The sequence below is a fragment of the Tolypothrix sp. VBCCA 56010 genome (assembly GCF_050875635.1).
In the GTDB taxonomy this organism is placed as follows: Bacteria; Cyanobacteriota; Cyanobacteriia; order Cyanobacteriales; family Nostocaceae; genus Hassallia.
The window spans coordinates 57,340-112,544 of sequence record NZ_JBPAOH010000003.1; the positions used below are offsets into that span (position 1 = coordinate 57,340).

Consider the following 55,205-nt stretch of genomic DNA (forward strand, 5'->3'; position numbering starts at 1 on the left):
CAAGATGAACGTAACCGATGTGACAGTGACACGTTTGGTTAGTGCAAAGGCGATCGCACAAATTATCTGACCAATTCAAATCATATATATTACCAATTGGTTCTTTAATAAAGTGGCAACGTCGCATTGTCCCATCACCATCAACTGAAATCGCTGATTTCCCAGCGCGGCAACTATGACCGAAGCTGGTATAATGCTGAGTATTCAAATGAAACAGCGGATCGATTGACTCGAAAAAATTCCGGTCTTCATCAGACAAATTTGGTAGTTCTCGCTTAACTGCATTAATCCACAAATAAATGTGTTTAGGTAACTCGCGACGTAAGGCAGCAATTTCATCTTTGAATTGAGGAAAACCGACAACACCCGCACTAAAACGAACATTTCGCTTGTCGAGTTCTAAACACTTATTTAGAAAGCTTTGACGTGATACCCATTCTGGATGAAAAGTTGCCCAAAGTGCCAAATTTTCTTTATTACACTCTTCCACCCAATCTAAATTACAGGATAGATTAGTTTGAATTGCTGCCTTATTAACGTGAGGCATTTGAGTGAATTTTACCAATGCTTGCTGATACCACTTATGAATAAGTGCTTCACCCCAAGGAGTGAATAAAATTGAGAATTTATGTTGTGAATTTTGAGCAATCCAATTTACAAACCGTTCTAATGATTGTTTGTCAATAGCTAATTCGGCGGCTGTTTGTTGACGTTTAGCGAAAGGACAATATTCGCAGCCGTAGTTGCAACTTATCAAAGAACCGCGATAGAGAATTGTGAGATGCATAGGTGAATTGGGAATTATAAAAGTATCGCTTTTGCAGTCGCCGACACCCTAGAAGGGTGCGGCTACGCGAACAAAGCCCGCGAAGGCGGGCTTCGTTCGTTTAGCCCCAGGCTTCTAGCCTGTGGGCGATTTAACAAACCGACGTTTCTATTCTCATGATGGCAACTATTTCAACTCATAATTTTGCATTAATTGGTTTACTTTCTCGGAAAACAACCAAGCACCAATTACATCAGATTTCTCAATACCAAGTTCTGTTAAACGCAAGATTTGCTTTACTTGTGTCGCCAAATTTAAAGATAGCAATTGCGAAAGTTCTGGAAAGTCTATAACTATATTTGTTCCAAACTGATGTTGATAATCAGCAAGATTCAATCCTTCATCGGAAAACAAAGATAATAAAATGTAGCGACGACGGCGTTCTTCAGCATCAAGTTGAAAGCCATAATTAGCATACTCGAAAACTTCATCTGGTGTTTTAATATAAGCTTGTAAAATGTCGCGAATTTCCCTAGAATTCACAGCATAGTCGTTAGAGTAGTGTAAAGTATCCGTGTAAGAACGTGCCCCACAACCCAAACCGACCATTCCATCTGCTTGACAGCAGTAGATGGGAGTGGGGGAGGGGGAGAGGGGGGGATGGGGGGATGGAGGGGATGAGGGAGATGGGGGAGATGAGGGAGAAATTCCCCCTTGTCTTCCTTGTCCTCCTTGTCCTCCTTGTCCCAACTGTCGGAACATTCGCATGGAAACTTGAGTATATCCTTCCGACAAAAGGAGCGATCGCCCAAGGCGATAACATGCTAAACGTATATCATCCCATTCTTTATCCGAGCGTCCCAAACTTGTCAGCGGTCGCACGTACAAAGGATATAAATAAATTTCTTCGGGTTGAAAGCGCAAAGCCGCACGTATCGAATACAACCAGCTATCTAGAGTTTGTCCGGGAAGTCCGTAAATTAAATCTATGTTAATTGTGGGAAATCCAGCCTCGTACATCCGATTTAGTGCGGTTTCTACCTGCGCGGTGGTTTGACGGCGACCGGTTGCGAGTACTTCTGACTCAATGAAACTTTGGACACCAATACTTGCTCTATCTACACCACGCGATCGCAACAATTCTAGTTTATCTTTGTCTGCCGTTTCTGGTGACATCTCCACAGAAACGGGAATATTCTGCAAATCTGCACCCATCGTTTCTGACGCTACATTAAGAATTGTTTCTAATTGCTTAATTGGTAACTGAGTTGGTGTACCGCCACCAAGAGCAAATCTAGCAAAAGTCACTTCACCTAACAATGATTTTACTTGTCGCGCTTGTCGCTCAACCGTGCGAACATATTGACTAACAAAATCTTCGTTATGGGTGACGGTGGTAAACAAATTGCAAAATCCGCAGCGCATTTCGCAAAACGGAATGTGAATGTAGAGAAACAGCGCTTGTTTATCTTGCTTTGACCATAAATCTGCGAGTTTGACAGGCGGGGTAAGGGGACGATAAGCTGTCTTATGCGGGTATGAGTAAACGTAAGCTTGATAAGGCGATTTCTCAAGAAAGGATTTTAAATTTTGGATTTTGGTTGCAATCATCTTGTCGATTTTAGTTTTGGATTTTTGTTAGAAATTGAGTTTCCTACTCCCTACTTTCTGCCACGACTATAGTCTATACATTTGAAAATGGCAGTAAGATTAGATAGCGATATGTTAATAAGGCAAAACAGCAATATTTAGAGGGAATTTCCGCACTTGTTACCAGGATTTGAGTAGGCTAATAGCAATGCTACTTGTTTTTTCTGTCTAAATATCCTTTCAATCCAAAACCGCTACCTAGTCCGCCGGCAAATGCAATAGCTAGCTTAAGTAACTCTCGATAACTTTCTACGTCTTTATAAACTAAGAAAACTGTGATAAATCCAAAAAATATTAAAACAACAATAGTATTAATTAAAGTATATTTGCGAGATGCTTGGGCATCAGCGAATGTCCTTTCATCATCTTTCTCAACAATCTCAAGTATTTTTGAGATATGTGATTCATTAATCTTTTCTTGAAGTGGCGATAAATAAGGTGTTGCAGAAATACGCTGCATTGAGAGAGTTGCTTCCACAACTCTCTTTAATTGTGGAGGTAAATCCTCTAATTCATCAGGCAGATTTTCTAAGTCTCCAGTATTATCTAATTCTTCCTTTTTATTTTTATTATCCAAGCTTTCATTCGGTTCAGGCTGGTTGCTAGACATCTGATAATCTACTCCTTATCAGCCGGGATATATCCAAGCCGTAAATCACTTTTTCTATATCATAAGCTTCATCTGTAGATGAAAATTTAGAGCGTACAAACTGCATAAGTTTACGCTCCAAAGTTTCTTGAACTATTTCCTCTACTTCATTCTCAATAAAAATAGAGCAGGCATAGTGAACTAAACTTTCAAATGCTTTGTCGCTAATTTCTCCATTAGCACGTAAATAAGAAAAGTAAGACAAAACCCCCTTAAGCTTTTCTACATTTAAGCTCGTAAACTTTGCTCTGTTTAATGATGCGCTTTTTTTTAACGCCAAGTTTGATATTCCTGTAATCTCTTTATTTTGTAAAAACATAGTAATATTCTTGAACTCAGAAAAGAGTTTAGTTTATTACGAACTTGAAACAAATATCTAACTATTGTATAAATAGCAACAATTAAATAAAATTAATTTGCCATACCATATGTGAATACATTTTACTGAATATAAATTTTAACATTATACAATGATTATAAAATATCGCTGGCAAATCCTCTTCACTGACAAAACCGGAATTGTCAAACTTGCAAATTTTAGATGTTCACCAAAACAAGTGTAGCTGGGGCAAATTACCTTTAATGTCTCCTCATCACCCCAAAACAAACTCCGCATAGGGAACCGTCCACACTGCCGGATGGCTGAGACGATGACCTGTGTATCCATCATCACCATAAGTTGTGCCGTGGTCAGAGCAAAGAATACAAAAGGTAGAAGCCCGTTTTCTTAAAGCATCCCAGAGTTTGCCTAACTGACTATCGATATATTCCAAGGCAGCAGCGTGAGATTCAATAGTATCTTTTTTAGCACCAGCAAGATAGAAATAATTCGGTTGATGCAAAGCTGAGATATTGATGAATAAAAATAAGCGTTGATTTTTCGGGGTTTGTGTGAGGATTTTTTGGGCGATCGCCACCTGATTTTCTGTAGAGTTAAAATTGGTGACACCTAACTCCGGACTCCAGTAACTCTCAGCAAACATTGAAGGAAGCACATTACCTAAAGGATTTCGTTTGTTAAAAAAGCCGACACCACCAATACAGACAGTATGATAGCCCTTAGCCGCAAATCCACTGATAATATTAGCACCATCCAACACACAAGTAAATTCAGTAGTAGTCGTACTACCCTCAAAACCCAAAGCAAATAATCTTGGATGTACTCCAGGTTTTACAGGAGTAGGTAGAAAACCGGCAAAAAAAGCATGATGAGCAGCATAAGTGAAGCTTCCCGGAGAATGACGTTCTTCCCAACCACTTTCGGGTAAAACTGCTGCTAAATTAGGAGTGCGTCCCTTTACAAATAAATCTTTTGCAACATCATAACGCAAAGTGTCTAGCGTAATAAAAAGAATATCGTGTGTACCGACAACTTGATTCATATTCAGCATAAAAGTATTTCGTAGTGAGCGCTTTAACGCTCTCATATTCTCATTTTCTATCTAAAACAGAAAACTAGAAAAAATCGCTTTGATTTCACTAGTATAAGTATCCATTCCATTCCAAGTAATCCCAGGTAGCAAATCGCCAAAAGCATTAACTTCCAAAATCACATGATTTTTCCAATCAGGTAAAATCAACAAATCAACACCGCAATATAAACTATTAGGAAACAACCCAGCCACAGCTTCGCAACTTTGCTTCATCACCTGCCAATTTTCAACTTTAACTTTCGCAAAAAATTCCTCACTATCTCCTCTTTCATTACCAAGATGTAAATTCGTCATCGGACTTTTTCCCAACCTAACAACGATATGCTGTGCTTCACCGTTGATAACTACCACACGCAAATCAAAACTGCATCCTTGCAAGCGTGCTTTGGGAAGCCATTCTTCAACTTGAACGCCTTCAGCTGTTAAAATGTTAATAATATCGGCAATCTCTTCTATTTTTGTATAGTTACGAATTTTACGCGAATTGTAAAGCAGTGTTTGCCCATTTTTCTGCACTCGTTCCACCGTAGTTATAGCAGACTCAAAGCGCGAATTAGCTTGATAGGCAACGACTCCAGAGGCAGCGGAAGCGTGGGAAAGTTTGATAAATACTCGCTCTAACTTTTGCTGCTGCATCTGTTCGCGTAAATGCTCGTAGTTTGAAATCATACCCAAAGAACGCGGAACTGGGATACCGTGGTGACTAAATATTTCATGACACAACGGCTTATCAAACATCGTCGCGATGTCTTGCGGATGATTCATAATTGAGCATTTGAGTTGTTTTTTCCATTGTTGAAGTAAATATTGCCAGCCTAAATACCATTGTCGAGGGTAGAGAATGCGTCCTTTATCAAAGACTAATTTCGCAGCTTCGAGAGAATTAATTTGTTGATGTTTACCTGTTGCAATTTCAGCACCAACAGCAATGATGGCTTTCTCAACTTCAAAGTTTTTTTCCGGGGAATCAAACCTGATGATAGTATCGGGTGTATTGAAATGTTCGATAGTTTTACCTGCAATTAAATCTGCATAAGCTACGACAATTGCAGGTGGGAAGTTTAGATTTCTAAGCGCTTGCTGAAATAAATTAACCCGCCGATTTTCCGGGTTAGCGATGATGACATTTAGCATTTATATTACTCGGCAACAGAGCAATAACGATAAACTTCATCATCATAATCTTCTTCCGCTTTTTTCTGTCCATCAGTGATGATGCGAACCTCCATATCATCCTGTTTTACTTGCACAGATGCTCTCATTTTTTCTGATAAGAAGTTTTCGGAAAGATTGAGAATATTAAGTTTACGAACAGCGGAACAATTAAGCAATACTTCAGCGTCGGCATCACTCAGCGTCCCTAATGATAAATCGAGAATTTTAATTGAGTTTATTAAAGGTGAATTTATAACAACTTTGGCAATATCATCAGAATATTGGCTATTTCGCAATCCCAAATAAATCAAGTTAGGAAATACTGGATTAACTAATATAGGATTTAAATTTTCAATCGTGGAATCTCCACCGTAACTATCTGAACCCAGCCATAATTCTAAATGCTGTAATTGAGGCAAATCCAAAGCGCAAATTTGGGCAATAGTTGCACTACTCAAGCCGCCAGTTTCAATAATTAATGCTTTTAAATTGTCATGTCTAACAAAAGGACTAAATTCTAAACTATCACCACCGCGAATTTGCAATAATTCTAGTTTGGGATATGCTTCTAAAATAGGGCTTATGTCACTTTGTATTATCCAAGAAATTTCACTTTCATCGTAAGAAATATCTCCGATAAATAGCGCTTTCAAATTAATTAGTTTATCTTTGGCAGCAATTAGCGCATCAACTACAAGTTTAGAACTGTGAGCATACATTTCTCCATGCCACATTCCAAAAATTAAAGCTTCTATTTTACTAGCTTGGGAATCTTGCAGCAGTTCTACAAGTTTGACTGTAGCATCTTCTTGCTCATCATATTCGCATCGAATGGCGTATGCGGTGTTAACAAAATCGCTGATAGCAACTTCTGGATTGTATTCGACAACTTGCCGATTCGCAAATGTGGAGACGTGCATACCTCTGTATCCTGGATACTTCTCCAATCGTTCGTGAAGATTCCAAGATGGATTTTGATTTGTCATGATATTTTAACCTCTAAAATAATAGGATTTCCATAAATGTATGTGAATATGCGATTTCGTTCAAACCGATATTTTACACTAGTTTCAACAACCGCTATAGGTGAAAGTTTATAATTAATAACAAAAGTATTTTTTATAAAATTGATAAGAGATTCTATTACATTTCAATAGAATACACATTAAAAGCGTGTTATTAATCATGGTGCAAAATATCAGCTCGATTTATAATAAGCGATCGCTCTTTTTACCAACTCATTTATATTTTAGTACAAGTGTTCTATGTTGTCAAAGTTGCCAATACATCTGAGAAAACTCGGCACCTTTTTCTTGAGAAATTCGTCTCCACCCAAAAATCTCATATTTATTAACTTGTGATAGTCTACGAAATCGAAAATTTATGCAAAACTTATCAAGGGCAAACCCAACCCGCGAATAAAAACATCTCGCTACAAATTTATCAAGGTGAAATCTTTGGTATTTTGGGTGACAACGGTGCGGGTAAAAGTACTCTGGTGCGCCAAATGGCAAACTTGCTGAAAAGTGATTTTGGTAACATTACTTTTTTTCAACAAAATATCACTGAAGCGCGTGATTTAGTACAAATGAATGTGGGCTACATGCCCCAAGAAAGCGGCGCACTCAATAATCTTACTGTCAGCGAGGCACTTTATTTTACCGCTCATTTGCGGGGAATGAGTCGCCAAGATGCCCGCAAAGAGTGTGAAGCATTACTGGATACATGGCAAATTGGATACCTGCGTCATCAACCGAGTTCTCGGCTTTCTGGTGGACAACGGCGACTTTTGCGACTAGCTGTTGCGATCGCAGGTTCTCCACCCGTGCTAATTTTAGATGAACCGACGAATGATTTAGACCCTCAACGCCGCAAGTTAGTATGGGATATTTTACGCCGCCTTAACACTGAAAAAGGAACGACAATTATTTTAATTACCCATGATGCGATTGAGGCAGAAAAAGCAATCCAAAGAGTTGGTATTATGGTTTCTGGGGAACTAGTTGCAGTTGGTCGTCCGAGTGAACTTAAAGCTAAAATTGACCGAATTTTGCGCTTAGAACTGTTTTTCTCACCAGAAAATCCTCCGACTTTGCCATCTGATTTAAATTACCACTTTCTTGAACCCGGACATTGGCAAGTATTATTGCAATGGCAGCAAGTTACATCAACGCTTAATCATCTAAATTTAGAACAAATAGATGATTTTCGCTTGTATTCGGCAACTTTAGAAGATTTATATTTGCATTATGCAACCAAACCGTAAACCGCCGACTTTTTTTGTACAGTTGCTAGATTTATTCTTAATGGAACTGACAAATTGGCGTTGGTCTTGGCGGTCTACTATTCTCACGAGTATGATAGCACCAATTTTAAGTATCGTTGCCCTAGGTAGCTTGGCACAAGGTTCTGCACAAAATTCTTTAGCGTACATCCTCACAGGAAATTTGATAATGTCGCTAATGTTTAGTAACCATAATAATTTAGCCAGCCGCTTCGCTTATATGCGCTTTGCCGGAACTTTAGATTATTATGCTACTTTACCGATTAACCGCCAAGCTTTAATTGTTGCTACTGTATTATCATTTTTTCTGCTATCACTACCTTCATTGATAGCAACTGTAATTTTTGGAACTTTATTTCTGAAAATTACTTTAGCAATAAATCCTTTGATTCTATTAGTAATTCCTTTGTGCGTGCTGCCTTTAGCAGGGATGGGTGCTGCTATCGGTGTGTATGCACGGACACCTGCTGAAAGCGATTCTTTCAGCTTGCTGTTGTCAATGGTAATGCTGTTTATTGGTCCTGTGATTATACCAGGCGATCGCTTGCCGGAATTTTTGTTAACTTTAGGATATTTCAGTCCTGCTACTTATGCGGCGTCAGCGTTACGACAAACTTTAGTCGCACCGATAACGGGAAAATTGATTGTAGATATTGTGGCTTTGTTGGGGTTTGCGTTGCTTACTTTTTGGTTGGTGGGACGCAAGTTAGATTGGCGATTGAGGTAGTAAGCACTAAAGTGCTTAAAATATAAGCACTGAAGTGCTTACTACGAGTTAACATTCATCTTGGTTGCAGGTGAAGTGATTTTCTAACAGAGAGGCGATCGCTTCCGGACGCACTTTGTTGTATTGCTTCTTGCCAATCTGTAAAATACAGTTGGGTGCGCTGCTACAAGTTTTTTGGCAGCTGGTACGTTCGATTGTAACTCGATCTAATAGACCGCGATCGCATAAAGTCTGTTCTAATTCTGACAACAAACCTTTACCACCACGCTTCAAACAACCGGATTTTTGACATATCATAATCCGTGCTTTTTGGTCAGGTGCATTTTGCTTTGGGCAAACACCACTTCGAGATACACCATCAGCCTTAAGTTTAAGTTCGCCTGTCAGCTTGTTTAACTTACTAACACCAACAACGCGAATTTTATCACCTGGTACTAAAGATACACTAATAGAGGTACGCAATTCTTTAGGAATTTTAATTTCTACCTCTTCAGAAGAAGCTACTAAACGCAAATATTTCGGCTTTCTTGGTTTCTCACCAATAAAACTGAGTAATTCTCCTTCCAAATTAAATTCTGATATCGTCAAGTATTTGTCGCTCATTTTTGATTATTGCTTGTTGGTTGTTAGTTGTTATTTGTTGGTTGATAGTTGATAATTGATAGTTTTTGGTTGATAGTTTTTAGTTGGAAAAACTGTAGCCACGCTCCCACTATCTACTAACCACTATCCACTATCCACCAACAACCAACTCTTTTCACGCTAGCCGTTTTGCTTCAAAAGTTTGTGGTAATTTTAGCGGTTCTGGCAAGTTGGAAAATTCTAATTCCCAACCGTTAGCTAAAGTAAAAATCATTCCGTCGTTGCCGGCTGTTTGCTTAACAACTTCTTCTTCTAAGTCTTTTTTAGCAACGTAGGCAATTAAATTTCCGGCATCATTTCTCCGCAGCATTACTTTCATTTAGTTTCCTCAACAGCTTCTAATTCTTTTTTGCGACAACCGACGATGAATCCTGTTTCCAAAAAATGCACCGCATAAATATACGAACTTTGTAAAAAAGTACCAATACTGGCAATGTAGCCAATATCTCCCTTTTTCGCTAAAACTGCCCCGATTTCTTGACCGGGAAATGTGCCATCATTTTTAATTAACTTGCGAAGTCGGACTTTTTGACCGATTTCAAAAACTGGTGGCAAATCCAGTTCTAATTCATCCCGCTGCATGAGAATACCTCTGTTGTTCGACCAAATTTAAAAGTTCTTGTGTAGTCAAGCTGCGTTTTTTCTGAACTGACTGCTGTCGCACTGCATCCAAGACAGATTTTGTTTCTTCTGAGTTCAGGCTAATACCGTGCTGCTGAAGTAAATTAGATACCAAATGACGACCAGAATGTTTACCTAAAACCAAACGTCGCTCCCAACCTACTTCTTCGGGGGCAAATGGTTCGTAGGTGATGGGATTTTGTAGGACACCGTGAGCGTGAATACCAGATTCGTGAGCAAAAGTGTTGTCACCAACGATCGCTTTCCAAGGAGGTACGCTGCAACCTGATGCTGATGCCACAAGTCGGGAAAGTTCCAACAACCGAGGTGTATCAATGCCCAAATCAACATTATGGATGCGTTTCATCCCCATGACAACTTCTTCTAAAGCTGCATTTCCGGCTCTTTCACCCAACCCGTTGACTGTGGTATTTACTGATAACGCACCAGCTTTTATACCAGATAAAGCGTTAGCAGTCGCTAAACCAAAATCATTATGAGTGTGGATTTCCACGGGAATCATCAAAGCATTCACCAATCGCTTTACTTTGGTGAAAGTTCCGAATGGTTCGAGAATCCCAACGGTATCGCAGAAGCGAAAGCGAGATGCACCCCACTCTTGAGCATAAAGTGCGACATCTAAAAGAAAGTTATCATCGGCTCTAGATGAATCTTCGCCTCCAACTGCAACCCAAAGACCTTTATCAACCGCGAAGCTGATAGAATCTCTCAATTGTTGCAAAGTTACCCGCCATTGACCGTGAAATTTTGCGGCAATTTGAATTCCAGAGACGGGAATCGAAATATGCACTCGTTGCAAACCACAAGCCATAGAAGCTTGAATATCTGAAATTACAGCGCGGTTCCAGCCTAATAGTTTGGCTTGCAAACCCATATTATTAATTATAGATATAGCGCGTATTTCTTCCTCGCCCATCGCCGGAATTCCGACTTCTAATTCCTGAACACCCATTGCGTCCAAAAATTTGGCGATCGCTACTTTCTCTTCTAAATTGAAAGCAACACCTGCCGCTTGCTCACCGTCACGCAGCGTCGTGTCATTAATGATGACTTGATTCATATCTAATATCCTCTTAGGAATCTTTCCTAATACCCTTTGTTGATTGCGGTGCTACTTTTCAAAGAATTCCTGGTAATGGCTGTTTCTGCTCGACGGTAAATGCTGAAAAATATCACATTTCATATTTTTCCATTATTAACCGATTACCAACAGCACATCTGTATGAGATAGAACGAAAAAAGGGTATAAATTACAAATTATTCTTTTCCGTAGGATACTTTATTGGTTCTAGCAGCAGGTAGCTAATACAGCTACTAGCAATTGCCGGACAAAGTAACATGCTAATTCCAGCTAAGAAAGTGAAAATCATCGCACAATCCTCATGTAGTCACAAAATTTCGGCATTTAGGGTAGACAATTCCGATGGCTATAAGTTAAAAAGCGAAAGTTCCCTAAATTTGGTTTTCCAGCCAATCAAAAATTCTTTCTAATTGCTCTAGGTCTACTAAACCATACTGCCAAAGAAGCATTGGTAAAGGACCTCTTTCTAATTCCCGGTGTCGCAGTGCTACAGCGATATCGGCAGTCGTAAGCGAAAGTTCTTGATGCAAAAAATTGATAAATTTTGTATCGCTGCGAGCTACCATCATCGAAAATTCAACTCCTTCACCGAATAAAGAATTAAAAATTTGAAATTAAAAGTCAACTTTGATAATTTCACCTTTTTAATCACTGGAATATGTGGAAAAATGTTCATTTTTAACAGATTGAATAACAGCGAAATGTATGCTATTTTTTCTGCTAAAATTGTCCGGATACTCAGTAATTATCGCTGTAATTCCAGCAACGCTCTAACCAATGAACTAACTCGTGACGTGAAGCAACAAATTGCATCACGATACTACGGACAAGAATCGCGGTTATACAACTATTTACTTGTACCCGCAAAGAACCATCAGCCGGACAAGAACAAGGAATCATTAACTCTTGTAAACGGTGATGAATTCGCCAGCGATCGCATAAAGGAATTTGCAAAATCTGATCGCCTAAAGCATCGGAATTACTACAAGGTGGCATAGTTAGGGATTGGGGAGAGGGGGGGAGGGGGACAAGGAGACAAGGGGACAAGGGGGATAAGGGAGATAAAAGGAGAATATTGACAGACGCGAAATTTCGCGTCTCTACAATTCCTGTACAGACGCGAAATTTGGCGTCTCTACTGTTGACTGGCTGTGATGATTCTTGAGAATTTGCAATTCTTTTTCAAGTTGCTCGATGCGAGAAAGCAAAGTGTGCATTACCGACGCTTCGACATCGGGTAACTTTCCATGTTCCAACGGGGAGAGGCTTTCTTTGCGGCAAATAGTGCGTCCGGGAATTCCCACGACGGTACAATCTGAAGAGACATCGCGTAAAACAACCGAACCGGCGCCGACACGCACGCGATCGCCAATTTGAATATTACCTAAAATTTTCGCACCCGCACCCACGACAACGTTTTTGCCCAAAGTGGGATGGCGTTTACCTTCTTCTTTTCCAGTTCCGCCAAGAGTCACATCTTGATAAATCAGCGTATAATCTCCCACAATGGCAGTTTCACCAATCACAACGCCCATACCGTGGTCGATAAATACACCTTTGCCAATCTTTGCACCTGGGTGAATTTCAATTCCGGTGAAAAACCGCCCAAAATGCGAAATTAAACGCGGAATGAAACTTACTCCCCGACAGTGCAACCAGTGAGCGAGACGATGCAAACAAAGTGCATGTAATCCTGGGTAGCAAAACAGCACTTCCAGCCAATTACGTGCCGCCGGATCGCGCTCAAAGATAATGCGAAAATCACTCAATATCGGCTCAAAAAAAGCTCCAAATAGCAGGTTTTTCCGGATAAAAGTATCGGCATCCGGCGTTTTTCTTGAGTTTCTAATTCTATCTAAAGATTCTTGCATCAGTACTGTTTCAGTGAAAGAGCCGTGTGCTGTTTTTATGCTTATAGCAGGCGACTCTAAATAGGGCAGTGCATCCGATGCGTATTGGATTTATTGAATTGATTAAGCTTGTACTCATAACCCCAAACCCCGACTTAAGGGAAATTTAAAATTTCCTTTGGGGTAGGGGTGCTAGTATTTTAGGATAGGGGTACTAGTATTTATGGGTAGGGGAGTAAGTATTTCTGCACTCAATCTGATGCTTCTTTAATGTAAGGCTGAGTAAGCATTTCTGCAAAATATTTTCTGAAAACTTAACTTGTACTCATCTTCACTGAAAGATGAAGTATTCGGCTTAAAAATAAAACTTCTGTATATCGAGTTACTAAATATATCCTATTATTCAAGTCAGGAAAAAACGACTTTCTTTATTTTCTTTTAGGCTTCTGTTGTCTGTATGTACAAATACCATTTCAAATCTCATCGCCGCATCTGCTGAAGGGAAGAGGAGTGGAGGGGGAGAGGGGGGAAGGAGACAAGGAGACAAGGAGACAAGGTGACAAGGGGACAAGGTGACAATTCTTTCTCCCCATCTCCTTGTCTCCCCATCTCCCCATCTCCTTGTCTCCCCTTGTCCCCCCATCTCCCCCTCCCCTCCTCCTCTAGCCGATCGCGATCGCAATTTTCCCCACAGTTCGACCGCTTTCGCTGTATGTATGCGCTGCTGCTAATTCATTTAAAGGAAATGTGCGATCGATTACTGTTCGCATTTTCCCAGCCTCAATTAAATCTTTGAGATAAGTCAAATCCTCAGTATTGCAATTGAAAAGAATAAATTTGGCTTTTTTACCAGGAATCAACGCAGTCAAAGCACCTTGTACAAAAGTATCAGCGCTTGGTAATGTAGTTATGTAAATACCGTTGGGTTTAAGAACTTCTTTGCAGCTAGAAAACGATTCTTTCGCCACCGCATCAAAGATAATATCGTATCTGGCAGCATCTTGAGTGAAATTTTGTTGCTTGTAATCAATCAAGCGATCGGCTCCCAAAGACTTCACCAAATCAAAGTTTTTGCTACTGCAAACAGCCGTCACCTCGGCTCCAAAAATCTTCGCAAGTTGCACCGCAAAAATACCCACACCACCCGAAGCACCATTTATCAAGACGCTTTGTAACGGCTGAATGTTTCCCAAATCTCGCAAAGCTTGCAACGAAGTACCCGCAGCAACAGGTAAAGAAGCTGCTTCTTCAAACGTCATATTCGTCGGTTTGATTGCCGCAACTTTTTCAGGAACAGCAGCGTATTCTGCATAAGCACCACCCAAAGCAACGCTTAAGCAACCATAAATCAAATCTCCTGGCTGGAAGCGCGTGACATCAGAGCCAACTTCTACCACTTCACCCGACAAATCAAACCCCAAAATCTTCGGGAATGAATAACCCGTAATCAATTGCAGCATTCCTTGGCGGATTTTCCAATCAACCGGATTAACACTAGAAGCGTGAACCTTCACTAGCAACTGATCTGATTTGATTTTCGGTGTTGGTAAATCCTCATACCGTAAAACATCAGCCGAACCATAACCACGAATAGCGATCGCTTTCATAATTTCCCTCCTGCAACCTTCAAAAACGTTTTGTAAAAGTCTTGCTAAAGCCCAAAAGTGTAGCGAAGCGCAGCATCGACAGAAAGCATATCTGACCAGACACCAATAATCCGATCAATTATAAGGCATCGTAAGCTGCCATATCAGGACTATCCCAATCTTGGGCAAAACTTTGCAGCCTAGCGCGTAGATTTGCGGCTTGTTCCTGATTTATACCGCGAGATGGCAAATCAACAGAACCAGATTTCGGAACAAAAGTAACAATGAAGGAGCGCTCATCTACATCGGTGGGAACTTGCAGTAACTCAACTTTGCCGTTTTGATAAATTCCTTCTACTGATTGCAACATTGGTTTTATTATTCAACGTAGTTTATGCCTAGCATAACTTTTACAACAAAAGTGAAACACTACAGATTTTATCTGGTAAGTTTTTGGTGCAAGGCGATTATCCCAAATCCTTTTATAGCGATCGCCCGACAGAAATGCAAAATATCCGCATCGCTGCATCTCCCCACACAAGCGGCTTTGCGCCATCAAAACCCACTTTTCTGTGCAACTTAATCTCATTAACATTCCGACAAATCTTAAAAAAAAATAAACGGCATTTTTTCATTAAAAAAAATGATATTCTGTATACAGAATTGAATTTCGCAATTTTCTGGAGTAGTCCAGACAAGCCTACTCCAGATTTTCGCCCCTTAAATCTGCCAGAAATGGTATTTGTTGATGCATTTAAGGGTAGCTTGAGTACAACCTAAGAGAGATAAAAAAAAGCTAAAATTCTGCTTTAATCCTTATGAGGATTGGGTTAGAGTTGAGTACATCAAACCCCTGCACCCTCCTCCCTAAATACTAGTACCCCTATTGAAAAATACTAGTACCCCTACCCAAAAAAATATTTTTTAATTCTTGAAACTCAGATGTCAAGTGGGTTTGGATATTTTGAGTACAAGCATAATCAATTCAATAAATTCTATCCAGAACAGCCGCTTCAACTGCTTTGTGAACGACTGCTATAAATCTTATATCGCCAATCACTAAGCGCTCCGACAACGACAACAGCTTATTTTCCTCCCAGATAGAAGAGCGATTAGTGAGTGGAGGGATGAGATAGCACTATATCCTGTAAATAGAAGTCGCGGCTGTACACACCAAGATTCAAACGTTGACACACACCAGCCGACGTAAACCAGGGTTTTACAACCTGCACTCGTCAGGAAAAGTGAGTAGAAGACGCGACTTCAATTCTACAGGTAGTATTTCCATCTCCCACAGTGGCAGCCACAGTCCACCGATCCTTTGCGAGATTCAATGACACTACCGTCTACAGAAATTATCAACACCACCGTCGTCACAGAACCAACCAAAGCAAAATCCGGTGGTTGCGGACGTAAGAGCGATACTAGCCACGTCGTCGAAATGGACGAAAAGACTAAAGAGCGCATCGCCAAACATCCTTGTTATAGTGAAGATGCACATCATCACTACGCTCGGATGCACGTTGCAGTTGCGCCGGCTTGTAACATTCAATGCAACTATTGTAACCGGAAATATGACTGTGCGAACGAAAGCCGTCCCGGAGTAGTTAGCGAATTGCTAACCCCCGAAGAAGCAGCGCACAAAGCATTGGTAATTGCAGGCAAAATTCCTCAAATGACAGTTTTGGGAATCGCAGGTCCAGGAGATCCGCTAGCGAATCCAGAAAAGACCTTCCGCACCTTTGAATTGGTTGCCGAACAAGCACCGGATATTAAGCTTTGTCTGTCAACAAACGGATTGATGCTTCCCGAATACGTTGATCGCATTAAACAACTTAATATCGATCACGTCACCATCACCATCAACATGGTAGACCCAGAAATCGGGGTCAAGATTTATCCTTGGGTTCACTACAACCGCAAGCGTTACAGAGGTCTTGAAGGAGTCAAGATTCTGCACGAAAAGCAGATGGAAGGACTCGACGCATTGAGAGAAGCTGACATCTTATGCAAAGTCAACTCAGTCTTGATTCCGGGAATTAACGACGAGCATTTGGTAGAAGTAAACAAAGTCATTCGTTCCAAAGGTGCATTCTTGCACAACATTATGCCGTTGATTTCTGCACCAGAACACGGCACACACTTCGGCTTAACCGGGCAGCGCGGTCCTACCCAAAAAGAACTCAAAAAAGTTCAAGATGATTGCTCCGGCAACATGAAAATGATGCGCCATTGTCGTCAATGTCGTGCAGATGCGGTAGGATTATTAGGAGAAGACCGCAGCCAAGAATTCACCAAAGATAAATTCTTGGAAGTAACACCAGAGTACGACTTGGACAAACGTCAAGAAGTCCACGAAGGAATTGAGAAATTCCAACAAGAAATCAAAGCAGCCAAAGAAAAAGCCAAAGCTGACAAGAAAGTTGCTAACAATCCCAAAATCTTAGTTGCAGTTGCAACCAAAGGTAGCGGAGTGGTGAATCAACACTTCGGTCATGCGAAAGAATTCCAAATTTACGAAGTGGATGGTAACGAAGCTCGCTTTGTTAGTCATCGCAAAATAGACCACTTCTGCCAAAGTGGATATGGAGAAGAAGGCACTTTAGAAAAAATCATTGAAGCGATCGCCGATTGCAAAGCGGTTTTAGTCTCCAAAATTGGTGAATCTCCCAAAACCAAATTGGAAAAAGCCGGGATACTGGCTGTCGAAAGCTACGACATCATCGAAAAAGTTGCATTAGAGTTTTACCAGCAATGGAATAAAGGCTAGGGATTAGGGACTGGTGAGTCCAGCGCGGTCTTGGGGGTTTCCACGCCAGGTGCTTCAAGTCGGCAGAGCCGCCCAACGCACTGGCTCCCCATGAGCGACTGGCGAACCCGAAGGGGGACTGGGGACTAGGTTACTCATTAAAAAAGTTATTTCCAATCCCCAATGCCCCATGTCCCATGCCCCATCCCCTAATATAATAAGGAGAATAATCATGGCTTACAAAATTACCAGCCAATGTATTTCCTGCAAACTGTGTGCATCTGTATGTCCAGTTGGCGCAATTAAAATAATTGACGGAAACCACTGGATTGACCCCGAACTTTGCACAAACTGCGTTGATAGTGTTTATAGCGTGCCTCAATGTAAAGCAGGTTGTCCCACTTGCAACGGCTGCAAAAAACAGCCAAACGATTACTGGGAATCATGGTTTGACACTTACAACAATATAGTCAAAAATCTCAAAAAAGAACCAGATTATTGGGAAACTTGGTTTAACTGTTATTCCCAAAAATACTCCGAACAATTGCAAAAACTCAACAGCAAATAGCTAGAATCAAAATATAACTTTTCCCTCATTGTATGAAGTGTGAAAAGTGAAATCACATCCTTTTTGCAACTAAAACACTTCATACAGCAATCCTAAATCATTCCCTAGAACTCTCCCCATCTCTTTTCTTAGCGCTCTTTGCGTCTTTGCGGTTCGTTTCTCTTCAGATAGGATTGCTCCACCCTCAAAACCCTCAATAAAAAGACAAATTTGCGAAGCCGTCAAATTAAGTAGAAACCAATGCAAAAAAACTGCATTTACTTGGATAACAACGCCACAACCAAAGTAGATCCAGAAGTAGTAGAGGCAATGATGCCCTACATGACAGATTTTTACGGTAATCCTTCGAGTATGCACACCTTTGGTGGGCAAGTTGGTAAAGCCGTAAAACAAGCCCGTCAACAAGTTGCAGCCTTACTGGGAGCCGATGACTCAGAAATCATCTTCACCAGTTGCGGTACAGAAGGTGATAACGCTGCGATTCGCGCAGCATTGTTAGCGCAACCCGAAAAGCGTCACATCATCACCACCCAAGTTGAACATCCAGCAGTGCTAAATGTCTGCAAACAACTTGAAACTCAAGGTTACACCGTTACCTATTTGTCGGTAAATGGTAAGGGACAGTTGGATCTAGATGAACTAGAAGCTTCCCTGACTGGTAACACCGCTTTGGTGACAATTATGTACGCCAATAACGAAACCGGTGTAATTTTCCCAATTGAGCAAATTGGGTTGCGCGTCAAAGAGTATGGTGCTATATTTCATGTAGACGCGGTGCAAGCGGTTGGTAAAATCCCGCTGAATATGAAGACCAGCACCATAGATATGCTTACGATGTCCGGTCATAAAATACACGCACCAAAAGGAATTGGTGTTCTGTATGTGCGACGCGGTGTGAGATTCCGTCCTTTCCTAATTGGTGGACAACAAGAACGCGGACGCCGTTCGGGAACAGAAAACGTTCCCGGAATTATCGCCTTGGGCAAAGCTGCGGAACTGGAACTGTTACACTTAGAAGAGGCGACAAAAAGAGAAAGAAGATTGCGCGATCGCCTCGAACAAGCCATACTCACCCAAATCCCCGATTGCCAAGTTAACGGCGATTCAACGCAGAGATTACCCAACACCACTAACATCGGCTTCAAGTATATCGAAGGTGAAGCAATTCTCCTTTACTTAAACCAACACGGTATTTGTGCATCTTCCGGTTCTGCTTGTAGTTCTGGTTCTCTCGAACCGTCTCACGTTCTGCGAGCAATGGGCTTACCCTACACCATTTTACACGGCTCAATTCGCTTCAGCCTTTGCCGCTACACAACCGAAGCCGAAATTGACCAAGTTATCGCGGTAATGCCCGATATTATCCAACGTCTGCGCGATATGTCACCCTTCAAAAACGATAAAGCAGATTGGTTGCAAGCACAAACACTCGCTCATCGCTAATGGGTACGGAGTGGTTAGTGGATAGTGGTTAGTAGTTAGTGGATAGTGGTTAGTAGTTAGTGGATAGTGGATACGAGTTTTTGTTAACTAACAACTAACAACTAACAATCAACAACCAACAACTATCAACTAACAATTCCCAATCCAAAATCCAAAATCTAAAATCTAAAATCAGCTTATGTGGGAATATACAGACAAAGTATTGGAACTCTTCTACAATCCCAAAAATCAGGGTGAAATTGAAGAAACTGCTGAACAAAATGTTAAGCTTGCTACTGGTGAAGTCGGTAGTATTGCTTGCGGTGATGCTCTGAGATTGCATCTAAAAGTTCAAGTTGATACAGACAAGATTCTTGATGCACGCTTTCAAACTTTTGGTTGTACGAGTGCGATCGCTTCAAGTAGTGCTTTGACTGAATTAGTTAAAGGTTTAACTCTCGATGAAGCGCTTGCGGTAACAAACAAAGACATCGCTAATTATTTAGGTGGACTTCCTGAAGCCAAAATGCATTGTTCGGTGATGGGACAAGAAGCTTTAGAAGCTGCTATTTTTAATTATCGCGGCATTGAGCGCGAAGCTCATGACGATGATGATGAAGGTACGCTAATTTGTACCTGTTTTGGCATCAGCGATACAAAGATTCGCCGCGTAATTAGAGAGAATAGTCTTATCACCGCAGAGGAAGTAACAAATTACGTTAAAGCTGGTGGCGGATGCGGTTCTTGTTTAGCGACTATTGATGATATAATTAAAGAAGTGCAAAGGGAATCTGCACTCGAAATCGCCGCTCCTGCAAGTAATAAGAGCGCGGTTGCTACAAAAATTGCTCCTTCAACGCTAACGACTGTCCAAAAAATCGCACTCATTCAAAAAGTGCTGGATGAAGAAGTTAGACCTGTATTGCTTGCCGACGGTGGAGATGTTGAACTTTACGATGTCGAAGGCGATCGCGTGAAAGTTTTACTCCAAGGTGCATGTGGTTCATGTTCTAGCAGTACCGCAACCTTGAAAATTGCGATTGAAGCGAGATTGCGCGATCGCATTTCTCAAAGCATAGTCGTGGAAGCGGTTGAGCCATTATTTTAAGGCTTACGTACTCTACAAATACGTCATAGTATCAGCCAAGTAGAGAAAGTAGGATTTGACCCAGATAACTTGCGATCTTTCAGTCCTACTGACAACAGACAGCAACAGCACATATTCGTCATCCAACTCGCTTCAAAGGAGAAAGATATGGACAAGTTGTACGATAAACTTGGCGGACAACCAACTCTGGATAAAGTAGTCCAGGATTTCCACAAACGTATTTTAGCAGATAACACCCTCCAACCGTTTTTTGCTAATACAGATATGGAAAAGCAACGCCAGCATCAAGTTGCTTTCTTCGCTCAAATTTTTGAGGGTCCCAACGAATACAAGGGACGTGCAATGGAAAAAACCCACGCGGGTATGAATCTACAGCAATCACACTTCGATGCGATCGTTTCTCATCTGAAAGAATCAATGGCTTCCGTTGGTGCATCTACAGAAGACACAAACGCCGCAGTTGCTCGTGTTGACAAATTAAAGGGCGCTATTTTGAACAAGTAACCGCTGCCTTCGGGTGAGCAAAGCGCGGGTCAAGTTCTACTTAGTATTTACCGCTGCTACACATTATGACGTATTTGTAAAGTGCCTAATTCTTAAATTCGTTGGTCATTAGTTTTAACTAATGACCAATGGCAAAAAATAATTATAAAACTGAAAAGAAAACAAATTTAACGAGGAAACGATGATGCTTTCAATAATTTTAGTGGGAGAGCGATCGCCTCCAGGCACGTTCTTCTCGCGGTCAGCGCTATAAATCGGGCGTGAACGCATCAAAAAGCTAAGACCCACCAAAATCAACCAATTGGAGATTAACAATCATGTCCGTTGATGAAAAAATTAGACAGATAGCTTTCTACGGTAAAGGCGGTATCGGTAAATCTACCACCTCTCAAAATACCCTTGCAGCTATGGCAGAAATGGGTCAGCGCATTTTGATCGTGGGTTGCGACCCCAAAGCTGACTCTACCCGCTTAATGTTGCACAGTAAAGCTCAAACCACCGTTCTTCACCTCGCTGCTGAACGTGGTGCAGTAGAAGACTTAGAACTACACGAAGTCATGCTCACCGGTTTCCGTGGTGTGCGTTGCGTAGAATCTGGTGGTCCAGAACCCGGTGTAGGTTGCGCCGGTCGTGGTATCATCACTGCCATCAACTTCTTAGAAGAAAATGGTGCTTACCAAGACGTAGATTTCGTATCCTATGACGTATTAGGTGACGTTGTATGTGGTGGTTTCGCTATGCCTATTCGTGAAGGCAAAGCGCAAGAAATCTACATCGTTACCTCTGGTGAAATGATGGCGATGTACGCTGCTAACAACATCGCTCGCGGTATTCTCAAATATGCTCACACCGGCGGTGTGCGCTTGGGTGGTTTGATTTGTAACAGCCGTAAAGTTGACCGGGAAATCGAATTGATCGAAACCCTGGCAGAACGGTTGAACACCCAAATGATTCACTTCGTACCTCGCGACAACATCGTTCAACACGCAGAACTGCGTCGGATGACAGTTAACGAGTACGCACCTGATAGCGATCAGGGTAACGAATACCGCACACTAGCGAAGAAAATCATCAACAACGACAAACTCACCATTCCTAATCACTATTGGATAAAAATTAATCAACGAAAACGGGGTGTGGGGAAAACTGAAGTATCTAAAGTATCTGCTTACTTTGCGTTTAATAACGCTCCGCTCCCCTACCCCCACTCAGCCACACCCTACACCCTTCTTCCCTACACCTGCACGCAAGCGCACTAACCCACGATCGCCCAGCGTATCCCATCCGGTGACACAAACCCAAATGATGGCTCCCCAAACTCATTTGGCACGATGGGAGTCACTGATGTAGCATTGCTGGCACTAATGCGATCGCGGAATTTAGAAATATCCTCAACTTGATAAGTAAATAGACTCAACCCCAGCGAACCTGGTTGCGCGTATTCAGATTTATTCGGCGTGGGGTAAAGTGGACTGTAGACTTGCAAAACTCCGGCGATCGCTTTGGGTGAAGAAAAAACAGAAAGATAAAATTCTTGTCCCTCTTCTAGCATCAAAGTCTGACGAGTCGAAGGATTTTGATAACCAGATTGCTTACCATTCCACTCCATTGGCACAAGTCCAAAAACTTCGGTGTAGAAAGAACTTAAGGTGTGGTCATCAGTAACTATACTAGAGTGAGTTCCCTCGCTTACCAAGAGTGGGGAACTCGGATCAATCGTGCCGTAACCAGGGCGATTATAGTTGTATCGTTGGAAAAACGCCTGTCGCGTCTGGGAACCAATGACAAACATTTCCCGCACTCCGACAAAGCGGTTATACAAGCTTTTTCCTTGATTGCCGATGCCTTCGATAGCGCGGACTGGTTCAGTATATATCCAGTTTGTACCGTGATATTTGTCGTCAGTAAAAGCATCGGCTACTTGGTAAATATCTTTCGTCAAAGAAGCGAACCAACGGCTACCCACCACCACGGGTAAGGTGTTGTCTAAACCTTCGTTACGCGGTTCTGACCACCACATCACCCGTACCAGTCCGTGTTCCGACGAGTTACCATTTTGCAATCTCAGCGATGTCAAATTCGATGCATGACCGTAAAGCAACTTTGCCTGCGCTGCTTCCAGTTGTCCCTTTTTGACCTCTTGGTAGCCAAACTCAGCCCAATATTTTAGGCTAATCTCAATATCATTCGACCCGACACAATTCTCAAAAATCCCACTAATCATCTAATTAATTAAAATAAATATCGGAATTATATCTTTTGGAAACGCACCAGAAGCGCGGAGAATTTCGCACTCGTGTCGCAGAGTTTTTAACGCTAAAATCTCGAATAACTCCGATGCAAGCGGAAATGATATGAAATTTCAAAATTAATCATCTTAAACTCTTATTCTCTGCAACTCTGCGCTTCTGCGTGAGGCTAATTCATACTTAAATTCAGCAACGCCCTAAACTCAGCAGCATTAAACTGGAAATCAGACACCAGGAGTTTGTCCACCATCAACAAGAATCTCTGCACCAGTAATTGAAGAAGCAAGATCGGAAACTAAAAATAAAGCTAGCGCTGCGATTTCTTCTGGCTTAACGATTTTCCCTAAAGGAATTGCCTTTAAAGATTCTTTTTTAACTTCTTCCACACTTACACCCTGAATTTGAGCATTTTGCTGTGCTAAACTTTCCGCACGTTCAGTAGCTGTCAAACCTGGTGAAATGGCATTAATGCGAATATTATGTTGAGCTAACTCTTTAGAAATCCCCCGCGTGAAATTTAACAGCGCAGCATTTGTCGTACCACCAGGGAGAAAACTAGGACGGGGTGTGCGTCCTGCCCCGCCAATAATATTTACAATCCGCCCATCACCCCGACTTTGCAGATGTGGTAAAATGGCTCTTACCAGGCGAATGTAGCCCAATAATTTTAAATTCCAAGCATCCAAAAAGGCATCATCACCAAGGTCAAGAAATGCTCCCGCACGGGCTGAACCAGCGTTATTAATTACGATATCAATCTGACCTAATTGTTCTAGTGCGGTGGAAACAACTTTCTCTACACCCTCGGCTTGACTGAGATCGGCACTGATGGAGATGATTTTACCACCACTACTAGGAAATGATTGGATAGTGCTGACTGCTTGCTCTAGCCTTTCGGGATTCCGGGCGGCGATCGCCACATTCACACCTTCATTATAAAGGGCTTTGGCGATCGCTAGTCCAATTCCGGTACTACCACCCGTAACAATTGCCGTTTTACCTGATAGTTGTAGATCCAAACTCATAGGAATTTACACACAAAAATGTAATTTACTTGTAATCTCTTCAATTCGTGACGTGCAATACAGCCTTACCAGGAAAGTGTCTATCGAGTAATTTTTGTGCTATATCAGCTACTTGTGTCCAATCAGCTTCTAAATCAATGTGGGGATGCAATTGACCCGATTCAACTAAATTTGCCAGCCGTTTTAACCCAACTGCTGCCGATTCTCGCTGTAATTCATGAAACAATATAAAACCGTACAAACTCGCACCGCCAGTACTGTAGAAGCGTTGGGCGTTGAATGTCACTTCATTTCCCCCGGAAGTACCAAACAAAACGATCGCCCCATCTTGTGCTAACAAATTGAATGCACATCCGAGGACATTTCCGCCCACAGACTCTAAAATCAAATGATATGGACCGTATTCACTAGCTGCTGAAACATCTTCGCCAATGACGACAGAATGCGCTCCAGCATCTTTAACAAAAGATTCATATTCCGGACGGCGAATATGTGCTATAACCTGCGCTCCACTCAACCGCGCTAATTGGATAGCAAAGTTACCAACACCACCGGATGCACCTGTAATTAAAACTGGACGATTTAAAAGCGAACCACCTTTGAGTAAAGCATGGTAAGCCGTTAAACCTGCTACAGGTAATGTCGCAGCTTGAGCAAAGGATACTGAAGGTGGTAATTCGGCTAGAGAGTGGGTGGGCACAGATACCAATTCTCCCCAAGCACCAGAACGAAGAAAACCGACTACCCGCGCTCCTTGAGCAGGTCCTGAATTATCAAGAGCAGGAGTTTCTACTGTTCCCGCTAAGTCCCAACCAGGGCGCCAACCAGCTTCAGCAGTAGTGGAACGTCTGACTTCACCCCGGTTGAGAGAAATTGCTGTTACCCGAACTACCGCTTCATTAGCAGCAGGTGTCGGTGCATCGACATCATCCAATGCTAAACGTCCAGATACATTAGGATCGACAACAACAGCACGTATTTTACTCATGTTGAAAATCTCCTGAATGAGTTTGAAAGTTATGAGATGTGGTTTCTTGAGAAAGAATACTAATAATTTCGTTTAGTAAACGTGTGTCTTTACGCTCTTCTGGTGTTTCCTTCCCCAAAGAGGTTTCTTTCACCAAGTCGTAAATATCGGCTGCTCCCTGAAAGGTACGCTCAGTTAAACCCAACGCTTGAAAGGTTTCGGCAATCTCTTCCATTTCCCCCACCCAGCGATGAGCTTTAGGTGTCATGGAGGGAATGGAACGGGTTAGTATATTAGCTAGTTCTTGTTGGCTATGAGACAATTCATCCCATAATTGCTCATCCAAGTTTAAGCGATGAGCCGCAATCAGTAATTCGGTACCAATCGCTGTCAGTCCTTTTGTTAAAGCTGCATAGCACATCTTTAACCCGGAAGCTTGACCAATTTCATCACCAATTACTCGCACATCTAAGCCATAATTTCGCAACTGTTGAAGTTCACTAGCTTGTTTTCCAGAAGCATAAATCCGGGTGCGATTGGGAACTCGTGGTGGTGGACCAATAATTGATGCATCCACAAATTCTCCCCCAGCTGAAGAGATAATTTGGGCAATGCTTTTGACTTTCTGGGGTGCGATCGCGTTACAGTCAACATACAATACGCTTTTGCCAACGTTGCTGATTGTAGTAGCTACTTGCTTTGCCGCTTCTTCTGCTGCTGCCGGAACCAGAACTGACAATATCACATCCGATGCGATCGCCAGCTGTTTGAGGGAACCGACATCCTCGATGTTTGCTGCTTTTGCTAATGCGATAGTGCGATCGCTTCGTTCCTCTAAAGCAGCTACTGTCCTCAATTTGTGCTGATTGAGTACGGAGGCGATCGCCTGCCCCATGTCACCCGGACTTAAAATACCAACAGTTTGGATCTGCATGGAAAGCTTTGCTTAATATTCAGCTTCTAACTAACAAACTAATTTAAATGATTTCCTTACTCTTATATACTACACTAACTTGATAGATTAACCGTATTTTAGAATTTAAAACAATATCACAGTAAACCTTAACAAGCAAGCTGCTGGCTTAACAAGCTCCGCTAGGGGAGCTGAAGATGATTTACAATTATTCATGAGAAATAATCGAACTATCCTAGTTAACCCAATAGCTGCTTGATTAAAAGTCATTTACAGCAAAAGCGATCGCATAACTTAAGATAATAATGAAAGAGATAACGCGCCGTCAATTTATTGCAACAGCTACCCTAGCAACAGGTTTTGCCCTTGCAGTGCAACCCGTTTCTGCTAAAGTCATCACCACCGACAGTAAAGGATTAGTCGCGGGTGCGGTGAAAATTCCCGTCAAAGATGGCGAAATTCCGGCTTATAGGGCAATGCCTGCAAAAAGTGGAAATTTCCCGATTGTGCTAGTAATTCAGGAAATCTTTGGTGTACACGAACACATTCAAGACGTTTGCCGTCGCTTTGCCAAGTTGGGGTATGTGGCAGTTGCACCGGAATTATTTGTGCGTCAAGGTGATGTCTCGAAGTTAAGCAGCATCGAAGAAATTCGCCCGATAGTCGCTAAAGTACCAGATGCTCAAGTGCTATCCGACCTCGATGCCACAGTAAACTGGGCAGTAAAGTCAGCAAAGGGGAATAGTAATAAGTTGGGAATTACAGGTTTCTGCTGGGGTGGTCGTATTACTTGGCTGTATGCAGCATACAATCCTCAAGTGAAGGCAGGTGTCGCTTGGTACGGGCGACTCGTAGGTGATGTTACGGAACTAACACCCAAGCATCCTGTTGATATTGCCTCTACGCTGAAAGTCCCAGTTCTCGGACTTTATGGCGGACAAGATCAGGGTATTCCTCTTGACACGGTGGAACAAATGCGCTTGAAGCTGAAGTCAGGTACTAGCAAATCGGAAATCATTGTTTACCCAGATGCACCCCATGCCTTTTTTGCCGATTATCGCCCCTCCTACCGCGAAAGAGACGCTAAACAAGGTTGGCAACGCCTGCAAGCATGGTTTAAGCAGCATGGAGTGTAAGAATCTTTTCCTGAAATTGTTGATACATAATCAGGAAGCCAGAAATTAACTCACTTCAAGAATTTGATGAAATAGTGTAAGTCTGCGGAGCCGTTGTCCAAACGATTTAAATTAGGAGATGCACAGATGTCAACCATCGCATTAATTGTAGGTGCAGTCAGCAGACGTTTGCCTTCATAAAGCTTTACTAGTGCTTTTCTTCGGCAGGGCAACCTGATATACTTATAGGACTTGTGAAAAAAGAACACAAAAAATTAAGCGATCGCACGTTGTATTTACTGATTGGCGATCGCTGCAATTGCTCTGATTATTTTCAATATAGTTTTTTAGATCCGGATGCGATCGCCTCGGTCTTTGAAGGACATTCGCTCAAGCTTATCTCAATATCCTGCACCAAACAAAGCAATGCTTGGACATGGAAAGTCGAGTTGCGACCTTGGGTTGGGATAGAATGGTTCTATGAAGGGGAGAGAGCGCAATGAGAAATCCTTTTCCTGGAATGAATCCGTATCTGGAGCAGCCGGAATTCTGGCATCAAGTTCACAATCGACTGATTGTGGCGATCGCTGATGACCTTACTCCCCAAATTGCTCCAAAATACCGAGTTTCCATTGAAGAGCGAGTTTACACCAGTGTGGATGATGTGTTACTGGTAGGAATTGCCGATGTAGCAGTTGCCAACCGTACCACCACGGATACAGGGACATTGATTGCTGCAAAACTTGCCGAACCTCGCAAGGTGCAAGTTCCAATGCCCGAAGAGGTGATAGAACGATTTTTGTCAGTGCGATCGACTCAAAGCAGAGAAGTCGTTGGTGTTATCGAGGTACTCTCGCCTAAAAATAAACGCTCTCAGGAAGGTCGCGCAGCTTACCTTGGCAAACGACAGAAGATTTTGGTATCTGCAACCAACTTGGTAGAAATTGACTTGTTAAGGTTGGGTAAAGCAATGCCTATCCTGGGAGCAACTGACACAGGCTATCGTATTTTGGTTAGTCGCAGTTACAAAAGACCGGACGCAGATTTGTATACTTTTGACCTGAAAGATGCAATTCCCGCTTTTCCTGTTCCCCTGCGCGAGGAAGAACTTGAGCCTGTGGTTGATTTGCAGAGATTACTGAACGAAGTTTACGATCGCGCTAGATTTGATTTGGCGATCGATTATTCACAATCGCTAAAACCCGCGTTATCTACTGAGGAGGAAGCTTGGGTGAGAGAAATTGTGCAAAGGATTTAAACGAGAAGGAGAAATTGATCGCTCCTAGAAATTTGGGTAGTCTTGATGCTCTCAACGCCCGACCGCAAGTTTTATCAATTACGTTAAAACTGTTACTAAATCAATATAAGCCCTTTTTTGTCCGAAAGTTTGTCTAATTGATTTATTTTCTCAGAAAAAATATAAAATTTTAATGACAATTTAAGTGTAAATGCGTAATAATCATTGCCATACATATTAAATTGGCTAAAGCAACAGTATGATTGACGAATCTACAATAAAACTTAAGATTTCGCTGACAGATCCAGAATTAGATGATGAGGAATTGGACAAGCTAACCCGAAGTCTGTTACGGGATATAAAAGATTTAGCAGAAGATGCCAGTATTGCGGAGTCAGAAGAAGTAACAAAGGATGTCAGCAGAGGAGGCATTGTACCAGCTCTGCTAGGAGTGTTAAACGCAGAGGTCAGTATTACCAATTTAAAGAAATTTCTGGGATTTTTAGGCGATCGCCTTGGCAACAAACCGATAAAGATAACCGTTAAGAAGCCTGACGGTACAGAATTTAGCATAGAGGCTAGCAGTAAACAAGAACTCGAAGTCGCTACGCAGAAAATACTGGAACTGATGAAAAATACATAAAGTACTAACGTGCCTCTAATGATATTGCTGAAGCATTACGGGAATTATTGCTTGCAATTCAGGATGCATAAAAATATCTAAAAGCAATAAAGGAATTTAAAGATGGGTAAATTTGCACTATTAATTGGTGTGAGTAAGTACGATTCTCCCAACTTATGCGAACTTCAGAAAGTTGAAAATGATGTGCAGGAGATGGCGAGAGTCTTATTGCACCCAGAAATGTGTGGATTTGCGGAGGAAAATATACAGTGTCTCCCAAATCCCGATCTTCAAACAATGCGAGAAGCGATTCACAACTTGTTCGATAAATGTAAAAAAGATGACCTAGTACTACTTTACTTGGCTGGTCATGGGTTAAAGAATAAAGAGAGTGGCGATCTTTATTTTGCAACTACCAGAACCAGAGAAGATGCTCCATTTGCAACAGCAGTCGAAGCTAGCTTTGTCCATAGAGTTATGAGTGATAGTCGCTCAAAGCGTCAGGTTGTTATTCTTGACTGTTGCTATAGTGGGGCATTTTCTCATGGGATGTTAGCAAGAAGTCCGAATGATATTAATGTCAAAGTCAATATCGAAGAGCAATTAGGTGGAGAAGGACGGGCTGTTCTCACATCTTCGACATCTCTTCAACCTACCCTCGATGGAGTTTATACATCATATCTAGTAGAAGGTATAGAAACAGGAGCAGCAGACGAGAATGGCAATGGTGAGATTTCTATAGGCGAGTTGCATAACTACGCTAAAAAGCAAGTTAAAATATCTGCACCAAGCATGGAACCAGAAATTTACACTACTAAAGAAGGCTACGCTATCTTGCTTGCTCAAGCTCCAAAAGGCAAGCCAGAACTGAAATATCGCAAAAAAGTTGAGGAGTTAGCAGAAAGTGCAGAGCATTGTAATATTTCACGTCTTGGACGCAGAACATTAGAGAGATTAAGAAAAAACTTAGGTTTATCACCTGAAGAAACTGATGCAATTGAAACTGAAGTTTTGAAACCTTGTCGAGATCGTGAAAATAATTTAAAAGAATACGAGGAGCTATTTCGTCAAGAAATTAATGATCGGTATCCTCTGCCTACAAAAACTTGCCAGGAATTGAAAATTTATCAGCAACATTTAGGATTAAGAGATGAAGATGTAGAACCGATTAAAAAGCTAGTTCTTGATGAACGTCTCCAAAAAGTCGAGCAATATAAGCAAAACTATCATCAAGCAGTTAGAGATAATTATCCAGTTAATCAAGAGACTCACGCACAACTGAGACAATCTTCAGGATTATGCAACGGTGACATAAATGAAATTGAACAGCAAGTCCTAGAAGAACGTCAGCAAGGATTAAACCAGTATAGGCAAAACTTTCATCAAGCAGTTCAAGATAATTATCCAGTTAATGAACAGACTCATAGACAACTGAGACAATCTTCAGGATTATGCAACGGTGACATAAATGAAATTGAACAGCAAGTCCTAGAAGAACGTCAGCAAGGATTAAACCAGTATAGGCAAAACTTTCATCAAGCAGTTCAAGATAATTATCCAGTTAATGAACAGACTCATAGACAACTGAGACAATCTTCAGGATTATGCAACGGTGACATAAATGAAATTGAACAGCAAGTCCTAGAAGAACGTCGGCAAGGATTAAACCAGTATAAGCAAGAGCTTAATCTGGCAATAAGACGTGGTTATCCTATCCTTAATAGAGACAATACAGACTATAGATTGAGACTTATTCAGCAAAATTTAGGGTTGAGTAATAGAGATATTCAAAATATTAAATCTCGTCTTATATCTCAAGCAATAATTTTATGGTTATTAATAGGATTTATTTCTATTTTGATTATTATTTATATTATTTTTCTAATAATTTCGGCTGATCAAAATCCTACTCAAAATCCTACTCTAATTACAACAACATCACCGACTATAACCCCCAAAAAGAGTGATATGAAAGATAATCCTAATATTAGTTTAGGAGAAAAATATTTATTTAAAAATGAACCCGTAAATACTAAGAAGCAAGAGGCAATAGATAATTTTAAATCAGGCAGATATCAGATAGCCGCAGAGAAATTTCAAGAAGATCGAGATCCGCATCCCAACAATCCAAAAGGATCAGATAAGCATCTCAACGATCCAGAAGCATTAATTTACAAAAATAATGCAGAGGCAGCAGCAAATGAAAATTTTATCATAATAGCTGTCAGTGTTCCCATTGGTACTAATCCAAGTGTTGCAAAGGAAATATTAAGAGGTGTAGCTCAGGCTCAAGATGAAGTCAATCATGAACCCAATGCCAATCGTATTCAAGGAAAATGGTTACAAGTTGTAATAGCAAATGACGATAACGATCCCAATTTAGCAACTCAGGTTGCTAGAGAGTTCGTAAATCCTGATAACAAAATTCTAGCTGTTGTAGGACATAACGACGCTAAAGCCTCTATGGCTGGAGCAGATGTTTATAATAAGAATCAAAAGGTAATGATTTCTCCCACTACCTTTGCTGGAAACCTCAGTAGACAATATGTATTTGTCATATTTCCTCCTATTTCTGATTTTGCTAGACATGTGGCTGAGGAAATAAAGAAGGCTTCAAATTCACAAGTACCCAACATTCTCATTTGTGTTGATAGCGATTCAAATGATAATAATGAATTTGCTAATGATTTGAGAATTTATGTTAGTAACCAACCCCCTCAAAATATGATTCTCAATAACACTCCGTGTGATTTGAGTAATATTGATGATAAGATAAGTGATTCATACATTCAAAATATATTTTCTCAAGCAAGTGGGTCAAATACTTTATTATTAGCTCCTTCGGTAAACAGAATTGAAAAAGCCATACGCATTGCAAGAGTAAATAAAACGCAACCAAACCCTCTGCCCGTATGGAGTTCTCCTACAATGAATACTTATTTAACAGTTGAAAAACAAAATGGTAGTCATGTAGAGGGAATGAAAATGCCAGTACCTTGGAATCCAGCAGATGAAGAAGGGGATAAATTCTTAGGTAACGCTAGAAAGCTTTGGGATGGTGATGTTAACTGGCGGTCAGCTATGGCATATGACGCAACTAATGCGATTATTAGAGTTTTGAAGCAAAACGGAGGTAATAAGGTTTCACCGACAGAAATTCGCGAACTCTCGTTTAAAGGTGCAACTGGAACAATCGATTTTAAAGGCAGTCGTGAATTGTCAGTGAGTTTGCTGGAAGTCCAAAAAAATCCTCAGAATAAAGAAAAGGAACCTTATATATTTAAACCGCTTTAAATAAATAATTCAGTCTCCACCTGGAAAAAACCAGCTAAAATTTGAGCTTGTACTTTACTGATTTCTTGTGTACCTTTAATAACTTCAGAAGTAATACCACTCGATCCGAGTATTTCAACTAAAGAGAAAGAAAATAACCAAAACCAAGCCGCAACTACTAATAATGCGCGAAAAATTCCTGGTTTTGATAATGTTATGGAGTGATAAAACACCTCCAACTCTTCCTAGCTTGCGACTATGTTTTACAGTCAATTTACCATCGACAAAGTAAAGCAAGATTTTCGTCTGACAACCGTTGAGGGAGTTCGCTTTTTCCCTGACTCAATCGAAGAAATCACGCCAAGTTCAAGACTCCAAGGTATTTTAGAGGATTTACCGTGGGCGATCGCGCTTTGATATAGAAAAAGCTCGTTCTGAAGTGATTATTAAAGTACTCGTGTATTACTCTCAAAGGAAAAAAATAATTGAATTCCACCCAAATTTCTACAAAACCGATCGCCGCAACTCTGGAAAAACTTTCGACACCTTACTCAATACATAATCACCATAAGTCCCGCGAAAGTCGTGAACGCTAGCTTTATCCCAGCGTTGCTGCTTATCATCATTCACCACCGCCGAAAGTTGAATCGGCTTCACCTCAACATCGAAATTGGGATCGAAAAAGAACGGGAACGAAAGGCGATCGCCTCCCGACACATTCAAAACGCGATGAGGTGTAGAACGATACAATCCTCCCGTCATCCGATCCAGCATATCCCCGATATTACACACAAATGAATTGGGAATAGGAGGCGCAGCAATCCAGCCTGACTTTGACTTCACTTGCAATCCCCCGGAATCGTCCTGTTTGAGAATCGTCAAAACACCGTAATCAGTGTGTTCTCCCACACCCCACCTATCTCGATCATCAGAGGTCGGGTAGTTAAAGATACGAAACAATGTCAACGGATCTGATGTGTAACGGTCAGCAAAATAGGACTCTTCCAGCCCTAAGCTCAGAGCAATACCAGCCATTAGCGTATGTCCAAGTTGCGTCATCGCCTCCATATATTCCAGCACTGTTTCGCGGAATAAAGGTATGTTATCAGGGAAAAGATTAGAACCGTGCATCGGAGTACCAGCTTGCACAAGTGGGTGATCCTTTCCTAGTTCCGCACCAAAATAGATACCCTCTTTCAAGTCAGGTTTACCAGATGTTAGTTCACCTCCAACCGGGAAATACCCCCGCCATGCTTTACCACCACTAGCCATGCGAATTTTCAGCTTAGTTTCCAGATCCTGAGCGAAAAACTGTCGGCTGAGTTGTTCCAGCCTTTGCTGCAACTTTTCATCTACGCCATGTCCAACGATATAAAAAAACCCGCACTCGCGACACGCTTGCGCGATTTGAGATGGAACTGTCAAATCGCCGCTTTTTTTTATTAACCCGCTGATATCAATAACGCTAACTTGCGAGATTTTCACGTTCCTCCTCGTTGTGCGCGGTGTATAACGCTCACATAAAAATAATTATGACGCACATATTGGTGCAACGGTCGCGATGGCTCCGCCCGCCGCAGGCATCGCACTTATTTTCATTACCCCTTGCATTTTGGCGCAATTTGTGTAACTCTCATAATTATATTTGTCAATACTACGGCAAGTCAATCAATTTACCGTATATTGAAGAATAGATCCGTTACTTAAAAAATTCAATTGCTCACATATTGCACCTACCCCATATTCCGCCTAAAAATAAATTTCTAGACTAATAGCATAAGTCCGTAAGTTTATATAACAATCCGCGCATCAACTGTTAAAATTTCTCCGTTCTCTTTCTCTATGTTCTCTGCGTCTGGTGCAGTTTGTTTCTCACAAATTCAATAAAATTTATCCATATGTCAAAAAAATGGATAGTTCACAACAAAAATTTTACTAAATAAAGGATAAATAAATGTTTTTTGGAAAAATTGAAATAGACTTGCTAGATGGAGAGTTATGGTCACTTTGTCAAAAAACAAAATTACCGGAACATCTGCAATTATTAGTAGATAAGGAACAGAGAAAACGTGATGATATTTGGGAATTACGGAGCGAGGATAAAGTGAAAAAATCTATCTATCCTAAAAGTGATTCAAAAACTATTTAAGTTATAATTCTACACTTGGGTACATCACAATGAATTATCAATCTTGATACTGCTTTGACCACTACTTTGTCAGTCAGGCGATCGTCATCGCTAACTCTAAAACAGTTTTCATAGTCCGTGCATTTAGCCTGATACCGATATTTTCGGGAATTTTTGTAAAAGTTAGTTTAATGCAAGAGGTGCAAAATGTCAATTCACACAGTATCTAATTGGGAACAACTGTTAGAAATTGCCCAACAAAATACCTCTGCTCGCAGGGTACGTAGTTAACTGGTGGCAAATTCTGTAAATTGACGCATATAGGGAGAGTGAAAAGCTAAAACGATATCAGATGAAGGTACACCCATTTCGAGCAGTTGTGTAGCAATTCCGATTTCGGTTCCATCATGCTGAATCCAAATTTTACCATCTTTGATATCGAGATGCAGACTGCATCCATGTGTTCGACGATTACCGCGCCAGCCTGTATGGAGCAAAAGGTAATGGTCGCGCTCTGTATCTAGAATAGCTTGTGTCTCTATTTCTTCTACAGGCGATCGCCGTTGCGCCCGTTCTAAAATTAACTGTTGTATAATTTGACGATACTGCTCTACAGCCATTGGACAATAACCTCCTGTTTCTCATCGTAAACTAGTAGGCGAATTTGAGTTCGTTCAATTACTGACCGGGTAAAACGACGCTGAAAAAATGTGTTATGAATTGATTCAGGTACTGCAAGATAAAGTTTTCGTTCTGGTTCAAACTCTTCTAAGGCAAATTGATAGTTGATAAATTGCCCAAGGGCAGTATGGAAATCCGAAACATTTGAGCGTCCGATAAAACTCTTTATTTCGACTGCAATTTTTTCACCTGCTCGTTCGGCAGCTAACATTTCTGCTGCTAAATCGATTTCAAAATCTACATCTCCAACACTCATCTGATACGGGTCGGCAGTAATTATCCATCCTTCTTTCTCTAAAGCACTTCTAACTGCATCGTGAAATCGGTCTTTTGCCATACAAAATTTTTGACTTTTAACCTTGAAACATGACTGTTAGCAGCGATTTGGGAATGGAGGCTAGATAATCGCCCAATCTTGATTCTACCAAGTTGCGTTGGTAAATTGCAGATGTTTGATATTTACGGGCTTTGCCAACGCTCTGTGTTTGGGTTGATATATGCGATCGCTTTTTACTTGCAATTTCATGCAATAATAATACAAATCTTTTTAATTAAAACTAAGAATAATTGACATAATACTCAAAAAATGGTAAAAATCCTAACTGGTGAAGAACTAAACGAACTATTTTTAGAGAGTCTGCAAACTGGCACAGCAACGCTTTACAAAGACGATCGCCAAATTCTCTACAAAGGAAACAATCGACTTGCTTCTAACATCTACGATCGGACAATAAAACTGCGAAACGGTCTTCATGTGCGGATTTTGAGCTTTGAAACAACAGACGAACTGACCGCAATTCTCCCAGAATCAGAACCTTTTGATGAATTGTTGTCTCTAAGCTTTTTTGTTACCGGAGATATGATGCCGATTCAATCGCCAAAGCACTTGAAGGTGCCCAAGTCGCTTATTTGATGAACCCTCCCGCCTACGACAAACCCGATATGTTTGCGGAAGCCGAAAAAATCGGAAAAAATTTGCAAGTAGCCGTGAAGCGTTCGGGCTTAAAACGGTTTGTCTTTTTATCGTCTGTTGGAGCGCACTTGCCAAGTGGGACGGGAAACATTCTCACGACTCACTTACAAAGAACAAATGATGAGTGAGACGGGCGTTTGGGTGACGTTCGTGCGTTGCGCCTGGTTTATGCAGAACTGGGCAGGTGTTGTCGCAACAGCCAAAGAGCAAGGGGTATTGCCGAGTTTCTTAACGCCGCTTGAGCGTCAAATCCCGATGGTTTCCACTGCCGACATCGGGCGTGTGTGTGCAGAAGCAATGCTTGAAGATTGGACGGGCAAACGAATTAAAGAGCTGCGCGGCGAAGATGTTTCGCCCAACGATGTAGCAGCAGCGTTTGCAACAGCGATCGGGCGCGATGTGCAAGCCGTTGAAACTCCGCGCTTTGATTGGAAAAACAATAAGATTGCAGTTCAATTCACCAAAAAACGCTGACGCTTGGACCATCGATGATTGACGCTTTCTGTCTTCGACTACATGACCTTTGAAGGTGGTTCGATTGAACAAGTTAGAGGGGATGTAACGATGGTAGAAGCCGCCCATGAAATGACTTTACGGTAAAATTTGACACAAATATTTTTTAGCTTTGTCGAACTCACATTTTTTTAGCTCGTTCTAACTGGTCGAAGGAAGTCGATATTTAATTCTAGTTTTTCTCCCAGCCACAAAGAATGCTCAGTATGGTCTTTCACATCATCGCCTGTATTCGGATGGACGAGAATATCTAAACCCTCACGATTGAGCATTAACCACGGAACAACCTGGCTAAATTGATCCGGTGAAAATGCAACTTGATACATCGCTTTTGGGTGTGGTCCGATGGGCTTCTCATGCCAGCGTCCTAGCTGTACATCAAATCTAGCACCCAAGTCATCGCGTACACGGGCAGCCGCATCACGACTTGCGGTATCGAAGTAGACATGAGCGTGAAAACTAGTAATTTCGGTGGTATCTTCTTTCATAGTCTTCGCAATGCTCCTACGTCTTAAATTGCTCGTCCACTGGAATTTGATAATTGTTGGCGAGGCGATTATTGCCATTAGTTCGCCGTATTCTATTATATTAGTGATATTTCGATTCAATTCGTTTTCCCAACAAGTAGGAAACCCGTTTGACAAGGAATCTACAGGCATTTTACAACATTGTATAACAGGGGAATATTTTCGGCTCGCGCTTTTTTTATAAAAACACAGGCTGAAAACCCTTGAGTATGTGTATCGAAGCGTGGCGTAGATACACATACGTGCTTCAGACAAGGGATGAAAGCCGTTTAAGGCGTTTACGCCTCAGTGGCGTTAGATTTTTTCGGTTCGGGTAAGGTATCAATTAAGTCTTCTACTATTTGGGTAACAGTCTTATCTTTTTCTACAGCCAATAAGCGTAACTTCTTAAGTCTGCGTTCACTTATCCGAATATGTAATTCTTTTTTGGCGTTGCTGAATCAAAGTATGAATCATGCGATCGCCTCAAGAAAAGCGGGCGCACTGCGCCCGCAGTGCATCGTCACCATACTTAAGATAATGTATTACTAACCGAATGGAAAATTTCAGCATTTCTTCTGACGCGCGAATAACAGAATGTTTTTCTATGTAATCGAGCTAAATAATGCGGAGCCTGAGACGCTCCGCCTCCGGTCTTAAACGACTATTTTCTCCTTCTACTCTAGTCATATATATTTTACTAACAATATGGTCTTCATCACTAATAAAACATGGATAGACTGGATAGCCATCTGTGACATAAAAATAAGAATTCCAACATTTTATGATATTCCATAATAATTTAAATGTTTCAGAACTTCTATCTCCTAAAACCCAGGTTATAATACCTGGAACATGCTTATTTACTGCTGTCCATAACCAAATTTTGTTTTTTTTGACCAATAAAAGTTTCTAATTAATCTACCTGAGTTATTTCCGGAATTTCATCATAATTTGGAGCGTTTGGCAAGGTCTTCCCAATCGTTTTAACCCAGTTGATTATTGTTGTATGGTGTACTTTTTTCACTCTTTCTATTGCACGGAAGCCAGAGCCATTCACGTACATTTCTAAGCACTCACGTTTAATTTCTTCCGAGTATCCTTGCGGCTCATAAGAATCAATAAATTGACGACCGCATTGGACAAAAATGTAATTTTGTTTACCATATTTTTTGCCATTCTTGCGGATATGAGTTGATGCACACCTTGGACATTGCATAGCGATCGCTTGAATTCATACTTCAATTATGCAACGCCTCTTTTTTGGCGTTGCTGAATTGAAATATGAAGTTCAAAAACTAGGTATCTTAAACTCTTACTCTTTGCGCCTTTGCGCCTTTGCGTGAGGTAAATTCATATCTTGATTCAGCAACGCCAAAGAAAGACACTCATCGGACAACCGTCTTCTAATTGATGCGGTTGATCTGGGCAGGTTCCAATCGACTGTCGTCAATAACCGCAACAAGAGTACTCTATAGTTCATCGAATAAGCGCTAAGTTATGCGGGTTAATGGTTGTCCGATGAGTGTCGTTTGAAAAATGTAGCGGAATAATTGGGAAAATTTGTTTAGATTTTAAACTTACAATCACAAGATAATGCGATCGCGCTGTATTATTATCAAACAGTAGTAGCGTATACAGCTAAAAGCTTTATTGTTATATTAGGTCAAGGTTGCAGATATGGAGAGGAAAAGTATGGTGCGATCGCATTTGATGGAGAAGTGCGATCGCATTAGACAAGAAGGTAATAAAAGCTGCAATTACATATACTCCTGTTGCACTTCCTTCATAAGCGATCGCATATCCTCCTATAGCTGGTCCGGTTACTGCCGCAAGTTGAAAGCTGCTACTATTCCAAGTGGCTGCATTCGTATAGGCGCTAGTCGGTATCAACTGCCACCCCAAAGCATCACCCGCAGGCTTATTAAATGCTCTGCCAATACTGGAAAATAGCAAACAAGCATACACTAAATAAATTGGTGCTTGAGTATACGAAGTTACTGCTAACCCCAGCGAAGATAAACACGATCTTTTGCACTGTTACTATCACGAATTGATATCTCTGAGTCAGGGAAGAGCGATCGCACGAACAAGAGTGCCAAGAAGGTATTTTGCAGCAAAAAATCACTTCTTTCATTGAAGCGCGATCGCTCATTCAAATTTCTGAACGGGATTTATCTGCTGATACTACGCAAAACAAGCAAAACAATCTCAATCATGTGTCCTCACCTGAAAAAACAGGGAGGGACTGGGACGAACACACATTGAATCATTGAGAGCAACAAATATGAGTTGGTTAATTGGTGCGGAACGTCTCTTTATTAACAATTGTTGAGAAAAGTAGCAAATGGGGCGGCGGTTCGCCGGACAGAAGCTTCTGTCCGGCGACACGCCGCGAGGAATAACCCATCTGCTACTTGCAACCGGGAGAAGAAACATTAAGCGCTAACCAGCGTGAGCTACTTCTTTTGTGAGAGAAATACTGATCGCTTCTACCAAATCCTGCACAACATCCTGTAACCTCTGCTCAACTTCTGCATCTAGCTGGATACTCCCATCAGGTTGTATTTGAATTTGCTTATCTACAGTGTAAATAGTGCTTAGTATGTGCCTAGCTCCTAATTCTGACAGCACAGGTTTCAAAGCATATTCTATAGACAATAAATGAGCGATTGTCCCACCTGTGGCAATTGGGAGTATGACTTTTCCTGCTAAGGCTTTCTGCGGTAACAAGTCCAAAAAGGCTTTTAGAACACCTGTGTATGCAGCTTTGTAAATTGGTGTCGCAATAATCACACCCGAAGCTTTTTCTAATAAAGCTTTCGGTTTTTCCAAGGCAGGACTATTGTAACGCCCAAATACTAAATCTTCAGCAGGGATATCACGCGCCAAAATGATATCTACCGTGAAACCTTGTTGTGAGAGGATTTTGCTAGCGTACTCTACTAAGCTATAGCTTCGGGAAGGATGGGAAGGACTGCCTGCAATTCCTAAAATATGAGCCATTTTGTCAAATCCTAGTAATAATTTCTCAGTTAATCTACGGTAGCTGCGGTTTTTTGTTTTACTTGTTGTTCGCTTAATTCCCGATTGGCAACTATCTCGCCAAACGGACTAGTCAGCTATAATTCTACAACAGGTATATTTTCCAACGGTAAATGCCCAAAGAGTAATTCGGCGATGCGGTAGGCTTCTTCTAGATGCGGATAGCCAGAAAAGATGAAAGTCTCAATTCCCAAGTGTGCATATTGTAACATTCTTTGGGCAACGCCAGTCGATGTATAACTTTTGCCAACTACTACTCTTGCAAGTCTTCAATTTCCAAGGCGACAGATAGATTTCTGTATGCCTTTATTTCAATTGCATTTCCGCTCGGGTCGCTTAATAGCATCTTCGCTTGCTCTGCGTCGGTACCCACACCAGAAACATTTGGCTTTACCTTGAACTGAACCCTCATTTCATCAAGGCGATTCGCAAGTTCCTCCCAATCACTCCACGCCAAAACCGCACCGAAGTGACGCACGCCATGTTCTCTCATCGGTAAAACCTCAGAAGGTCGTTCGTGCAAAGTAATCTGAGCTTCAAAGAGAAATATGTCGAGCCACTTATCACGGACACGACCGACTTTTGCACCAAAGGTGGTAACATAAAAGTTTTTGGACTCTTCGAGGTCTCGGACGCTTAAGGCAAGATGAAAGATTGGGCGAAACATCATGAGAGTTCTTTTTGATCGAAGGGCTTGAGGACTTCTAAAAAACTACCACGCCGAGATAGCGGCTTGCATGGCAATGCTGCTTGCGATCGCATCTTCTACAAAGTCAAAACCACGAATTAACAAAGTTGTCACCCCGTGGAAAAAAAGAGAGAAAAACGAGCAACCTTTTACCTATATACGCTACACGTTGCGGATCTTCACTTCATACCGAGCGGGTCGAATATGCCATAAGAAAAGGGGCAGGCTTTTTTATCCCCACGACTAACGTTCAATGCCTTACGACAAGCCATGAAGCCTGCCCCTTTTCTCTTTTGTGGCTCCGGGAGGAGAGATTTTGGTATAGTAGTGTACGGGCACAGCAATGCTGTGCCCCTACCCCGCTCGGTTTTGCCTTCGCGCAGCGTCTCCCTTTGGGAGAAGGTTGCTCGGCAGATCGCGCACTTTATGCGTCCCCAACTTCATAGTAATCAAGCTCCTGCCACCACAGACGTTGTGTAGCGATTGTACTAAGATGAAAATGCCTTGCTGACTGCTCTGCGTGAGGGTTGGATAGAGAAGTGCATTTAGACACATTTGAAACGGATCCACTACCGACAGAAAGTCCCTTTTGGTCTTTGCCTAATGCATTTATAACACCTCATTGTTCAGCACTTACACCACAACTTCGCAGCCGGATTGTGAAGTTATTCCTCGACAATTTGACAAGTTATCAAAGAGGAGAAAAACTACGCAATATTGTGGACAAAAATGTAGGTTACTAATGCAAGAAGATTGTTTCGCACTGTTCTGGTCATTCTCCCAAATCTATCGTCAGCGATCGCTTGCACTTTTCCTCGATAATTTAACACGCTACCACCACGGAAAAAATATGCGAAATGTCGTGGATAAAAATACTGGTTACTAATAATGACTATCTACAATTCCATTGGCAAAGTCTACTCGATCTTCGCGTCTTCCCGATCTGAGGATTGTAAATTCTCTAATTAATTTACTCAACCTACCAAAGAAAAGTATTATTGCTGATATTGGTGCTGGTACAGGAGGTTATAGTCGAGCGATTGCCGAACGTGGATATTCAGTTTACGCTGTCGAACCTTCATCGGTCATGCGTTCTCAATCTGTCGAACATGCACAGGTAAAATATTTTGCTGGTTATGCAGAAGATATTCCTTTAGCAAATGCATCTTGATTTTCTGCAAAATTTTATTACTAATCTGGAAATATTCATTAACTTAGTTTTATAAGTTTATACAAATTAAATAACCTCAAAATTATCACTGCTAACAGAAATTTTTCGCCAAGCTAATAACCTTAATAATGGCGAACAAGTCAATTTATGGACTCCGAACAGAAACCCCCACATCAAGAAACAATTCCCGAACTCGTGGCACGTCTGGTTATTGCCTTTGAGAAAAAGCAGGCAGCTAAAAAAGAAAGCAAGCAATCAAAATATTTGCTTAAGTCTGATGCCGATACTTGATATTTGATACCCTCATACCATCTACCTTAATTTCTCGGACGCACTCCGAGAGTAACCGTTTCTTATCGGTGTATGAGTCAATCGAATCCCAAAACTCAGGGTTTGCAAATGCTTTAATAATGCGATCGCGTGAAATTGTCCATTCAGTCTGAATGTTAGCCAAGCTGGTTATTTTCAGCAAGATGTCTTCTTTGATTTGAGCGATCGCTTTTGAGATACTAATATTTTTACCGGGTATCCGCTCGAGTTGGGCTAGTTGTTGCTTAAGAGTGATTAACTCTAATGGTTCTTCCACTTTAACGACACCAATACCAATTATACTTAGGCGTTCTGCTTCCACAGTAAGCATCTTGATAACCTGCTTTTCCAGTTCGACGCTGGAAATCATGGTTTTATTAGCACAAGTACCATTATTACGGTAGTACAAACACTGAAAATAACTGATATTCTTTTGAGATTTTTTTAAATATTGAGTACCATTGATGGTCATTTTTGAACCGCAATGAGCGCAATAAACTAGTCCAGAAAATATCTTGCTCTCTGCCGTATCATCGGTTGCCCAGCGATTGTGTTTATTTTTAGCTAAAATACTTAGTATCTTGTCACGTTGCTCAATACTAATTATTCCTTCATGGGTTCCCCAATGAATATTTAGCTCATGACGCGGTTTACTGTACTTTTTACCAGGTGCGGTTTTGTCAATCACCGTACCCCCAGCAATTACCGGATTTGTTAACCAAGCTGACAAGCCAGAACTACTCAAAAATAATCCATTGGATGTGGCACTACCAGTCTTCGACCATAACCTACTATTAATATCATCCTCTTCGTTAACTATGTTTACTCGGTCTGGTTGAGCATTTCTTGGTTGAATTCTCCACACCCCAAACAAACCATTCATCTTTTTGGTAGCCGAACGAATAGAACCACACTCAAAAAACGCCTCAACCCTCATCTTTGCTACATCAACCGCAGTTAATTCCCTCAAATCATCCAACAAACAAACTAGAGGAGTTGTATCAAATTCGTAATGGTCGTAGTTGTCACCACCAACTTTAAAGCCAAATGGGGGTCTATAGCTGGGTTTTTTGTTCTTCTTTCTTGTCTCCAAATCTTTACGCACTCGCAGCGACAACATTTTTACTTCGTGCTTGGCAATTAAAACCCGCACATCTGCTGAAAACTCTCCTCCCACCGAATCTAAATCAATCGCATCATCTAAAGCCTCAAGTTTAATTTTCTTTGCCTTGCAAACTTCGACTAGCTGATAAAATAGCACAATAGAAGCGGATATGCGATCGAGCCGAGTAAATATTAATGTCTGTATTTGTCCTGGGTTACTCGATTCAATGTATTTTATTAACTGATTTATTCCTTTGCGCTTATCATTGGTACGCTTGCCAACGTCGTAAAAAATCTTGTTTGCCCCAGCAGCGCGTAAACGCATCAACTGTTTTTCTAGTGCGCGGTTATCAATAGCCTGCTCTTCACTACTAACCCTACCGTATCCCAATTTCATAAGTTCGCAGAAAATCATCCTGTTGTGATTAAGAGTAGCACCATTCCTACTCCAATTGAAATGGATGAATTAGAAGCACTGTTGATCGAATTCGGTATTCTCGAAAGCGACGACCAAGCAGAAAAATTGATTGCTGCTGACGCTGCTGCTAAAGCAACTGCATAATTACCCAGCAAAAGGAAAAAGGAAAGAATCTCATCTCTGACCTTTTCCCTTTCGTTTCCCCCAACCCCAGAGGGGACTAATCGTCCCCTATAACCAGATCCTAAAGAGCAACTGAGGCAGAATATGACACCTCCAGAAAACAACAACATCGTCGAAGAAAGAAAAGAGCTAGTTAAAGAAGTTCTAGACGCTTACCCCGAAAAAGCGAAGAAAAAGCGGGAAAAGCACATAAACGTATTTGAAGAAGGCAAATCTGACTGCGGCGTTAAGTCTAACATCAAATCTCTTCCTGGTGTAATGACCGCTCGTGGTTGCGCTTATGCAGGTTCTAAGGGTGTGGTCTGGGGTCCAATTAAAGACATGATCCACATCAGCCACGGTCCTGTAGGTTGTGGTTACTGGTCTTGGTCTGGTCGTCGTAACTACTATATTGGTACCACTGGTGTTGACACCTTCGGTACGATGCACTTCACCTCCGACTTCCAAGAAAGAGATATCGTTTTCGGTGGTGACAAAAAACTCGTCAAGCTAATCCAAGAACTTGACGAACTCTTCCCCCTCAACCGTGGTGTTTCCATTCAATCTGAATGTCCCATCGGTCTAATTGGGGATGACATCGAAGCCGTTGCCAGAAAAACATCAAAAGAGATTGACAAGCCTGTAGTTCCCGTGCGTTGCGAAGGCTTCCGGGGTGTTTCTCAGTCGTTGGGACACCACATTGCTAACGACATGGTTCGTGACTGGGTATTCACCAGATCCGACAAGGAAAGAAAAGAAGGCAAACAGCAGTTTGAGGGTACTCCCTACGATGTAGCCATTATTGGTGACTATAACATCGGTGGTGATGCTTGGGCTAGCCGCATCCTTTTAGAAGAACTAGGCTTGCGCGTAGTTGCTCAGTGGTCGGGTGATGGCACCATCAATGAAATGATGATGACACCGAACGTGAAGATGAATTTGATTCACTGCTACCGTTCGATGAACTACATCAGCCGTCACATGGAAGAAGCTTACGGTATTCCCTGGTTGGAATACAACTTCTTTGGTCCTACCAAGATTGCTGAATCCTTACGGGAAATCGCTTCTAAATTTGACGAGAAGATCCAAGAAAACGCTGAGAAGGTAATTGCTAAATATCAGCCAACAATGGATGCGATCGTTAGCAAGTATCGTCCACGTTTGGAAGGCAAGACTGTCGCCATGATGGTTGGTGGTCTGCGTCCCCGTCACGTTGTACCCGCATTCCAAGATTTGGGTATGAGAATGATTGGTACAGGTTATGAGTTTGCTCACAACGACGATTACAAACGTACCACTCACTACATCGAAAACGGCACCATCGTTTACGACGACGTTACCGCATACGAGTTTGAAGAGTTTGTGAAAGCACTCAAACCCGACCTCATCGCTTCTGGTGTGAAAGAGAAGTATGTATTCCAAAAGATGGGTCTTCCTTTCCGTCAAATGCACTCTTGGGATTACTCCGGACTTGGCGATCGCTCCTACAATTGGTGATAATGCAAGCTTTTTTGGCGATGGAATAAAAAAGAGTCGATTTCTAGCCTAAATGTGAGTTGTACGCTCTCCTATAAAAATATCTCTTTGTAAGTTCTAAGCATAGAAGTGTTATTCTGTCCAGTTTTTTCGATGAAATTAAATCTGCATTAGAGAAAAACTGTAAATTAAAAAACTTTTTTAATGATGTTTTATTAGACTAAATTTAGCGTTCGGCTAAATTGAGCACCACCAGATAAAATTTGTATCCACACCAGGATCTTTTGTCCGTTTGCTTCATAAAGTGTTAGCCTGCTAGACTGAAGTGATTGGACGCGGAAAAGACGGATGAATAACGTCTGGAGGTTGCCTTGAGCATTATACAAACTGCCACTGAAAAAATGCGGTCACTTCCGCCAGAGAAGCAACAAGAGGTCTTAGATTTTATTGAGTTTCTGCAAAGTAAGCTAAAACAACAAAATTCAAACATTGAACAATTTGAGCCTATTTCATTTTTGGCAGCAGCTCAACAATTTGCTGGTTGTGTTGATGGTGGTCCTGGTGATTTGGCGACGAACAAACAGTATCTTGAAGGTTTAGGAACTGAATGAAGCAGCGAGTCATCATCGATACGGGACCATTAGTAGCTTTTATTAATCGCAGAGAGTATCTTCATGCCTGGGTAATTAACACCTTAGCTACAATTGAGCAGCCTTTACTCACTTGTGAGGCTGTGATTGTAGAGACTTGTTTTTTGTTGCGAAATATCTACGGTGGTCAGGAAACGGTGATGTCTTTACTGGACGAGGGAAAGATATTAATTTCGATGTGTTTGAGTGAAGAAGCGGCAGTGATTAAAGAATTGCTACGGCAATATCAGTCAGTTCCAATGTCGTTAGCAGATGCCTGTTTCGTGAGAATGACACAACTGTATCCTGAAAGTGAGTTACTAACATTTGATAGCGATTTTAGAATTTATCGGAAGAATCGTAATCAATTAATTTCTGTGATTATGCCAGAGGATTTGTAAGAACAGGGTTAAGAGCGATGCCTTCGGCAATGCTACGCAAACGCACGTCAAACTCAGTTAAGGCAAGGTTTTTTGGCGATGGAATAAAAAAGAGTCGATTTCTAGCCTAAATGTAAGTTTTAGGGTTATTCACTAACAATCTTTTTTGATGCTTAAGACAGTATAACTCTTATAGAGTGGGCTTTTTAGGATTTACTTGCATTTTGCTCAAAGAAAAACTGCTAAATTAAAGACTATTTTCAATGACGATTTTTTAGATTAAATGGTGCGATCGCTTTTGCTTGACAACAAGGTAGGCGATCGTGTGATGGGGGAATGAGGGAGATGCGACAACGGAGAGTCAAAATTTAGTAACGTGGATCGTAATCATCCCTCCAATCCCCACCCAGATATAGACCGCCATACTCTAATGAGTTGCCATAATTCGTTAATGAAGACATTTCATTAGAAAACGTAAATCCAAGCTTCTCCCGCCATGCTTGAAGCACTTCATATTCCATCTTTCCATCATAGTACAACACCCTAGCAGCTTCAAGAAAAGAGTCTATAATTTGCTTGTGAGTTTTAGATATTTCTTCTGGGCGGTTCAATAAGTGAAGTATAGTGTCTGGGACTTGTATCAGTTTGTTAAACTGTGACTGATTTAACCTAAAGACTTGACTGTTTACTTGTAAGTCATATTCATTATTTAAAATAGTAATTAATTCTCCTATTATACCTGTCTTTGGAGATGCGAAAAAATTGCCAACTTTAGCCGAGTTCATACACTTTTTGGTATTTCAGTATCGTTTAGCAAATGTATGCTTATGAAGAGAGTACCCAAAACATCTGCTGTACGATCACCTAATTATACTGAAATTTTATATTTTAATCATCGCCCCAACTCGACAACACGCCACTGCATATTCATACTGGGTGAAGTTAAGCGATCGCCTTCACTCAACAACAAGGTAGGCGATGTCTACGACGGGCTGCGCCTACGCATTAAACTGTTACTACCTCAATTAATAATCCGGGTACTTTGCTAAAATCCTGATGATTGCGCGTTAATAAAACTAATTTACACAGATAGTGCGATGCCTCCGGCAGGCTGCTTGCAACGCTGCCATCCGCACATCCATGATGCGCTATCAACTTCACCAAACTATTTAGAGATTATACCCAGTCGAGAGAAGGTTTACGCTTAGACTTGGCACAATCCTGTAAGTAGAGATTAATTAAAGTTTGATAGGGAATGCCTGTTTCTTCTGCAAGAGACTTAAAGTATTCAATCACATCTTCTTCTAAGCGGATTGTAATCTGCTTTTTCAGATTTTTCACATAGGGATTAGGAACAGACTCAGAAAAATCATATTCATCTCTCATGGCAAAAACTCCTCATATTGCTTACGTTCGTGCTTTGTAGCTGTACGAGCAGAGATAATACGAATATAGCGATCGCTCTTTTTGTACAAGTGAGATACCACTAACAATCGAAACTCATCACTCACACCTAGCAGAAGAAACCGATCTTCCTCAACTGAATGGTCTGGATCGTAAATTAAACGAGCATTTTCGTCAGAAAAGACAGTTTGAGCCTCTTCAAAAGACACACCATGCTTACGCTCATTGCTTTTAGCTTTGGAGGGATTCCACTCAAATTCTATCTCAGCCATACATACATTGTAGTTACAAAGGCTTCCATGAGCAAGTGCAATAATTATTTAAACTGTTACTACTTCAATTAACAATCCGGGTATCTTGCTGAAATCCTGATGATTGCGCGTTAATAAAAGTAATTTACACAGATAGAGCGATGCTTCCGGCGGGCTGCGCCAACGCCCCAACTCGACAACATTTAGAGATAGTGTGTCAGATGCACTTATGAGTAACCCGTAGTAGCGATCGCATGACAGAGATTGTGTGTCAAATGCACAAAAAGTAGACCGTTGTAGCGCTTGCAAGAACAAAGTGTTACACAAATTAACTACTGAATTGCTGAACAATTGTCTGTACAATTGCCAAAATAGCTCCTACGTTATCCAAGTAATATCTTTGCTTATCAAGCAAAGCCACTTTTTGCGAAAGTTGAAGAAACTGCCATATTTCTCCTGTTGTCACACATCCATACACGGGTATTTCTGCTTGTCCAGATGAACGATTGAATAAATCCGCCGCTACCATTTGCGCGATACACTGTCCTAACCCAGCTTCAACATCATTTTTCTTCGCTTCCACAACAGTGAGAATTGGCGATCGCAACGGTGGTAAAGGTGGAGCTATTGCTAAAATAAAATCACATTCCCCAATCAAGCCCTGTGCAGGATCGACATCAAGTCTTTGTCCAGAGAAAATAGCCAAGCTATCTTGGCTGAGATCGCGACAGGCTAGTAAAATCGGTACAATAATAAATTCGCTCCGAGCCTTTTCACTAATCAAAGCTAATTGGGTTCGCTTTCCTAAAGTTTCATTTAACCACGAAGGAATAGAAAGAGGTACAAGCTTGGGAAACAGATCGGCTTCTTGGGTGGTGATTCCCAAAACAGCCGCAGCTTTTTCTAGAGTAAAGTCGCTGTACGCCATAGTTTTGCACTGCTTTTGTGAGTATGACGTTTTCAATAAAAGGGAATTGCTTCTATTTTACCCCTGTTGTAGAGTTGTCCAGAGATTGTGTGTGAGATGCAACGCCATGAGTAACCCGTAAAGCGCGATCGCCCCAACTCAACAACACGATACTGCATATTTAGAGATTGTGTGTGAGATGCAACACCATGAGTAAACCGTAAAGCGCGATCGCCCCAACTCAACAACACGATACTGCATATTTAGAGATTGTGTGTGAGATGCAACGCCATGAGTAACTTGTAAAGCGCGATCGCCTTGACTCGACAACAAGCTAGGCGATCGTATTAAACTGTTACTACCTCAATTAACAATCCGGGTATCTTGCTGAAATCCCGATGATTGCGCGTTAATAAAACTAATTTACACAGATAGAGCGATCGCACTAAATAATCCTCGGTTTTGTACAGCAAGTTGAACTGCACAACAAGTAGCCCGTCGTAGCGAAAAGTTGAGCCAGTGCGTTGGTAAGGCAGCGCGGTCTTGGGGAGCCACTGCGTTGGGCGGCTCTGCCGACAGTCACGCAAGTGGCGTGGTTCCCCCCATGAGCGACTGCCGCAAGGGTTTCCCGACTTGAAGCAACTGGCGTTGGAGCGGAGGTTCCCTCCGATCCAAACTTTTCAAGGCAGACATCGCTTTTGCTTGACAACAAACTATGTATGATGTTATGAGGTAGAAGGGATACGCAGACATCATTAAAAGTAGAAATATCCTATATGGACTATGCCACACTCAATGATAACTCATTACTACTTACAAACTTTAGATAATTACCTGTATCTCAATGCACCTCGGAGTGTCTGAATTACTTGTTTGAATTGCTGGTTCTGGTACTTCTTCTGCTCCCAAGTCATCACCGCTAGGGTAAGGTTTTCTGGGAACACCCGCACCAGTTGCTTGTGAAGGTCCATCTAACTTACTGAAAATGCTAAGAGCATGAGTATTGACAATTCTAGCAGAGATATTAAGAGTGTTAGCAATCTGATACTCAGAATGACCCAAAAGGATCAAAAGCAAAATTTATTTTTCTAAATCTGTGAAATTTTGGTCAAAACGGTCTTCAAGAATCAGCCGCAAAAGCTTCTTGCCGTGTGTTGTAAGTTGATTGTATATTGCGTCAGGGATGTGATTTTCCATAATTCAAGCTAATATACTAAGCTAATTTTATGGTAACTAAGAGATTTGCATTTATTTACAATCGCCCACAAGTGGTTTTGACTTGAGGGGATTGTTTGTAGATATCAAGGTAACAAACATTCGACTATTTGAGGAGCGTAGGCGTAGCCCCTTAAAGTAGACATCGCCTTAACTCGACAACAAACGACTGTATATTTAGGCATGGTGTCAGGTGCGATTCACCCCCAAAAAGCAGAGCAGTTTGTTTAGATCGTTTTAAACTAATAATAGCAACCACAGCAAATAAGAATGAGCGAGAATGGCTTATAGTGACTTTACTTTAAGTAAATTTAAAAAAAAATCAATATTCATATTGATGAACAAATTGATTTATTTGCCAACATTGAGCCTAGAGAAATAAGCGATCGCCTAACAACTACTTTAGAAGAAACTACCGATTTAGCCTTGGCGATTAATACAGAAAAAGCTCGTTCCGAAATGATTATTACGCCGATTTTGTTGGAGGTAAGGCGTAAGGCTAATTATCAGATTAGTTTCTTTTCGGGCACAGATTTTAATGTTGATGCCGAGAAGGGGTTAAATGGTTATTGTGATTTTGTTATCAGCCGCTCTAAAGAACAGTTAACAATTAATGCACCTGTAATGATTATTGTCGAGGCAAAAAATGAAAACATTAAAGGTGGATTAGGTCAATGTATGGCGGCAATGTTGGCAGCACAGATATTTAACCAGCAGGAAGAAAATGAAATTAAAACTATTTATGGAGCGGTGACAACGGGAGATATCTGGAAATTTTTGAAGCTGGAAGGTGTTGATTTGTTTGTTGATTTGAATAATTATTATATTAAAGAATTAAATAAATTTTTAGGTATTTTATATCAAGGAATCCAAGGTTAAAATCACAAATAGGCAGATATTGCCTCAAGCTAGACTGAATGTAGACTTGTAGAATAATTAGCAATTATGCCTTATATTCAGTTTACAAATATTAGTAAAGTGAAAGAAGCTTTCGGGTTAAAAACACAGTAAGCTGGGCGATTTATTCCTGCCACCGACAATATCGAAGCATCTGCTACACTGACGGCATATCTTGAAGAAAGTCTACCACTTGCTTCTTTAGCAAGTGAAAAAGCACGTTCAGAAGGAATTATTTACCCCGTATTATTGGAAGTAAGACGGATATTAAATAGGCAAATAAGTTTATTCTCAGGAGAAGATTTTACAGTTGATGAGGCAGTTGGACTTAATGGAATGTGTGATTTTCTTTTAAGTCGATCGCCTGAAGTGTTAGAAATTGAAGCACCTGCAATTATAATTGTGGAGGCAAAAAAAGCTGATTTAAGAACTGGGTTTGGACAATGTATTGCAGAAATGGTTGCAGCACAAAGATTCAACGCCGCAAAAAATCGTTTAATTCCCGTAATATATGGTTCTATTAGTAATGGTACACAATGGCGATTCCTGAAGCTGGAGGAAAATACTGTCACCATTGATTTAACGGATTATCCCCTCCCACCTGTGGAACAAATTCTAGGAATTTTAGTTTGGATGGTTCAAAACGGTTGATAAGTTATACTTTTCGCCTTAACTCCACAAACTGCCACTGCACATTTAGGGATTATGTGTGAAGTCAAGCGTAGACGATTTACTCGGCTTGTCGTCAGACATCGCCTCTAACTCAGGAATATGTTGAGTTTCGTAGTTTTCAATTAATACACCGATGACTTCCATTAGAGACGCGAGGGGATGGCTTTCATCTTCACCAACTTGATCGATGAGGCAATCGAGCATTTCAACCAAGCGATCGTATTCCTCCTCGGTGTGAGGAACTTTGACGTTTTCGGCAATGGATGACCAAGCAGTGATGGTTTGATCGAGGTTGAAACTTTGCATTATTCTTTCCACTTTTCTTGATCGTATTCTGAATGCGTTAACACAGCCCGGATGTAGATTTTTTGGCGGTTATAATGAATTGCGGCGATGAGTCGAACTTTGTTACCACCCTTGATGTGTTAATAATTCTGTCATCTATCCAACTCACCTTTCATTGCTAGTCTTGTATTTTAATATATAGCAATTCAAAATCTAGACTTGACAAAAAAGCTACTGTATGTATGTAGAATTGTGGGTGAAGTGGACAAGAAGTAGCCCGTCGTAGATATCCCACTGTCATGTCTACATGAATTATCTGTACTACCTTGTGGTTCAGTCTGGAAAAGCCAAACCAGTCATTGGATCGCGGATATACAGTCCCAGTGTGAGACTACGCATCACTTCATCCCAAACAGGTATTAGCTGTTCTGCCTGATCTGCCCAATAATCGAATGTAATCAAGCACTGAACATTTGACCCCAAACCAATGCAAGTCCGGGAAAAGGCTTCCCGTGGTTCTGCTTGGGTGTCGATAAACTTAATTTCTGTCCAGACAATTTTGGCAGTTTGGCGCTTGACGGTAAAGATTTCTCCCCGCTCAATAGGGTTACGACTGTCATCTTCCATCACTTTCCTCAAAGTTGATTTTAGCGGAAACTGGCTCCAGTCGTTGGGTGGCAAGCGATTGAAAGATACTTCCAGACAGCAATCATCGTCGGGTGGTTTTTTATCGAGAAACTTAAACGATTTTTCTTGTGGCTCCAAAACCCAATTTTGGGGTACATTGAAGCGAACAGATCCTCGGTCTAGCACAAAAATCTTGTAGCCTGATGGAGATTCCCAACGATGGTCGGGTTTTAGTTCAAGCGTTTCTTTAATCCACTGGAGATTGCTTTTCTTACGCTTTGCCATAGTGTTTTTGCTTTCTCGGTGAGGAGTGCGATCTTCGGAGCTTACCGTTCGCGGAGCGTCTCCGACAGGAGAAGGTATCGCCTCGGTTGGGTCGAGTGGCGATCGCGAACTTCGTTAATAATATCAAATTGCTAGTATTAGCAACGCACCACATCTAGTACTGCATATATAGGGATTCTGTGTGAAATGCGTTAGCGTTTGCGGAGCGTTCCGCAGGAAAGCTTACCGTTCGCGGAGCGTCTCCGACAGGAGAAGGTATCGCCCCATCAACAAGCTACTGTATATTTAGGGATTGTGGGTAAGGTGCGTAGGGCAACATTTCCAAGAAACTCAGGAAAATCGCTTGCTTGATACCTTCCTTTCTCAACCAACTCTACGGCGAAGGCGATCAAACTGGCGATCGCTTCCTGTGTTGGAGAGAAAGGGCGATCACACTATTTTAAAACTCAGATGCTTATGATATCACGAAAAAGTTGAGAAATTTCTTGCCAGTGGGGACGTACCCACCCAGCAATGCGAATTGCCTCTCGCATAATTTCCAACGATAACCTTGGCTGAACTTTCTCAAATGCTGATGCCCATTCACTTAGATCGTATAGAAATTTATCGAGACTTTGCAATCCAAGTGTGGTGAATGCTTCGACAAAGCGTCCAATGTTTGCCATCGGCGCTGCTAAACCACTTAGTCCTTCCCTGCGATGGAAGTTATTATCGATCAACAGTTGAACCTCTTTCTTCGCTAGCTCAAAATGTCCTGCTTGAGATAATGCAGCTGCAAATGTCCATATTGCTGACTCTCTGCGCCCATAACTTTCAACAGCATAGGTAGCTGCTTTAGCCTCTATAAATATTCTATTTGCCTCAGCTTTAAGTCCTGCATTAGTTAAAGCTACTGCTACAGCACATAATGCTTGCGCTTTTTCTAAATCGTCTTCGATATAAAGCATATTTTCCATAGCCTGGTTAAAATGACCTACCTGAGCTAATGCTTTTACTAAAATGCTTTGTGGTGGTGCATCAATTGAGTTAATTGTCATAGGTTTGTGAGCAAATTCCTGAATATCTTGAAAAACTTTATCTGCTTCCAATGTTTGCCCACCTTGCTCAAGAGCAACTGCTAATGCACTTAGTGCTTTGACACGAAATGGATTGGCTGGCGGAATCATCTGAAGAACTTCCTGTACCTCACTGAAGTGTCCACCTTGGATCAAAGCAATAGCTAATGTAGCCCATATGTCTACCTGCTCGTGTTCATCACTATTAGATGCGGTTTTCCTTATTGTCGTAAAGATAGCCTTTGCTTGTGCTTGATATCCAGCCTTCTCCATAACTACTGCTAAATTACCCATTGCTGCTACTGCCGATCTATCTTTGGTAATACTGGCAGCTTCTCTGGCTTCTGTAAAAATTTCTATGGCTCCTTTAATCTGCCCTACTTGCGCTAAAGTATTTGCTAATGCACTCAAAGCTTCTGCTCGTGTCCAACTGCCTTTAGGAATAGTACAAGCTAATTTATAAGCTACATGGAAACGTCCAGCTTGAGCCAAGTGATATACTAAATGATTTTTATATCTGTCACGGCACCACCAAGGACTCTCATAAATAAATTTTCGAGCTTTTGCGAAGAATTTATTAACGTCTTTTTTATATCCAACTTGAGCTAACACTACTGCAAACCGACCTAATGCACTTGTCCATTCTTCATGGTCATGGGCAGAATTTGAATTATTAGCTTCTATCAAGACTTTAATTTCTATAAAAATTGCTTCTACCTCTTCACCTAATCGTTCATCAAGAAATGCTTTAGCTAATTCACTTAATGCTTGTACTTTCCAGCACTTAACCTCAATTTTATTTGCTACTTGTTTAGCTTCAGTAAAGCGACGTACTTGGGCAAGAGTAGCTACTAAATTTGTTAAATAAAATGCTTTAAACCAGAAATGTTGTTCACCAAGTGCAATTTCCTCTGCTTGAACAAAGGCTTTACTTGCCTTATTATTCTGTCCTATTCTATCTAAGGCTTCTGCTAGTTTTGTTAACACATATGCTTTATTTGAACTTCTACTGTTAATAAATTTTTCAGATTCTTCAATTACTGTTATAAATTCTGTATAATATACAGTATGGGATATAGCTACTGCTAAATTGACTAAGATGTTTGCTTTATCCCAACTTCTCATTTGAATTGATAAAGCTAATTCTTTTAGCTCATTCAAAAGTAGATAGTTAACCTCTCCTTTCTTTTGTAGTGCTTTAAAAACA

General features: G+C 41.2%; 68 protein-coding genes and 7 pseudogenes (2 of these 75 only partly in view). 30 read left to right on the plus strand and 45 right to left on the minus strand.

What is annotated here, in order from left to right; genetic code table 11:
• The 7 genes from AABK37_RS01560 to AABK37_RS01590 form a co-directional block, all read right to left on the minus strand.
• Positions 1 to 787: the 5' portion of an STM4011 family radical SAM protein gene (locus AABK37_RS01560; protein ID WP_432549859.1), read on the minus strand. Its footprint begins 77 nt before the window's first position; only the first 787 of its 864 coding nucleotides appear in the window; it begins with the start codon at positions 785 to 787; the stop codon falls past the left edge of the window.
• A 165-nt stretch (positions 788 to 952) separates the two neighbouring features.
• Positions 953 to 2,377: an STM4012 family radical SAM protein gene (locus AABK37_RS01565; protein WP_432549860.1), complete on the minus strand. Its 1,425-nt coding sequence runs from the start codon at positions 2,375 to 2,377 to the stop codon at positions 953 to 955.
• Between the two features lie 190 nt (positions 2,378 to 2,567).
• Positions 2,568 to 3,026, minus strand: coding sequence for a hypothetical protein (locus tag AABK37_RS01570; RefSeq protein WP_432549861.1), 459 nt, complete (start codon positions 3,024 to 3,026; stop codon positions 2,568 to 2,570).
• Complete coding sequence (locus tag AABK37_RS01575; RefSeq protein ID WP_039753470.1) at positions 3,019 to 3,384, minus strand: hypothetical protein; 366 nt, start codon at positions 3,382 to 3,384, stop codon at positions 3,019 to 3,021. Before AABK37_RS01575 ends, AABK37_RS01570 begins: the two co-directional genes overlap by 8 nt.
• A 274-nt stretch (positions 3,385 to 3,658) precedes the next feature.
• Entirely contained in the window at positions 3,659 to 4,456 is a 798-nt protein-coding gene (locus tag AABK37_RS01580) for an STM4013/SEN3800 family hydrolase (RefSeq protein ID WP_432549862.1), read from the minus strand.
• Between the two features lie 51 nt (positions 4,457 to 4,507).
• The gene (locus AABK37_RS01585; protein WP_432549863.1) at positions 4,508 to 5,632 is read right to left on the minus strand and encodes an STM4014 family protein; all 1,125 of its coding nucleotides are present in this window, start codon (positions 5,630 to 5,632) and stop codon (positions 4,508 to 4,510) included.
• A gap of 5 nt (positions 5,633 to 5,637) precedes the next feature.
• Positions 5,638 to 6,639, minus strand: coding sequence for an STM4015 family protein (locus AABK37_RS01590; protein ID WP_432549864.1), 1,002 nt, complete (start codon positions 6,637 to 6,639; stop codon positions 5,638 to 5,640).
• Positions 6,640 to 7,010: 371 nt separating this feature from the next.
• Between AABK37_RS01590 and AABK37_RS01595 the strand changes: the two genes are divergently transcribed.
• The gene (locus AABK37_RS01595) at positions 7,011 to 7,919 is read left to right on the plus strand and encodes an ABC transporter ATP-binding protein (RefSeq protein ID WP_432549865.1); all 909 of its coding nucleotides are present in this window, start codon (positions 7,011 to 7,013) and stop codon (positions 7,917 to 7,919) included.
• Entirely contained in the window at positions 7,903 to 8,664 is a 762-nt protein-coding gene (locus AABK37_RS01600) for an ABC transporter permease (RefSeq protein ID WP_432549866.1), read from the plus strand. Before AABK37_RS01595 ends, AABK37_RS01600 begins: the two co-directional genes overlap by 17 nt.
• A 48-nt stretch (positions 8,665 to 8,712) precedes the next feature.
• On the opposite strand, the gene AABK37_RS01605 is transcribed toward AABK37_RS01600, so the two are convergent.
• The 10 genes and pseudogenes from AABK37_RS01605 to AABK37_RS01650 form a co-directional block, all read right to left on the minus strand.
• Positions 8,713 to 9,267: a (2Fe-2S) ferredoxin domain-containing protein gene (locus AABK37_RS01605; RefSeq protein WP_432549867.1), complete on the minus strand. Its 555-nt coding sequence runs from the start codon at positions 9,265 to 9,267 to the stop codon at positions 8,713 to 8,715.
• 154 nt (positions 9,268 to 9,421) lie between these two features.
• A complete protein-coding gene (gene nifT, locus AABK37_RS01610) occupies positions 9,422 to 9,616 on the minus strand; it encodes a putative nitrogen fixation protein NifT (protein WP_432549868.1) in 195 nt (64 codons plus the stop codon).
• A pseudogene (locus AABK37_RS01615) lies at positions 9,600 to 9,888 on the minus strand (nitrogen fixation protein NifZ). The gene nifT and the pseudogene AABK37_RS01615 overlap by 17 nt, the downstream one beginning before the upstream one ends.
• Positions 9,875 to 11,008: a homocitrate synthase gene (gene nifV / locus AABK37_RS01620; protein ID WP_039753462.1), complete on the minus strand. Its 1,134-nt coding sequence runs from the start codon at positions 11,006 to 11,008 to the stop codon at positions 9,875 to 9,877. Before nifV ends, AABK37_RS01615 begins: the two are co-directional and overlap by 14 nt.
• A gap of 392 nt (positions 11,009 to 11,400) precedes the next feature.
• A complete protein-coding gene (locus AABK37_RS01625) occupies positions 11,401 to 11,598 on the minus strand; it encodes a DUF2949 domain-containing protein (protein WP_432549869.1) in 198 nt (65 codons plus the stop codon).
• A 169-nt stretch (positions 11,599 to 11,767) separates the two neighbouring features.
• Positions 11,768 to 12,025, minus strand: a complete 258-nt coding sequence (locus AABK37_RS01630; RefSeq protein ID WP_163518743.1) for an Asr1405/Asl0597 family protein — start codon at positions 12,023 to 12,025, stop codon at positions 11,768 to 11,770.
• A gap of 104 nt (positions 12,026 to 12,129) precedes the next feature.
• Positions 12,130 to 12,900 carry a serine O-acetyltransferase gene (gene cysE / locus AABK37_RS01635; RefSeq protein WP_432549870.1) on the minus strand — a complete coding sequence of 257 codons (771 nt, stop codon included), beginning with the start codon at positions 12,898 to 12,900 and terminating at the stop codon, positions 12,130 to 12,132.
• A 382-nt stretch (positions 12,901 to 13,282) separates the two neighbouring features.
• Complete coding sequence (locus AABK37_RS01640; protein WP_432549941.1) at positions 13,283 to 13,561, minus strand: hypothetical protein; 279 nt, start codon at positions 13,559 to 13,561, stop codon at positions 13,283 to 13,285.
• The gene (locus AABK37_RS01645) at positions 13,542 to 14,486 is read right to left on the minus strand and encodes an NAD(P)-dependent alcohol dehydrogenase (protein WP_432549871.1); all 945 of its coding nucleotides are present in this window, start codon (positions 14,484 to 14,486) and stop codon (positions 13,542 to 13,544) included. The genes AABK37_RS01640 and AABK37_RS01645 overlap by 20 nt, the downstream gene beginning before the upstream one ends.
• A gap of 118 nt (positions 14,487 to 14,604) precedes the next feature.
• Positions 14,605 to 14,835: a hypothetical protein gene (locus AABK37_RS01650; RefSeq protein WP_432549872.1), complete on the minus strand. Its 231-nt coding sequence runs from the start codon at positions 14,833 to 14,835 to the stop codon at positions 14,605 to 14,607.
• An 86-nt stretch (positions 14,836 to 14,921) separates the two neighbouring features.
• Between AABK37_RS01650 and AABK37_RS01655 the strand changes: the two genes are divergently transcribed.
• From AABK37_RS01655 to nifH (AABK37_RS01685), 7 genes are all read left to right on the plus strand, one after another.
• Positions 14,922 to 15,245, plus strand: a complete 324-nt coding sequence (locus AABK37_RS01655) for a hypothetical protein (RefSeq protein ID WP_432549873.1) — start codon at positions 14,922 to 14,924, stop codon at positions 15,243 to 15,245.
• A 553-nt stretch (positions 15,246 to 15,798) separates the two neighbouring features.
• Positions 15,799 to 17,235, plus strand: coding sequence for a nitrogenase cofactor biosynthesis protein NifB (gene nifB / locus AABK37_RS01660; protein WP_432549874.1), 1,437 nt, complete (start codon positions 15,799 to 15,801; stop codon positions 17,233 to 17,235).
• A gap of 211 nt (positions 17,236 to 17,446) precedes the next feature.
• Positions 17,447 to 17,782: a DUF362 domain-containing protein gene (locus tag AABK37_RS01665; protein WP_432549875.1), complete on the plus strand. Its 336-nt coding sequence runs from the start codon at positions 17,447 to 17,449 to the stop codon at positions 17,780 to 17,782.
• A 240-nt stretch (positions 17,783 to 18,022) separates the two neighbouring features.
• Complete coding sequence (nifS, locus tag AABK37_RS01670; RefSeq protein WP_432549876.1) at positions 18,023 to 19,225, plus strand: cysteine desulfurase NifS; 1,203 nt, start codon at positions 18,023 to 18,025, stop codon at positions 19,223 to 19,225.
• Between the two features lie 178 nt (positions 19,226 to 19,403).
• Positions 19,404 to 20,312 (plus strand): Fe-S cluster assembly protein NifU, encoded by a 909-nt coding sequence (gene nifU, locus AABK37_RS01675; protein ID WP_432549877.1) that lies wholly within the window; start codon positions 19,404 to 19,406, stop codon positions 20,310 to 20,312.
• A 147-nt stretch (positions 20,313 to 20,459) separates the two neighbouring features.
• Positions 20,460 to 20,816 (plus strand): group I truncated hemoglobin, encoded by a 357-nt coding sequence (locus tag AABK37_RS01680; RefSeq protein WP_432549878.1) that lies wholly within the window; start codon positions 20,460 to 20,462, stop codon positions 20,814 to 20,816.
• Positions 20,817 to 21,133: 317 nt separating this feature from the next.
• Entirely contained in the window at positions 21,134 to 22,075 is a 942-nt protein-coding gene (gene nifH / locus AABK37_RS01685) for a nitrogenase iron protein (RefSeq protein WP_432549879.1), read from the plus strand.
• On the opposite strand, the gene AABK37_RS01690 is transcribed toward nifH (AABK37_RS01685), so the two are convergent.
• From AABK37_RS01690 to AABK37_RS01705, 4 genes are all read right to left on the minus strand, one after another.
• Complete coding sequence (locus AABK37_RS01690) at positions 22,072 to 23,040, minus strand: VOC family protein (protein WP_432549880.1); 969 nt, start codon at positions 23,038 to 23,040, stop codon at positions 22,072 to 22,074. The two genes, nifH (AABK37_RS01685) and AABK37_RS01690, sit on opposite strands and share 4 nt — an antisense overlap.
• Positions 23,041 to 23,289: 249 nt before the next feature.
• On the minus strand, positions 23,290 to 24,090 hold the full coding sequence (locus AABK37_RS01695; RefSeq protein WP_432549881.1) for an SDR family oxidoreductase: 801 nt from the start codon (positions 24,088 to 24,090) through the stop codon (positions 23,290 to 23,292).
• 40 nt (positions 24,091 to 24,130) lie between these two features.
• On the minus strand, positions 24,131 to 25,078 hold the full coding sequence (locus AABK37_RS01700) for a zinc-binding dehydrogenase (protein ID WP_432549882.1): 948 nt from the start codon (positions 25,076 to 25,078) through the stop codon (positions 24,131 to 24,133).
• Positions 25,071 to 25,991, minus strand: a complete 921-nt coding sequence (locus tag AABK37_RS01705; RefSeq protein ID WP_432549883.1) for a DUF1932 domain-containing protein — start codon at positions 25,989 to 25,991, stop codon at positions 25,071 to 25,073. Before AABK37_RS01705 ends, AABK37_RS01700 begins: the two co-directional genes overlap by 8 nt.
• A gap of 284 nt (positions 25,992 to 26,275) precedes the next feature.
• Here AABK37_RS01705 and AABK37_RS01710 point away from each other — a divergent pair, with 284 nt between their 5' ends.
• The 5 genes from AABK37_RS01710 to AABK37_RS01730 all read left to right on the plus strand — a co-directional run bounded on the left by AABK37_RS01710 (position 26,276) and on the right by AABK37_RS01730 (position 32,238).
• On the plus strand, positions 26,276 to 27,106 hold the full coding sequence (locus AABK37_RS01710) for a dienelactone hydrolase family protein (protein ID WP_432549884.1): 831 nt from the start codon (positions 26,276 to 26,278) through the stop codon (positions 27,104 to 27,106).
• Positions 27,107 to 27,339: 233 nt separating this feature from the next.
• Positions 27,340 to 27,588 carry a hypothetical protein gene (locus AABK37_RS01715; RefSeq protein WP_432549885.1) on the plus strand — a complete coding sequence of 83 codons (249 nt, stop codon included), beginning with the start codon at positions 27,340 to 27,342 and terminating at the stop codon, positions 27,586 to 27,588.
• A complete protein-coding gene (locus AABK37_RS01720; RefSeq protein WP_432549886.1) occupies positions 27,585 to 28,343 on the plus strand; it encodes a DUF4058 family protein in 759 nt (252 codons plus the stop codon). The genes AABK37_RS01715 and AABK37_RS01720 overlap by 4 nt, the downstream gene beginning before the upstream one ends.
• Positions 28,344 to 28,581: 238 nt before the next feature.
• Positions 28,582 to 28,965 (plus strand): hypothetical protein, encoded by a 384-nt coding sequence (locus AABK37_RS01725; RefSeq protein WP_432549887.1) that lies wholly within the window; start codon positions 28,582 to 28,584, stop codon positions 28,963 to 28,965.
• 102 nt (positions 28,966 to 29,067) lie between these two features.
• Positions 29,068 to 32,238 (plus strand): caspase, EACC1-associated type, encoded by a 3,171-nt coding sequence (locus AABK37_RS01730; protein ID WP_432549888.1) that lies wholly within the window; start codon positions 29,068 to 29,070, stop codon positions 32,236 to 32,238.
• On the opposite strand, the gene AABK37_RS01735 is transcribed toward AABK37_RS01730, so the two are convergent.
• Complete coding sequence (locus tag AABK37_RS01735; protein WP_432549889.1) at positions 32,235 to 32,450, minus strand: hypothetical protein; 216 nt, start codon at positions 32,448 to 32,450, stop codon at positions 32,235 to 32,237. The genes AABK37_RS01730 and AABK37_RS01735 overlap by 4 nt on opposite strands.
• Positions 32,451 to 32,475: 25 nt before the next feature.
• On the opposite strand from AABK37_RS01735, the gene AABK37_RS01740 reads away from it, so the two are divergent.
• Entirely contained in the window at positions 32,476 to 32,634 is a 159-nt protein-coding gene (locus AABK37_RS01740) for a hypothetical protein (protein WP_432549890.1), read from the plus strand.
• An 87-nt stretch (positions 32,635 to 32,721) separates the two neighbouring features.
• On the opposite strand, the gene AABK37_RS01745 is transcribed toward AABK37_RS01740, so the two are convergent.
• Complete coding sequence (locus AABK37_RS01745) at positions 32,722 to 33,702, minus strand: isopenicillin N synthase family dioxygenase (RefSeq protein ID WP_432549891.1); 981 nt, start codon at positions 33,700 to 33,702, stop codon at positions 32,722 to 32,724.
• 469 nt (positions 33,703 to 34,171) lie between these two features.
• Here AABK37_RS01745 and AABK37_RS01750 point away from each other — a divergent pair, with 469 nt between their 5' ends.
• Entirely contained in the window at positions 34,172 to 34,366 is a 195-nt protein-coding gene (locus tag AABK37_RS01750) for a hypothetical protein (protein ID WP_432549892.1), read from the plus strand.
• 266 nt (positions 34,367 to 34,632) lie between these two features.
• Here AABK37_RS01750 and AABK37_RS01755 read toward each other — a convergent pair whose 3' ends face one another.
• Genes AABK37_RS01755 through AABK37_RS01765 form a run of 3 tightly spaced genes read right to left on the minus strand, consistent with a single transcriptional unit; the run spans position 34,633 to position 35,556 of the window.
• Entirely contained in the window at positions 34,633 to 34,965 is a 333-nt protein-coding gene (locus AABK37_RS01755) for a XisI protein (RefSeq protein ID WP_432549893.1), read from the minus strand.
• Positions 34,956 to 35,363, minus strand: a complete 408-nt coding sequence (locus tag AABK37_RS01760) for a XisH family protein (protein ID WP_432549894.1) — start codon at positions 35,361 to 35,363, stop codon at positions 34,956 to 34,958. The genes AABK37_RS01755 and AABK37_RS01760 overlap by 10 nt, the downstream gene beginning before the upstream one ends.
• A 16-nt stretch (positions 35,364 to 35,379) precedes the next feature.
• Positions 35,380 to 35,556 carry a hypothetical protein gene (locus AABK37_RS01765; RefSeq protein ID WP_432549895.1) on the minus strand — a complete coding sequence of 59 codons (177 nt, stop codon included), beginning with the start codon at positions 35,554 to 35,556 and terminating at the stop codon, positions 35,380 to 35,382.
• Positions 35,557 to 35,612: 56 nt separating this feature from the next.
• On the opposite strand from AABK37_RS01765, the gene AABK37_RS01770 reads away from it, so the two are divergent.
• From AABK37_RS01770 to AABK37_RS01780, 3 genes are read left to right on the plus strand one after another with little or no spacing between them, the layout of a single operon-like run.
• Positions 35,613 to 35,939, plus strand: coding sequence for a hypothetical protein (locus tag AABK37_RS01770; protein ID WP_432549896.1), 327 nt, complete (start codon positions 35,613 to 35,615; stop codon positions 35,937 to 35,939).
• Positions 35,939 to 36,127, plus strand: a complete 189-nt coding sequence (locus AABK37_RS01775; RefSeq protein ID WP_435369379.1) for a hypothetical protein — start codon at positions 35,939 to 35,941, stop codon at positions 36,125 to 36,127. The genes AABK37_RS01770 and AABK37_RS01775 overlap by 1 nt, the downstream gene beginning before the upstream one ends.
• Before the next feature lie 40 nt (positions 36,128 to 36,167).
• The gene (locus AABK37_RS01780) at positions 36,168 to 36,473 is read left to right on the plus strand and encodes an NmrA family NAD(P)-binding protein (protein WP_432549897.1); all 306 of its coding nucleotides are present in this window, start codon (positions 36,168 to 36,170) and stop codon (positions 36,471 to 36,473) included.
• A 170-nt stretch (positions 36,474 to 36,643) separates the two neighbouring features.
• On the opposite strand, the gene AABK37_RS01785 is transcribed toward AABK37_RS01780, so the two are convergent.
• From AABK37_RS01785 to AABK37_RS01795, 3 genes and pseudogenes are all read right to left on the minus strand, one after another.
• Positions 36,644 to 37,000, minus strand: coding sequence for a DOPA 4,5-dioxygenase family protein (locus AABK37_RS01785; RefSeq protein WP_432549898.1), 357 nt, complete (start codon positions 36,998 to 37,000; stop codon positions 36,644 to 36,646).
• A gap of 504 nt (positions 37,001 to 37,504) precedes the next feature.
• Positions 37,505 to 38,237: pseudogene (locus AABK37_RS01790) on the minus strand (IS1 family transposase).
• Between the two features lie 518 nt (positions 38,238 to 38,755).
• Positions 38,756 to 39,040, minus strand: a pseudogene (locus tag AABK37_RS01795) (MFS transporter); the annotation flags it as partial.
• Positions 39,041 to 39,129: 89 nt separating this feature from the next.
• Here AABK37_RS01795 and AABK37_RS01800 point away from each other — a divergent pair.
• Complete coding sequence (locus AABK37_RS01800; RefSeq protein WP_432549899.1) at positions 39,130 to 39,294, plus strand: hypothetical protein; 165 nt, start codon at positions 39,130 to 39,132, stop codon at positions 39,292 to 39,294.
• A gap of 169 nt (positions 39,295 to 39,463) precedes the next feature.
• Here AABK37_RS01800 and ssuE read toward each other — a convergent pair whose 3' ends face one another.
• From ssuE to AABK37_RS01815, 3 genes and pseudogenes are all read right to left on the minus strand, one after another.
• On the minus strand, positions 39,464 to 40,024 hold the full coding sequence (gene ssuE / locus AABK37_RS01805) for an NADPH-dependent FMN reductase (protein WP_432549900.1): 561 nt from the start codon (positions 40,022 to 40,024) through the stop codon (positions 39,464 to 39,466).
• A gap of 29 nt (positions 40,025 to 40,053) precedes the next feature.
• A pseudogene (locus AABK37_RS01810) lies at positions 40,054 to 40,287 on the minus strand (alkanesulfonate monooxygenase); the annotation flags it as partial.
• Positions 40,288 to 40,316: 29 nt separating this feature from the next.
• The gene (locus AABK37_RS01815; RefSeq protein WP_432549901.1) at positions 40,317 to 40,733 is read right to left on the minus strand and encodes a VOC family protein; all 417 of its coding nucleotides are present in this window, start codon (positions 40,731 to 40,733) and stop codon (positions 40,317 to 40,319) included.
• A gap of 557 nt (positions 40,734 to 41,290) precedes the next feature.
• On the opposite strand from AABK37_RS01815, the gene AABK37_RS01820 reads away from it, so the two are divergent.
• The 4 genes from AABK37_RS01820 (at position 41,291) to AABK37_RS01835 (ending at position 42,213) form a co-directional block, all read left to right on the plus strand.
• Positions 41,291 to 41,494 carry an NAD(P)-dependent oxidoreductase gene (locus AABK37_RS01820; RefSeq protein ID WP_432549902.1) on the plus strand — a complete coding sequence of 68 codons (204 nt, stop codon included), beginning with the start codon at positions 41,291 to 41,293 and terminating at the stop codon, positions 41,492 to 41,494.
• Positions 41,494 to 41,637, plus strand: coding sequence for a hypothetical protein (locus AABK37_RS01825; RefSeq protein ID WP_432549903.1), 144 nt, complete (start codon positions 41,494 to 41,496; stop codon positions 41,635 to 41,637). Before AABK37_RS01820 ends, AABK37_RS01825 begins: the two co-directional genes overlap by 1 nt.
• Before the next feature lie 21 nt (positions 41,638 to 41,658).
• Positions 41,659 to 41,922, plus strand: coding sequence for a class I SAM-dependent methyltransferase (locus AABK37_RS01830; protein WP_432549904.1), 264 nt, complete (start codon positions 41,659 to 41,661; stop codon positions 41,920 to 41,922).
• 147 nt (positions 41,923 to 42,069) lie between these two features.
• On the plus strand, positions 42,070 to 42,213 hold the full coding sequence (locus tag AABK37_RS01835) for a hypothetical protein (RefSeq protein ID WP_163518738.1): 144 nt from the start codon (positions 42,070 to 42,072) through the stop codon (positions 42,211 to 42,213).
• On the opposite strand, the gene xisF is transcribed toward AABK37_RS01835, so the two are convergent.
• Entirely contained in the window at positions 42,191 to 43,732 is a 1,542-nt protein-coding gene (gene xisF, locus AABK37_RS01840; protein WP_432549905.1) for a fdxN element excision recombinase XisF, read from the minus strand. The two genes, AABK37_RS01835 and xisF, sit on opposite strands and share 23 nt — an antisense overlap.
• A gap of 39 nt (positions 43,733 to 43,771) precedes the next feature.
• Between xisF and nifH (AABK37_RS01845) the strand changes: the two are divergent.
• The 4 genes and pseudogenes from nifH (AABK37_RS01845) to AABK37_RS01860 form a co-directional block, all read left to right on the plus strand.
• A pseudogene (gene nifH, locus AABK37_RS01845) lies at positions 43,772 to 43,897 on the plus strand (nitrogenase reductase); the annotation flags it as partial.
• Between the two features lie 123 nt (positions 43,898 to 44,020).
• Positions 44,021 to 45,412, plus strand: coding sequence for a nitrogenase molybdenum-iron protein alpha chain (gene nifD / locus AABK37_RS01850; RefSeq protein ID WP_432549906.1), 1,392 nt, complete (start codon positions 44,021 to 44,023; stop codon positions 45,410 to 45,412).
• 350 nt (positions 45,413 to 45,762) lie between these two features.
• Complete coding sequence (locus AABK37_RS01855) at positions 45,763 to 46,002, plus strand: DUF2281 domain-containing protein (protein WP_432549907.1); 240 nt, start codon at positions 45,763 to 45,765, stop codon at positions 46,000 to 46,002.
• Entirely contained in the window at positions 45,999 to 46,421 is a 423-nt protein-coding gene (locus AABK37_RS01860) for a type II toxin-antitoxin system VapC family toxin (RefSeq protein WP_432549908.1), read from the plus strand. The genes AABK37_RS01855 and AABK37_RS01860 overlap by 4 nt, the downstream gene beginning before the upstream one ends.
• Before the next feature lie 347 nt (positions 46,422 to 46,768).
• Here AABK37_RS01860 and AABK37_RS01865 read toward each other — a convergent pair whose 3' ends face one another.
• From AABK37_RS01865 to AABK37_RS01900, 8 genes are all read right to left on the minus strand, one after another.
• Entirely contained in the window at positions 46,769 to 47,185 is a 417-nt protein-coding gene (locus tag AABK37_RS01865) for a hypothetical protein (protein ID WP_432549909.1), read from the minus strand.
• A gap of 391 nt (positions 47,186 to 47,576) precedes the next feature.
• On the minus strand, positions 47,577 to 47,786 hold the full coding sequence (locus AABK37_RS01870) for a BrnA antitoxin family protein (protein WP_432549910.1): 210 nt from the start codon (positions 47,784 to 47,786) through the stop codon (positions 47,577 to 47,579).
• Positions 47,783 to 48,076, minus strand: a complete 294-nt coding sequence (locus tag AABK37_RS01875; RefSeq protein ID WP_432549911.1) for a BrnT family toxin — start codon at positions 48,074 to 48,076, stop codon at positions 47,783 to 47,785. Before AABK37_RS01875 ends, AABK37_RS01870 begins: the two co-directional genes overlap by 4 nt.
• Before the next feature lie 48 nt (positions 48,077 to 48,124).
• Positions 48,125 to 48,382: a hypothetical protein gene (locus AABK37_RS01880; RefSeq protein ID WP_432549912.1), complete on the minus strand. Its 258-nt coding sequence runs from the start codon at positions 48,380 to 48,382 to the stop codon at positions 48,125 to 48,127.
• Position 48,383: 1 nt separating this feature from the next.
• Positions 48,384 to 48,983, minus strand: coding sequence for a hypothetical protein (locus AABK37_RS01885; RefSeq protein WP_432549913.1), 600 nt, complete (start codon positions 48,981 to 48,983; stop codon positions 48,384 to 48,386).
• A gap of 32 nt (positions 48,984 to 49,015) precedes the next feature.
• Positions 49,016 to 49,213, minus strand: a complete 198-nt coding sequence (locus AABK37_RS01890) for a hypothetical protein (RefSeq protein ID WP_432549914.1) — start codon at positions 49,211 to 49,213, stop codon at positions 49,016 to 49,018.
• A 96-nt stretch (positions 49,214 to 49,309) separates the two neighbouring features.
• A complete protein-coding gene (locus AABK37_RS01895; protein ID WP_432549915.1) occupies positions 49,310 to 49,549 on the minus strand; it encodes a hypothetical protein in 240 nt (79 codons plus the stop codon).
• A gap of 235 nt (positions 49,550 to 49,784) precedes the next feature.
• The gene (locus AABK37_RS01900; RefSeq protein ID WP_432549916.1) at positions 49,785 to 50,039 is read right to left on the minus strand and encodes a helix-turn-helix transcriptional regulator; all 255 of its coding nucleotides are present in this window, start codon (positions 50,037 to 50,039) and stop codon (positions 49,785 to 49,787) included.
• Between the two features lie 418 nt (positions 50,040 to 50,457).
• Between AABK37_RS01900 and AABK37_RS01905 the strand changes: the two are divergent.
• A pseudogene (locus tag AABK37_RS01905) lies at positions 50,458 to 51,056 on the plus strand (hypothetical protein).
• A 66-nt stretch (positions 51,057 to 51,122) separates the two neighbouring features.
• Positions 51,123 to 51,725 (plus strand): annotated as a pseudogene (locus AABK37_RS01910) (hypothetical protein).
• A 45-nt stretch (positions 51,726 to 51,770) separates the two neighbouring features.
• On the opposite strand, the gene AABK37_RS01915 reads toward AABK37_RS01910, so the two are convergent.
• The 4 genes from AABK37_RS01915 to AABK37_RS01930 form a co-directional block, all read right to left on the minus strand.
• Positions 51,771 to 52,052 (minus strand): hypothetical protein, encoded by a 282-nt coding sequence (locus tag AABK37_RS01915; RefSeq protein ID WP_432549917.1) that lies wholly within the window; start codon positions 52,050 to 52,052, stop codon positions 51,771 to 51,773.
• Positions 52,052 to 52,168, minus strand: coding sequence for a type II toxin-antitoxin system HigB family toxin (locus AABK37_RS01920; protein WP_432549939.1), 117 nt, complete (start codon positions 52,166 to 52,168; stop codon positions 52,052 to 52,054). The genes AABK37_RS01915 and AABK37_RS01920 overlap by 1 nt, the downstream gene beginning before the upstream one ends.
• 196 nt (positions 52,169 to 52,364) lie before the next feature.
• A complete protein-coding gene (locus tag AABK37_RS01925; RefSeq protein WP_432549918.1) occupies positions 52,365 to 52,943 on the minus strand; it encodes a hypothetical protein in 579 nt (192 codons plus the stop codon).
• A 446-nt stretch (positions 52,944 to 53,389) separates the two neighbouring features.
• Positions 53,390 to 55,205: the final stretch of an NB-ARC domain-containing protein gene (locus AABK37_RS01930; RefSeq protein WP_432549919.1), read on the minus strand. The gene runs 1,853 nt beyond the window's last position; 1,816 of the gene's 3,669 nt are visible here — the last part of the coding sequence; the start codon falls outside the window, past its right edge — the gene reads right to left on this strand; the stop codon is at positions 53,390 to 53,392.

Coding starts and splice junctions, on each gene's coding strand:
- AABK37_RS01565 (WP_432549860.1), bottom strand. CDS start 2,377: ATGATTGCAACCAAAATCCAAAATTTAAAATCCTTTCTTGAGAAATCG.
- AABK37_RS01570 (WP_432549861.1), bottom strand. CDS start 3,026: ATGTCTAGCAACCAGCCTGAACCGAATGAAAGCTTGGATAATAAAAAT.
- AABK37_RS01575 (WP_039753470.1), bottom strand. CDS start 3,384: ATGTTTTTACAAAATAAAGAGATTACAGGAATATCAAACTTGGCGTTA.
- AABK37_RS01580 (WP_432549862.1), bottom strand. CDS start 4,456: ATGCTGAATATGAATCAAGTTGTCGGTACACACGATATTCTTTTTATT.
- AABK37_RS01585 (WP_432549863.1), bottom strand. CDS start 5,632: ATGCTAAATGTCATCATCGCTAACCCGGAAAATCGGCGGGTTAATTTA.
- AABK37_RS01590 (WP_432549864.1), bottom strand. CDS start 6,639: ATGACAAATCAAAATCCATCTTGGAATCTTCACGAACGATTGGAGAAG.
- AABK37_RS01600 (WP_432549866.1), top strand. CDS start 7,903: ATGCAACCAAACCGTAAACCGCCGACTTTTTTTGTACAGTTGCTAGAT.
- AABK37_RS01605 (WP_432549867.1), bottom strand. CDS start 9,267: ATGAGCGACAAATACTTGACGATATCAGAATTTAATTTGGAAGGAGAA.
- nifT (WP_432549868.1), bottom strand. CDS start 9,616: ATGCTGCGGAGAAATGATGCCGGAAATTTAATTGCCTACGTTGCTAAA.
- nifV (WP_039753462.1), bottom strand. CDS start 11,008: ATGAATCAAGTCATCATTAATGACACGACGCTGCGTGACGGTGAGCAA.
- AABK37_RS01625 (WP_432549869.1), bottom strand. CDS start 11,598: ATGATGGTAGCTCGCAGCGATACAAAATTTATCAATTTTTTGCATCAA.
- AABK37_RS01630 (WP_163518743.1), bottom strand. CDS start 12,025: ATGCCACCTTGTAGTAATTCCGATGCTTTAGGCGATCAGATTTTGCAA.
- cysE (WP_432549870.1), bottom strand. CDS start 12,900: ATGCAAGAATCTTTAGATAGAATTAGAAACTCAAGAAAAACGCCGGAT.
- AABK37_RS01645 (WP_432549871.1), bottom strand. CDS start 14,486: ATGAAAGCGATCGCTATTCGTGGTTATGGTTCGGCTGATGTTTTACGG.
- AABK37_RS01650 (WP_432549872.1), bottom strand. CDS start 14,835: ATGTTGCAATCAGTAGAAGGAATTTATCAAAACGGCAAAGTTGAGTTA.
- nifB (WP_432549874.1), top strand. CDS start 15,799: ATGACACTACCGTCTACAGAAATTATCAACACCACCGTCGTCACAGAA.
- AABK37_RS01665 (WP_432549875.1), top strand. CDS start 17,447: ATGGCTTACAAAATTACCAGCCAATGTATTTCCTGCAAACTGTGTGCA.
- nifS (WP_432549876.1), top strand. CDS start 18,023: ATGCAAAAAAACTGCATTTACTTGGATAACAACGCCACAACCAAAGTA.
- nifU (WP_432549877.1), top strand. CDS start 19,404: ATGTGGGAATATACAGACAAAGTATTGGAACTCTTCTACAATCCCAAA.
- AABK37_RS01680 (WP_432549878.1), top strand. CDS start 20,460: ATGGACAAGTTGTACGATAAACTTGGCGGACAACCAACTCTGGATAAA.
- nifH (WP_432549879.1), top strand. CDS start 21,134: ATGTCCGTTGATGAAAAAATTAGACAGATAGCTTTCTACGGTAAAGGC.
- AABK37_RS01690 (WP_432549880.1), bottom strand. CDS start 23,040: ATGATTAGTGGGATTTTTGAGAATTGTGTCGGGTCGAATGATATTGAG.
- AABK37_RS01695 (WP_432549881.1), bottom strand. CDS start 24,090: ATGAGTTTGGATCTACAACTATCAGGTAAAACGGCAATTGTTACGGGT.
- AABK37_RS01700 (WP_432549882.1), bottom strand. CDS start 25,078: ATGAGTAAAATACGTGCTGTTGTTGTCGATCCTAATGTATCTGGACGT.
- AABK37_RS01705 (WP_432549883.1), bottom strand. CDS start 25,991: ATGCAGATCCAAACTGTTGGTATTTTAAGTCCGGGTGACATGGGGCAG.
- AABK37_RS01710 (WP_432549884.1), top strand. CDS start 26,276: ATGAAAGAGATAACGCGCCGTCAATTTATTGCAACAGCTACCCTAGCA.
- AABK37_RS01720 (WP_432549886.1), top strand. CDS start 27,585: ATGAGAAATCCTTTTCCTGGAATGAATCCGTATCTGGAGCAGCCGGAA.
- AABK37_RS01725 (WP_432549887.1), top strand. CDS start 28,582: ATGATTGACGAATCTACAATAAAACTTAAGATTTCGCTGACAGATCCA.
- AABK37_RS01730 (WP_432549888.1), top strand. CDS start 29,068: ATGGGTAAATTTGCACTATTAATTGGTGTGAGTAAGTACGATTCTCCC.
- AABK37_RS01740 (WP_432549890.1), top strand. CDS start 32,476: ATGTTTTACAGTCAATTTACCATCGACAAAGTAAAGCAAGATTTTCGT.
- AABK37_RS01750 (WP_432549892.1), top strand. CDS start 34,172: ATGTTTTTTGGAAAAATTGAAATAGACTTGCTAGATGGAGAGTTATGG.
- AABK37_RS01755 (WP_432549893.1), bottom strand. CDS start 34,965: ATGGCTGTAGAGCAGTATCGTCAAATTATACAACAGTTAATTTTAGAA.
- AABK37_RS01760 (WP_432549894.1), bottom strand. CDS start 35,363: ATGGCAAAAGACCGATTTCACGATGCAGTTAGAAGTGCTTTAGAGAAA.
- AABK37_RS01770 (WP_432549896.1), top strand. CDS start 35,613: ATGGTAAAAATCCTAACTGGTGAAGAACTAAACGAACTATTTTTAGAG.
- AABK37_RS01775 (WP_435369379.1), top strand. CDS start 35,939: ATGAACCCTCCCGCCTACGACAAACCCGATATGTTTGCGGAAGCCGAA.
- AABK37_RS01780 (WP_432549897.1), top strand. CDS start 36,168: ATGCAGAACTGGGCAGGTGTTGTCGCAACAGCCAAAGAGCAAGGGGTA.
- AABK37_RS01785 (WP_432549898.1), bottom strand. CDS start 37,000: ATGAAAGAAGATACCACCGAAATTACTAGTTTTCACGCTCATGTCTAC.
- ssuE (WP_432549900.1), bottom strand. CDS start 40,024: ATGGCTCATATTTTAGGAATTGCAGGCAGTCCTTCCCATCCTTCCCGA.
- AABK37_RS01815 (WP_432549901.1), bottom strand. CDS start 40,733: ATGATGTTTCGCCCAATCTTTCATCTTGCCTTAAGCGTCCGAGACCTC.
- AABK37_RS01825 (WP_432549903.1), top strand. CDS start 41,494: ATGCAAGAAGATTGTTTCGCACTGTTCTGGTCATTCTCCCAAATCTAT.
- AABK37_RS01835 (WP_163518738.1), top strand. CDS start 42,070: ATGGACTCCGAACAGAAACCCCCACATCAAGAAACAATTCCCGAACTC.
- xisF (WP_432549905.1), bottom strand. CDS start 43,732: ATGAAATTGGGATACGGTAGGGTTAGTAGTGAAGAGCAGGCTATTGAT.
- nifD (WP_432549906.1), top strand. CDS start 44,021: ATGACACCTCCAGAAAACAACAACATCGTCGAAGAAAGAAAAGAGCTA.
- AABK37_RS01860 (WP_432549908.1), top strand. CDS start 45,999: ATGAAGCAGCGAGTCATCATCGATACGGGACCATTAGTAGCTTTTATT.
- AABK37_RS01865 (WP_432549909.1), bottom strand. CDS start 47,185: ATGAACTCGGCTAAAGTTGGCAATTTTTTCGCATCTCCAAAGACAGGT.
- AABK37_RS01870 (WP_432549910.1), bottom strand. CDS start 47,786: ATGAGAGATGAATATGATTTTTCTGAGTCTGTTCCTAATCCCTATGTG.
- AABK37_RS01875 (WP_432549911.1), bottom strand. CDS start 48,076: ATGGCTGAGATAGAATTTGAGTGGAATCCCTCCAAAGCTAAAAGCAAT.
- AABK37_RS01885 (WP_432549913.1), bottom strand. CDS start 48,983: ATGGCGTACAGCGACTTTACTCTAGAAAAAGCTGCGGCTGTTTTGGGA.
- AABK37_RS01915 (WP_432549917.1), bottom strand. CDS start 52,052: ATGCAAAGTTTCAACCTCGATCAAACCATCACTGCTTGGTCATCCATT.
- AABK37_RS01925 (WP_432549918.1), bottom strand. CDS start 52,943: ATGGCAAAGCGTAAGAAAAGCAATCTCCAGTGGATTAAAGAAACGCTT.